Here is a 57671-nt window from a genome sequence, read left to right as displayed (position 1 = left end):
ATGTCCTAAAAATTGAATACAAAAAGGGCGTCCGAAGACGCCCTTTTGTTCATGCATATATCAAAGACAATGCGAAGATTACGCTTCAGCCTTGGCAGTAGTGCCACGGCGGTTAGGCAACTTCTCTTTGATACGTGCCGACTTACCGGAACGTTCACGCAGATAGTACAGCTTCGCGCGACGGACATCGCCGCGGCGCTTGACTTCGATCGAAGCGATCAATGGCGAGTACAACTGGAATGTACGCTCAACGCCTTCGCCCGACGAAATCTTACGGACGATGAAGTTGGAGTTCAGACCACGGTTGCGACGCGAAATCACGACGCCTTCGTAAGCCTGGGCGCGCTTACGCGTACCTTCAACCACGTTGACGCTGACGATGACTGTATCGCCTGGCGCGAAGTCAGGGATGTTCTTTGCGAGACGCGAGATCTCTTCTTGCTCTAATTGCTGGATCAGATCCATTTTTTACTCCAATAACCATCTTGCCGGCGCTGACTGCATCGGTTTTGAAACCGCTGCTTTATGCCTATATTGCCCGGTAGAGGATGGGGATTTATCAACAGACTGCCTTCAGCGAACCTCCGGCTTTGCCTGCACTTTTACTACAACTGCGCTACTACAAACTTTTCAAGAACTTCTCGTCCGACTTCGTCAACAAACCATCCTGACGCGCCTTGACGATCAGATCGGGGCGTTTTTTTGCGGTCGCTTCAAGCGCCCGCTCACGCCGCCACTTCTCTATCTCTGCGTGGTGCCCGCCCATCAATACCGGTGGCACTGCTACGCCTTCATACTCTTCCGGACGCGTGTAATGCGGACAATCCAGCAGGCCATTAGCAAAGCTGTCTTCGACCGCTGAAGCACCGTCATTCAACACACCCGGCAACTGCCTGATCACTGCGTCCATCAGCGCCATCGCCGGCAACTCGCCACCTGACAAGACGAAATCGCCGAGGCTGATTTCTTCGTCAACATGACTGTCGAGCAAACGCTGATCAATCGCTTCATAGCGACCACACAACAATACGACACCTGAATCTTGCGAAAACTGCATGACGCGCTGATGCGTCAGCGGCTTGCCTTGCGGCGACAGATAAACAACTCGCGGTGCAGGCAAACCCATTTCGGTCTGCCGTTGCTTCGCTGCTGCCAACGTCTGCTGCAAAGGCTTGGCCAACATCACCATGCCAGGACCACCGCCATAAGGCCGGTCATCGACTGTGCGGTGATTGTCTGTTGTGAAATCACGCGGATTCCATAACGACAGCGCCCATTTCTTTTGCTCGTACGCACGGCGTGTTACACCGGACTGCGTCAAAGCGGAAAACATTTCGGGGAAAAGCGTGACGACATCAAATTGCATTCGACACTTTCTCCAATGCTACCGGCATCACAGAGTGGATTGCCGGTTTAATAATCCAGTCCCCAATCGACGACCATTTTTTTCTCTGCCAAAGTCACTGACTTGACGAATTGGTCGACGTAAGGAATCAGGATTTCTGCTGCAGCCTTGCTATCAGCAGTCTCGGCTGGGGCATTTGCAGGAGCAACTCGCAGGATCGGGTGTGCCCCGTTATCCATCAGATCGCTCACTACGCCCAGGGACTCGCCCTGCAAGTTCTCAACTGCCAGGCCGATCAGATCGACCCAGTAAAATTCGTCGTCGGACAACGCAGGAAAGTGGCTACGCGAAATCTGCACTACCGCGCCTTTAAGCGCTTCAGCACCTTCACGACCCGCCACTCCCATCAGCTTTGCTACCACGTCACCGCTGTGGTACTTGGACTGCATCATCTCGACATCGCGCAATTCCGGCTTATCTACCCACCAGTTTTTTGCGCTCAGCAGTGCATCTGCATCCGCCGAATAAGGTTTGACTCGCACCCAGCCCTGAATACCATAAGCACCAGAGACATAACCGACCGTCACCAGATCCGAAGGAACGGTAACGCCTGATTGTAATGTGCGTGACAAACCTGTCTTACTATCGCTGCGAAACTAAAAAGCGACTGCGATTAAGCAGCAGCTTTTTTGCCTGCTTCGCTAACCAGGCGAGCAACGGTTGGCGACAATTGTGCGCCGGTGCCTTGCCAGTGAGCCAGACGGTCTTGAGCGATACGGAAGGACTCTTCCTTACCGGATGCAACCGGGTTGTAGAAACCCAGACGCTCGATGAAACGACCATCGCGGCGATTGCGCGAATCAGTTGCAACGATATTGAAGAATGGGCGCTTCTTGGCGCCTCCACGAGCTAAACGAATAACGACCATAATGGTTCCAAAAAGTGTTCGAACACGGAAAAGACGACGATTATAGCCGAAATGTCAGCCAAACGGCAAGTTCAATGCCAGGCAAGCACCGTGTCCATCCAAGCGGGCCGGAATGGCCCGTTTCGCTTACCTGCCAATTATCCACTGATTACCAGCGGTTTTTATTCACTTCTCCTCGCAAAACCTCGTCCGCGAGGCAAGTTTCCACGGCTATACTAACCGCAGTTTTTTTACAACACTGTCACGCAGTATGTGCGTCCTGATTTGTGCCACTGGTACGGCCAACCGCGTCTTTGCCCTCAAGAAATTAACTTAATGACAATTCCGCACAAGAACAAGACCTTCACCACTTTCCTCGCAACCGTCACCGGCAGCATCGGCCTGCATCGGTTTTATATGTATGGGCGCAAAGATCTCTTCGGCTGGCTGCATGCGGCCACACTGCCGGTTTCTGCGTTGGCCATCTTGACGTTCAGCAACTCCCAGCCTCTGTTCATGGGAATGCTGTTTGTTTTGTCCGTATTGTGCGGCTTTCTGGAAGCGCTCGTCATCGGCCTGACGCCGGACGAAAAATGGGACGCCAAACATAATCTGACGTCCGGAAAGAAATCCGAATCGCACTGGGTACTGGCCTTGATCCTGGTTCTGACCCTCGGTATCGGTGCCATGTCGGTAATCGCCTTGCTGGCACGCAGCTTCGATCTGCTGTTCACCGGCGGCGCTTACGGCTAAGATTTTCGCTGCTGTACTATCTTTGAAACATTAACAGTCATGGACTTGCCGGATCGCTCCGGCAAGCCTGGCTGAATCAGAACTGCGCTTCAGTCAACGCCATGACACCGGCGCTGCCTTCGACAATTGAAGCGCGCAACGAAGCAGCTTGGGTCAGCACGTGATCAGCATAGAAGCGCGCCGTTGCAATCTTGGCTTTATAGAACTGCGCGTCGCCCTCTCCTGCTTTCAGCTTGTCCACCGCCACCAGAGCAGCCCGCGCCATCTGCCATCCACCAAGCACCACACCAGCCAGCTTCAGGTAAGGCACGCTGCCTGAGAACACACCTTTGATATCGGTCTTGATGTTGGCGACAACGTAATTGACCACCTCGTCCAACGAGCGCGCGCCATCGACCAGGCGCTTGCGAATCGCCTGCAGATCGTCGCCGAACTCTCCGGCTGCAGCAACTGACAAGGCTGATTCTGTCTTGTGAATTTGGGAAATGATGCCCTTGGCAACTGCGCCGCCGTCACGCGCCGTTTTGCGGCCGACCAGATCGTTGGCCTGAATCGCAGTCGTACCTTCGTAAATCGCGAGGATGCGCGCATCGCGGTAATACTGCGCGGCGCCGGTTTCTTCGATGAAGCCCATGCCGCCATGCACTTGCACGCCGGTTGAGGTCACATCAATCGACAACTCGGTCGACCAGCCCTTGACGATAGGCACCAGATATTCATAGCAAGCCTGACTGGCTTTGCGCGTCGCTTCATCGGGATGATGATGACCGGCATCGGAGGCCGCAGCAGCGACGTAAGCCAACGCACGCGCGGCCTCCACCTGGGAGCGCATCGACATCAGCATGCGGCGCACATCCGGCTGATGAATGATCGTGACCGCGCCGGCTGAACCTGCCAGATCGCGCGATTGCACGCGATCCTTCGCATAGGCCACCGCTTTCTGATAGGCGCGTTCAGCAACGCTGATGCCTTGAATGCCGACCGCGAAACGCGCGGCATTCATCATGATGAACATGTATTCCAGACCGCGATTTTCTTCGCCGACCAGCATGCCGACAGCACCGCCATGATCGCCGAACTGCAATACTGCAGTCGGGCTGGCCTTGATGCCCAGCTTGTGCTCGATGGAGACACAGTGCACGTCATTGCGCTCGCCCAGCGAGCCATCCGGCTTGACCAAAAACTTCGGAACGATGAAGAGCGAAATGCCCTTCACGCCTTCCGGTGCATCCGGCGTACGCGCCAGCACCAGATGGACGATGTTTTCGGCCATATCGTGCTCACCGTAGGTGATGAAAATCTTGGTCCCGGAAAGCTTGAACGTGCCGTCGCCCTGCGGCACCGCACGTGTGCGCACCAGTGCCAGATCCGAGCCGGCTTGCGGCTCAGTCAAATTCATCGTACCGGTCCACTTGCCGGAGATGAAATTGGTCAGGTAAGTATTTTTTTGCTCTTCGGTACCGGCGGTCATCAGCGCTTCAATGGTGCCGTCCGTCAGCAATGGGCACAAGGCAAACGAGAGATTGGCCGAGTTGAGCATTTCGATACAGGGCGTTGCCACCAGCTTAGGCAAGCCTTGGCCGCCGAACTCAACAGGATGTTGCACACCCTGCCAGCCGGCTTCGCCGAATTGCTTAAAGGCCTCCTTAAAGCCTTTGCTGGTTGTGACCTTGCCGTCGCTCCATGCGCTTGGATCTTTATCGGCGGAATGATTGAGCGGCGCCACAACCTCGCCACAGAATTTGGCATTCTCTTCCAGAATGGCTTCCACGGTTTCCGGCGTCGCGTCTTCGCAATGCGGCAATGCGTTGACTTCCGACAATCCTGCCAGTTCGTTCATGACGAACAGCATATCTTTCACTGGTGCGACGTAGCTCATCTCCGACTCCTGATCTCTGATTCCTTGTGTACGCAATCTCTTGTTGCGCTCAGCGTCTCTGCAACATTTCTGCAACGCTTCTGTAGTGCTTGAAATTATTCGACCCCGTCAAACTGGCGGGGCCGTTTTTTGAATCAACCCAGTTGCTTGACCAACTCAGGCACGATCTCGAACAAATCGCCGACGATGCCGTAGTCCGCCACCGAGAAGATCGGCGCTTCTTCATCCTTGTTGATCGCGACGATCACCTTGGAATCCTTCATACCGGCCAAATGCTGGATCGCGCCGGAAATACCGACGGCGATATACAGCTGCGGTGCGACGATCTTGCCGGTCTGACCGACTTGCCAGTCGTTCGGCACGTAACCGGCGTCGACAGCAGCGCGGGATGCGCCCATCGCGGCGTTGAGCTTGTCTGCCAGCGGCTCGAGGATCTTGAAGCTTTCCGACGAACCCATGCCGCGACCACCGGAAACGATGATCTTGGCAGCAGTCAGTTCCGGACGATCCGACTTGGCCACTTCGCGCGAGACGAAGCTGGACTTACCGGAGTCGGCCACTGCCGTCAGCGATTCTACTGCGGCGCTGCCACCGGTAGCGGCGGCGTCGAAACCAGTGGTACGCACGGTAATGACCTTGATGCTATCGGACGATTGCACGGTAGCGATAGCGTTACCGGCATAGATCGGACGCTCGAAGGTGTCGGCGCTGTCGACCTTGGTGATTTCCGAAATCTGCGCCACATCCAGCTTGGCGGCTACGCGCGGCAGGATGTTCTTGCCGTAAGCGGTCGCCGGCGCAAGGATGTGGGTGTAATCCTTGGCGATCGCCAGCGCTTGCTCGGCAACGTTTTCGGCGAGACCATCGGCAAATTGCGGTGCATCGGCCAGCAAGACCTTCGACACGCCGGCGATTTGCGCGGCGGCATCAGCGGCAGCCTTAGCGTTGTGGCCTGCGACCAGGATATGGACGTCGCCGCCGGCCTGAGCTGCGGCGGTAACGGTGTTCAATGTGCTGCCTTTCAGGCTGACATTGTCGTGTTCTGCAATGACGAGTGCGGTCATGTTGTCTCTTCCTTAGATGACTTTGGCTTCGTTTTTGAGTTTCGCAACCAAGGTTGCGACGTCAGGCACTTTCACGCCTGCACTGCGCTTTGGCGGCTCGGTGACTTTGAGAGTCTTGACGCGCGGAGCGACGTCGACACCCAAGTCTTCCGGCTTGACGATATCCAGAGTCTTCTTCTTGGCCTTCATGATGTTCGGCAGCGTGACGTAGCGCGGTTCGTTCAAGCGCAGGTCGGTCGTCACGATTGCTGGCAGAGTCAGCGCCAGTGTTTCCAGGCCGCCGTCGACTTCGCGAGTCACGGAGACCTTGCCATCTTCCAGCACAACCTTGGATGCAAACGTCGCTTGCGGCCAACCCAGCATCGCTGCCAGCATCTGGCCAGTCTGGTTGGAGTCGTCGTCGATGGCTTGCTTGCCGAGGATGATCAGTTGCGGTTGTTCCTTGTCTGCCAGCGCCTTCAGCAGCTTGGCCACAGCCAGAGGTTGCAGGTCGAGGTCAGCCGTGGTTTCAACCAGAATGCCGCGATCAGCGCCGATGGCCATGGCGGTGCGCAGAGTTTCCTGGCATTGCGTGACGCCGCAGGAAACAGCGATCACTTCGGTGACCTTGCCACCTTCTTTCAAACGCGTGGCTTCTTCCACCGCGATTTCGTCGAAAGGGTTCATCGACATTTTGACGTTGGCGATGTCCACACCGCTGCCGTCGGATTTGACGCGTACTTTGACGTTGTAATCTACTACCCGCTTGACGGGGACTAATACTTTCATCGCCTGGTCCTTGGAAAAAACGAATTGACGTAAACGTTAACTGAACGGTGATTATAAAAGCAAAAGCGGCGCAAAAGCTGGACACCACTCAAATTTAGCACGATCGTTCTTTTTAATGTGTGAAGCATACACACTAAATCGCCGCAGCGAAAGTCCCCTGGATTGCTTTTTGAATGATTTTTCCGGAGCGCATCCGGCAAGGTCAAATCTGCCGGATGGCGTTGCTGAAGATTCAGTTTGCGATAACGGGAAAAGCTTAAACAGCCAGATGCTGCGGTTGTGCACCGCGCAATCCATCGATCAGATTCTGCACGGCCAGCTCGGCCATGGCACGTCGTGTTTCGTGCGTGGCGGAGCCAATATGCGGAAGCGCCACCACATTAGGCAACTGCAACAAAGGAGAGTCCGCCGACAATGGCTCTTTCTCGAAAACATCCAGCCCTGCCCCGTAGATCGTCTTTTTCCTCAAAGCATCAATCAGCGCCGCTTCATCGACGATCTTGCCGCGCGAAGCATTGATGAAAATCGCACTCGCCTTCATCAGCGAAAATTCCTGCGCACCGATCGTACGCTCGGTCTGTGGCGTCAGCGGCAACATCGGGCATACGAAATCAGCCTGCCGGAACAATTCTTCGCGCGATACATAAGTCGCCGCCAGCTCTTTTTCCGCTTCTGGATTGGGCCGGGTATTGTGATAGATGATCTTCATGCCGAAGCCATGATGCGCGCGTCGCGCGACGGCACTGCCGATACGCCCCATACCAAGCATCCCCAATGTCTTTCCATGGACGTTCACGCCGAACAACGATTCGCCGATGCTGCCAGTCCACTTCCCTGCCTTGACGAGTTCAGCCAACTCCACAATGCGCCGCGCACTAGCGAGAATCAGCGAAAAGATCGTGTCAGCCGTCGCTTCGTTGAGCACGCCCGGCGTATGCGCCAGCATCAGGCCGCGCCTGCGAAAATACGCCAGATCAAAGTTGTCGACGCCAACCGAAATAGTCGATGCAATCGTCAGCAAGGGCGCACCGTCGAGCATGTCGTTGGTGATCGGCAGACTGGCGCCGATCATGCCGTGCGCAGTCCCCAGCGCCGCGATAAATGCCTCCCGATTACCGGCATTGATGCTCTCAAAGCTGGTGACTTCGAACTCCGACTCAAGACGATCCTGAAGATCCGCAGGCAAGGACTTGTACACGACGACATGCTGTTTCATTTCAGATTCTCTATATAACGTTAAGCGTAGTCATCAAACCGAGGCGGCATTCAATTGCGCACGTGTCGGCAAACCTTCCATATCGCCCACGACCTGGATCGCAAACGCACCGATACGATTGCCGCGCATCACGGCCTCCGGCATTGAAAGTCCTTCCAGCAAACCGCTGATCACACCAACCGCAAAGCCGTCACCGGCACCAACCGTGTCGATGACCTCTTTAACTTCAACGCCGGTAACCACACCCTCTTCACTGGCATTGCGAAAATACGCGCCCTCCGCACCCAGCTTGATCACAACCTGCTTGACGCCTTTTTCCAGATAGAACGCAGCGATGTCGCGTGGCTCGCTGTAACCGGTAAGAATCTTCCCCTCGCTCAGCCCAGGCAACACCCAATCCGCCTTGAACGCCAACTCGTTGAGCTTCTGCGCCATCACTTCCTGCGATGGCCATAGCATGGGACGCAAATTGGGATCGAAGGAAATCGTCTTGCCTTTGGCGCGCATGAAATCCAGCGCCTGATGGGCAAACGCCATCGTGCTGGCCGACAACGCCGCAGCAATACCCGTGGCATGCAAATGGCGGGCGCCGCCAAAGTAGGATTCATCGAAATCGACTTGCGACAAATGACTGGCGGCAGAACCCTTGCGATAGTACTCAATCGCCGGATCGGCGCCATCGACGGCTTTCGCCTTGAGTTGAATTGCTGTGCGGAACTCCATGTCGGTGGCGACGTGACTGACATCGACGCCCTCTTGCGCTACGCGCTTGCGAATGAAACGACCGAAGGAATCGTTACCGACGCGGCTGACCCAGCCGACTTTCAGACCAAGGCGCGACAAACCGATAGCGACGTTGGTTTCTGCGCCGGCCAGGCGACGCGTGTATTTTTCTACATCGGCAAAATCGCCGACTTCATCTGCAACAAACAATGCCAATGCTTCGCCGTACGTGACGACGTCCAGTTGTGCTTGCGTCATTTATTTTCTTTCTGATGGATTCTGATGGTGTCGTGCAGAAGATCTCAATCGGCAAAAAACTATGCCGAAGCCAGCATCGCCACATAGTCGCGGGTCACTGCTTCCAGATCCTTGCCGATAATGGGAAACTCGATCGCCCGTTGCACACCGCGTGGAAAATGCGAGAACAAGCGCCGCCAGACGGCGTCATCCTCATCCAGCGGAATCGCCTTGAGCTTGCCCTTGTCATTCCACACACCCTTGCAGTGCACGTATTGCACGTGCCCTGCAAGCGTACGCGCGGCCACTTCTGCATCGACACCGCTCCAGCGCCAGTTGCCCATGTCGAAGGTCATGCCGACCGGCACGCCGGTACCGGCACACACCGCCAAGAAATTGGCGATCGACTCCAGCTTGCCGCCATGTTCGGTCTGGTCGTTCTCCAGCAACAAAGGCACAGGAGCCTGCGCCACAAAGCGCGACCAGTCCAGCATGTTGCTGGACGGCGAAAAATGTCCCAGCGACACCTTCAGGAAACGTGACTGCAGTTGCTGCGCCTCGCCCATCACCTCGTCCAGCTCATCGCGCGCCAGCGAACCGTCCTTGCGGAACAATTCGATCGGCGCCGAATACACAGAGAACAGCTTGTGCTTCACCAATAGCGCGTGCAGCTCGTCAAAATCCGGCAACTCGGCAAACAACTCACGGCGGATTTCCAACCCTGCCGCACCAGCCGACGCAACGATGGGAATCAGATGCGCATGGCCGACCTGGCGCACAAAATCTGCGCCATAAGCAGAAGCCGCGACCAGTACCGGGGTTTTCATTTGATATTGCCGGCGCCGACAAACTGGCGAGCTTCCGGCGTTTGCGGATCGGCGAAGAACTCCTTCGACGAACGCGTTTCCCAAACCTTGCCCTGATGCATGAACACGGTGAGATCGGCGACGCGCCGGGCGAATTCCATTTCGTGCGTGACGAGCAACATAGTCATTCCTCCTCGGGCGAGTTCTTCCATGACTTTCAGCACTTCTTGCGTCAGCTCAGGATCCAACGCCGACGTGACTTCATCGAACAGCATCACCTGCGGCTCCATCGCCAGCGAACGCGCAATCGCTACACGCTGCTGCTGACCGCCTGACAACTGTTCCGGATAAGCATCGCGCTTGTGATCAAGGCCGACCTGCTTCAACACCTTGATCGCCGTCTCGCGCGCTTTTTCGGTTGCAACTTTCTTGACGATGCGCGGCGACAGCATGACGTTCTCTTCGACCGTCAGATGCGGGAATAAATTGTAGTGCTGAAACACCATCCCGACATCCTTGCGCAACTCGATCAGATGCTCATGTTTTGCGGTGAGCTTGTGACCGGCAACGCTGATGCTACCACCATCAATGGTCTCCAAACCGTTGATGCAACGCAGCATCGTACTTTTTCCTGAACCGCTGCGTCCGATGATTGCAATGACCTGCCCGCGCTCGACGGACAGCGATATCCCATTCAAGACCTGGTTGCTGCCAAAGCTCTTGGTGATGTTCTCGATCTCAACGATGGGCATGGAATTTCCTTTCTAAGGCAAAACTGAAGCGCGACAGCGGATAGCAGAAGATGAAGTAAATCGCTGCAACAATCGGGAATACGAGGAAGGGCTGGAAAGTTGCATTGCTGACGAGCTTGCCCGCCTGCGTCAACTCCACCAGACCGATAATGGAAGCGATCGATGTGTTCTTGACGATCTGCACCAGGAAACCCACTGTCGGTGGCAATGAAATACGCACCGCCTGCGGCAGAATCACGTAGCGCAATTGCTGCCATCGTGTCATCGCCAACGCGGTCGACGCTTCCCACTGCGGTACCGGTACGGCTTCGATACAACCGCGCCAGATTTCACCGAGATAAGCACTCGTGTAAATCGTCATCGCAATCGTCGCGGCCACCATCGGCGGCAACTTGAAGCCGTAGATCGCCAGCCCGTAGAACGACAGGAACAGGATGATCAGCACCGGCGTACCCTGGATGATCTGGATGTACACCGCCGACAACGTGCGCAAGATCTGCAGATGCGAAGTACGCATCAGCGCAACGACGAAACCTGCGGCCCCGCCGACGATGAAGGCCAGCACCGATAACAACACCGTCCAGCGCGCGGCTTCCCACAAGAAGACAAACTGGTCCCAGGAAAATTCGGCAATCATCGGTTCCCCCTTGGCCGCGCTACGCCAAGACGGCGGCGGCGTTTAAACACAACCAGACCGATGAGCCAGAAACTGAGGCGAAACAGCAGCGCCAGCAGAATGTAGAGCCCCATCACGATCAGGTAAATTTCAAAGCTGCGGAAGGTTTCGGCATCGAGCAGATTGGCGCTCGCCGTCAACTCCTCGGCAGAGATCGCCGACACCACGCTGGAGGCCAGCATCATCAGCGTGAACTGACTGGCCAGAGCCGGATAGACCTTCTCCAGCGCCGGCGTCAGCACCACGTGGCGAATCACTTGCCAGCGCGTCATCGCCAGCGCCTGCGCCGCTTCGATCTGCGAAGGATGGACGGCCATCATGCCGGCACGCACGATCTCGGTCGAATACGCGCCGAGATTGACCGTCATCGCCACCAGCGCGGCGATATTGGCATCGACCTGCACGCCCGCAGCGGGCAAGCCAAAAAAGATAATGAACAACTGCACCAGGAAAGGTGTGCTGCGAATCAGCTCCACATAGGACGTGACCGCAAAGCGGGCCGGCGCCGAACCGTGAATGCTCACGATCGCCCCAAAGATACCCACCGCCAAACCGCAGATCATCGACAGCGCACTGAGCCGAATGGTGAGCAAGGCTCCCCACAACAGCTTGTCCATGTGCTGAAAGATGAACGCAAACTGAAAATCATAAGACATCGTCTACTCCTTGCCTATTCACCACACCGTCATAAAGTTGCAACGGTCGGCGGAAACATCCGGATCACGGTTAGCGACAAATGGCCACCGACGCGTGTCAATAACTTGTCGTTCCGGCGAAAGCCGGAACCCAGCGACGTTGGTGGCTGCGACGAACTTGCCGATCGCCTGTTCGCGACACTGGGTCCCAGCTTTCGCTGGGACGACGTGCTGTTAAATTCGCAGACTGGATCGAGACCCGGATTCGTTAAGCGTTTCTTAAAATACCGGCAGATTCGGCAGTGGCGAACCCGACCACTTGCGCGCGATCGCATCCAGTTCGCCGTTCAGCTTGACGTAGTAGATGAAGTTGTTGAGCCATTGCTGCAGGTCGAACGCGCCTTTACGCACGGTCATGGAGTTCGGTTGCAAGGAGTAAGGGAACTTGACGTCGATCTTGCCGGCGCCACGGGTCTTCACGATTTCATTGGCCATGGTGTTCGGGATGGAGATCGCATCAACCTGACCGCTCAGCAAAGCCTGGGTCACGGTCGAGTCATCTTCAAAACGAACCAGCACGGTGCCGGCCGGCGCCAGACGTGTCAGTGCAGTGTCGTTGGTGCTGCCGCGCGAGACACCGACCTTCTTCTTGACCAGATCGTTCAGGTTCTTGAACTTGGAGGCGACCGGACCGACGATGGACAACTCAAAAGCGCTGTAAGGAATCGTGAACATGACCGCCTTGGCGCGCTCAGGCGTCGGCGCCAGAGTAGCCGCCAGGAAATCGACCTTGCCGGATTCCAGTGCGGGAATACGTGCAGGCGGCACCAGCGGGACGATTTCAACCGGCAGGCCCAGATATTTGCCGATCAGGTTGGCGACATCAACGTCGTAGCCGATCGGTTCACCTTTGGCGTCAACGCTGCCGAAAGGTGGCGTGCCGCTGACGACGCCGATAGTGACTTTGCCCTTCTTGATCAGGTCAGCTACAGTTTGTGCGCTGGCGCTGACCGCTGCGCTGGCGGCACAGGCGGCAACCAGAGTCAGTGCGGCGAGTTTGGTGCTGAACAGTTTCTTGATGCTCATGATTTGTCTCCTTTTTTGCTCGCAGCTTCGGATAGAAGCTACTCGCAAACATCCTCAATAAATGGCTTTCGCCCTCGTTACTGCTTCTCTTCTTACAGCTTATTTTTATATCGGATTGCGATGAACGCCGTCCGATTCTTCTGTGCAGTTCTGCATCGCTAGTGCATTTCTTATCTCTGGTATCGGTTCCAGAATTATCAAAAAATCTGTTCTTTCGTTCCGCCGGCAGCTCTGCCTGCCTGACTTGAGCCGCGCAGAATCAAGCGGCCATCCAGCAAGATTTCGCGACGTGGCGCGTGCTCACCATGGATGCGTGCGAGCAACCGTTCTATCGCGGCAAAGCCGATCTCGTAGGTCGGTTGCTCCACAGTGCTGATGCCGCTGCCCACCAATGGTGACCATGACAATTCATCAAAACACAGCAGGCCGATGTCTTCGGGAAAGCGTAATTTCATGCTTTGCAGCGCCAGCGCAATTTGCAGCGACACCATGCCGTTGCCGGCGAGGATGGCGACTTTTCCACCACCGCGACGAACATTGCGACGCTTCAAAAAATCCTGCAGCATCACCGCCACATGACCGGGCTGATCGATATGCACTTCCAGCGTCTCGCCATGGCAGGCCGGCCTTTCAGCCAGCGCCTGCAAGAATCCGGCTTGCCGTCCCTGCCGCGAACTGACACCGTATAACGGCTGCACCACGAGTCCGATGTTGGTATAGCCGCTGTCCAGCAAATGCGCGGTCGCCATGCGCGCGGCCCTGACATTGTCGAGCCCCACCAGATCAAAATCACACCCGTCAATACGCCGGTCCAGCAGCACCACCGGGAACGCCACACGCCCCAACTCTTTCAGTGGCGTGACATTGCGTCCTTGCGTGTTGAACAGCAGTCCTTCCACGCTATAAGAATGCAAGTGCGCCAGCGATTGCTGTTCGCGCTTTTCGTCGTTACCGGTGTTACACAGCATCAGCGTATAACCGTGTTCCTGACAAGCTGCTTCGGCGCCGTTCAATACCGCCACGGAATACGGATTAAGAATGTCCGCCACCAGCATTCCGATCAACCGGGTGCGACCGCCCTTGAGGCCGCGCGCCATCTGGCTGGGTTGATAACCGAGCCGGGCAATCGTGCTGCGAATCTGTTCGCGCAAGTGCTCCGACAACGCATCAAGCTCGCCGCCGAGATATCTCGAAATACTGGTCTTCGACACACCCGCTTCGCGTGCGACCTGGGCAATCGTGACCCTGCCCGCGCCAACGCCGCGCATGTGTTGGATATTGGATTTTTGTCTCACTCTACCTGCCAAATCGTGATTGTTATCTATCGATACATCGATTGATTTGTTCTACGGGTTCCCAGGTTTCTTTTTTATGATGAATCTTTGGAACCGGTTCCAAGATAGCAGCGCAAAAATCCTTTTGCAAACTATTTCACATGAAAATTTTTGCTGAAGAATGCGTACATTTATCGTTGCATCATCGTGCAACGCAGCAATTTTGATTGACTTTATTGCTGGACAACAACCATGTGAAATTGATCGTCAACTGTAAATCGACACGTGCAACGCTTCGACCGGAGAAGTTCAAGCTGAAATCTCCAACGCCGTCAGACGTAACAAGAAGAGGATGAATAAAGAATTTTCAGATAGCAAACAGAGGATGTGCGATTTGTGAGTATTTGCATCAACCGATCGGATCAGTCGCTGTTTTCATCGCGGGGAGATGCTGATTCCAATGGATACAGCTCACGATTTTTCAGATAGTAAGAGATGAACTCTCCCACAGGTATCGCCATGGAGAACAGCCAGCCCTGCCCGTACTCAACCTTTAACTGACGCAGGTAGTCTGCCTGGCTCTGAGTTTCCACGCCTTCTGCAAAGATACTGAGCTGCAGTGTCTTTGCCATCGTGATGATGTGTGAAACAACACTGCTGGTAGGCGCATTTGTACCTATCGTATTGATAAAAATCCGATCAATTTTAACGGCATCAAGCGGTAGCCTTTGCAACGAAGACAAACTGGAATAGCCCGTACCAAAATCATCAATGGCAACCATATGTCCAAGCTCCTTCGCCCGCCTTAATGTCAGGCGAGCTGAAGTAGCGTCAACAAAACCTCGCTCAGTCGCTTCCAGCAAGATCTGGTGATTTCCAATGCCAGTATCAGCCAGCGCGCGCTGAATTGTATCCAGTCCTCTGCCGGTTTTAACATCATCGGCACTGACATTGATTGCCACATAAAAGCTGTGGTCTTTCACCAGCAAGGATTGCAGATCACGCACAACCATATCAATGACTTGACCGGTAATGTCGCCGATCAAGTCACTCTCTTCCGCCAGTGGAATAAACAGTCCCGGCCGCAACAATTCGCCATCAGGCTGCTGCCAACGCAACAACGCCTCTGCCCCGATACAGCGACCGCTTGCCAGTTCAATGATGGGTTGGTAGTGGACAACCAGTTGATGTCTCTTTATCGCCGCGATCAACTCGTCTAAGGGCGACAAACGGTTCCGCATACGGAAAAGCATCAGACCGATCACCAATGCCGCCATCAAAATTCCAATCGGTAAGAACAGCGTATCTTCCTCATGCAATTTCTGAAAGAGATATCGTTTGGGCTCAATCGCTACGGCAACAAAGCCGCCCGACCGTTCGACAGCATACAAAACGCTGCTATCGGTAATGAGGTGAGAAGCTGAGATGATTTTCTGCGCCAAATGCAGATCGGGAGCGTTCTGTGCGCTGAAAATCTTGCCGGTATCGGAGGCAATCACCAGTTGAATGCCTTCTTCGACAATCACATCGGAAAATCTTTCCGGCACCGTCAACACGTTGTACGCGTTGTATTGCGACGCAAGTAGCGGATTTCCTTTCGTGATCAGCGGCAGTACGCGCGTCGTCACCTTGACGCCATCTTCGGAAACAAAATCCGCCGGGGTCTGTTTGATCCGTTCGCCAGTTGGCCCCCAAGAGGTGCACTTGAGAAAACCTTGTTCAAAATAGCCAATTTCATCCACCGAGCGCGTGTTAGAAGTCAAACGGCGCATGACGGCAATATGCTCGGAGGTGCAAGGACTGACACTCAGGCTATTGAGCGTGAAGAGAACAGAGCGAATGTCATTGAAGGTGCCCTGTGCACGCATCAGGCCACGCTGTGCGAACAAACTCAGCCGCGCTTGTTCTTCATTGCTGGCGCGATACCGTGAAAGATAGAACATGCTGCCCACGGACAGCGTCGCCACAACGACGCCGAGTACGATGCTGACAAAAATAACGCGAAAACGCTTCATATCATTCGCCTTCCACAGATAATTTCCCAAAGGAAATTTTCTGTTTCAGTATAAGGTGAATGACAATTTTTATTGCTTATTTATTAATGCTTGTATTAGATGGGCAACGGTAAAGTCGCAAATCAATCTCCACTTATTCCGAAAACCTTGCCGGTATTATCTGCTCTGGGCAATGCCCGACGACATACAGCTTCACGCGCAGTTCAGACGGCCAGCATCGCATGATGCAATTTCACCGATTCGCGCACAATGTCGCTCAATTCTTCACCGCCCTTTTCGTCAACATAGAGCAGCAATGCGCGACGCATGCGCGGCTCCCAAAAGCGCTTGATATGCGATGCCAGATCCATCACCGCCTGTTCATGGTCCGGCATGGTGGAGAAAAAAGTGCCGATCTGGTTCGCCATCTTGATCAGGTGCGGAAGATTCATGATGTTGTCTCGTATTGGGATAATGTTGTCAGATCAGGCGATGCGGGCCGGCATAAACGACATGCCCCTGCCGGCGTACGAAGCCGATCAGGGTCACATCGGTTTCTTTGGCCAGCCGGATTGCCAATGCAGTCGGCGCAGAAATCGCAGCGATGAAACCGATACCGACAGTCGCTGCTTTTTGCACCATTTCATAACTGGCACGGCTGGTGATGATCACTGCACCTGACGAAAAATCCTGCTTATCTTCTGCCAATGCACCGATCAACTTGTCGAGTGCGTTGTGACGACCGACGTCTTCGCGCACCAGCTTGATATTGCCGTCGCGTCCCAGCCATGCGGCTGCATGCGTGGCGCCAGTCTGCTTCTGCAACTCTTGCTGCGTTTGCATGGACTCCAGTGCGGCGTGCAAGGTCTCGGCTGAAAAACGCAACGCATCGGCGTGTACCGCGGCAGGATGACGCACCGCCTGCTCCAGCGTTTCTGCGCCACACAAACCACAGCCGGTGCGCCCGGTCAGGTTGCGACGTTTTTCCTTCAAGGCGACAAAACGCTCGGTAGCGACATTCATCTGCACCTGGATGCCTTCAGCACCCTGGACGATTTCACAGTCGTAGAGCTCGCTCGGATCGGCAAGAATGCCTTCGGTCAATGAGAAGCCCAAGGCAAAGTCTTCCAGATCGGCCGGCGTCGCCATCATCACGGCATGCGAAATGCCGTTGTACTCCAGCGCAATCGGCACCTCTTCGGCGACCACATCGGTGACGACTTCACGCTGGCCATCGCGCCACTTCTCCACTTCGACTTGCGCCGACGTGGCGAATTCCGTGTCTGCCGGCGATGGGATGGGACATGCATTCATTGACTGATCTTCTTTCAAACCTGCTTCCACTACTCAAAAATAAACTACAAAAAAACGATCTACGTCTAAATAATCACCGTCGTCCCGGCGCAGGTCGGGATCCAGTGACGTTAGGCGCTGCATCAATCTGGGTAACGATGCTGGGTCCTGACTTTCGTCAGGACGACGTCAATTTATTTAGTGACCAAAGGCTCTGCAGATGCCTTTTCACCTTTCAGCAATCCGAGCTGCTCACGATTGAACTGTTCGTAATGCTGCTGCCATTCTGACGGCTGCGACACCGGCATGACCTGCACTGCAGTGACCTTGTACTCAGGGCAATTGGTCGCCCAATCGGAGTTGTCGGTGGTGATCACATTGGCACCCGATTCAGGGAAGTGGAACGTGGTGTAGACCACGCCAGGCTGCACCCGCTCGGTCACCGTGGCACGCAATACCGTTTGTCCTGCACGAGACTCAATGCCGACCCAGTCGCCTTCGCGCACGCCGCGATCTTCGGCATCGTGCGGATGGATTTCCAGGCGATCTTCATTGTGCCACTGCGAATTCTCGGTACGACGCGTCTGAGCACCGACGTTGTACTGCGACAAGATACGGCCGGTGGTCAAAATCAGCGGATAGCGCTGCGTGACCTTCTCATCGGTTGCAAAGTACTGCGTATTGAGGAACTTGCCCTTGCCGCGGATGAAGCTGCCGATGTGCATGATCGGCGTGCCTTCCGGGGCCGACTCATTGCATGGCCATTGGATGCTGCCGAGACGTTCCAGCTTGTCGTAACTGACGCCATGGAAACTCGGCGTCAGCGCGGCAATTTCGTCCATGATTTCCGACGGATGATTGTACGGCATCGGATAGCCGAGCGCTTCGGCCAGCGCCACCGTGACTTCCCAGTCCGACTTGCCCGACTTCGATGGCATCACCTTGCGCACGCGCGAGATGCGGCGCTCAGCATTAGTGAAGGTGCCATCCTTTTCGAGGAAAGACGAACCCGGCAGGAACACGTGCGCATACTTGGCGGTCTCGTTGAGGAACAGATCCTGGATCACGATGCATTCCATCTCCTGCAAGGCGGCAGCGACGTGTTGTGTATTCGGGTCGGACTGAACGATGTCTTCGCCTTCGCAATACAAGCCTTTGAAGCTGCCGTCCATCGCAGCGTCGAACATGTTGGGAATCCGCAAACCCGGCTCAGGATTAAGCGTCACACCCCAGGCTTGTTCAAACATCGCGCGTACCGTCGAATCGGAAATATGGCGATAACCCGGCAATTCATGCGGGAACGAGCCCATGTCGCAGGAGCCCTGCACATTATTTTGTCCACGCAGCGGATTGACGCCCACACCTTCGCGGCCGACGTTGCCGGTCGCCATCGCGAGATTGGCGATGCCGATCACCATGGTGGAGCCTTGTGCATGCTCAGTCACGCCCAGGCCGTAATAGATCGCACCGTTGCCGCCGGTGGCGAACAAACGGGCAGCGCCGCGCAGTTCTTCCGCCGACACGCCGCAGACAGCAGACAAGGCTTCCGGCGAATTGTCCTCACGCAGCACGAACTCTTTCCATTGTTCGTAGGATTGAACATCGCAACGATCGCGAATGTACTCTTCGCTTTGCAGGTTTTCGGACATGATCACGTGCGCCAGCGCAGTGATCACCGCAACATTGGTGCCAGGGCGCAGTTTGAGGTGATAGTCGGCCTGAATGTGCGGCGACTTGACCATCTCGGTGGTGCGCGGATCGATAACGATCAGCTTCGCGCCCTGACGCAGGCGACGCTTCATCTGCGAAGCGAACACGGGGTGCGCCGCAGCTGGGTTGGCGCCGATGATCATGATGACGTCCGACTTCATGACGGAATCGAAGGTCTGGGTGCCGGCCGATTCGCCCAGCGTCTGTTTGAGACCGTAGCCGGTCGGCGAGTGGCAGACGCGTGCGCAAGTGTCGACGTTGTTGTTGCCGAAGGCGGCGCGCACCAGTTTTTGTACCAGATAGGTTTCTTCATTGGTGCAGCGCGACGAGGTGATACCACCGATCGAATCCTTGCCGTGTTTGGCCTGGATGCGGCGGAATTCGCTGGCGGCATAGCCCAGCGCCTCTTCCCACGACACTTCGCGCCATGGATCGGTGATCTTGCTGCGGATCATCGGCTTGGTGATGCGGTCCTTGTGCGTCGCATAACCCCATGCGAAACGTCCTTTGACGCAGGAGTGACCGTGGTTGGCCTTGCCGTCCTTGTACGGCACCATGCGCACGACTTCATTGCCCTTCATCTCAGCCTTGAACGCGCAACCCACGCCACAATAGGCGCAGGTGGTGACCTTGCTGTGCTCGGCCTGGCCCATCATGATGACGGTCTTCTCGGTCAGGGTGGCGGTCGGGCAAGCCTGCACGCAAGCGCCGCAGGAGACGCATTCGGATTCCATGAAAGTATCCATCTGCCCTGCCGAGACGCGCGACTCGAAGCCGCGGCCGCTGATAGTCAGCGCGAAGGTGCCTTGCGTCTCTTCGCAGGCGCGCACGCAGCGATTGCAGACGATGCATTTGGACGGATCGTAGGTGAAGTAAGGATTGGATTCGTCCTTCTTCATCTCCAGGTGATTGTCGCCATCGTAGCCGTAGCGCACTTCGCGCAGTCCGACCGTGCCGGCCATGTCCTGCAGTTCGCAATTGCCGTTGGTTGGGCAGGTCAGACAATCGAGTGGATGGTCGGAGATATACAACTCCATCACGCCGCGCCGGATGTCGGCCAGCTTGGGCGTCTGCGTCTGCACCTTCATGCCGGATTCGCACGGCGTGGTGCAGGAGGCGGGATAACCCTTCATCTTGCGACCATCCTTACCTTCGATCTCGACCAGACACAGACGGCAGGAGCCGAAGGGTTCCAGGCTGTCGGTGGCGCATAGCTTGGGCACGTTGATGCCCGCCTCCACCGCCGCCCGCATCACCGACGTGCCGCTCGGCACGGTGACGGCGACGCCATCAATTTCAAGAGTAACTTCTGTCTCCGAGACACGCGCCGGCGTGCCGTAATCTGTTTCGTTGAGCTGGTTCATGACAACAACTCCTTGCTAAATTCGTGGCTGGATAGCTAGATAAATGGCTCTACGTGTTCAAGCGGCTTTTTCAGCCGGTGAACCAAAGTCTTCGGGAAAATGGTTCAGTGCCGACAGCACCGGATACGGCGTCAAGCCGCCCATGGCGCACAGCGAACCGTTGAGCATGGTGTCGCACAGATCTCGCAGCAGATGCACTTGCTGCGGACGATTGTCGTTGGAGATGATCTTGTCGATCACCTCGACACCGCGTGTGGAACCGATGCGGCATGGCGTGCATTTGCCGCAGGATTCGATGGCGCAAAACTCCATCGCATAACGCGCTTGCTGCGCCATGTCGACGCTGTCGTCGAACACCACCATGCCGCCGTGACCCACCATGGCACCGATGGCCGCAAAGGCTTCGTAGTCGAGCGGCGTATCGAGCTGCTGCTGCGGCATGTAGGCGCCCAACGGACCGCCCACCTGCACCGCGCGAATCGGACGGCCGCTGAGGGTGCCGCCGCCGAAGTCTTCCAGCAGCTGGCGCAGACTCAGGCCGAACGCTTTCTCGACCAGACCGCCATGTTTGACATTGCCCGCCAGTTGAAACGGTAAGGTACCGTGCGAACGGCCGACGCCATAGTTCTTGTAGAACGCTGCACCGCGCGCCAGCACGATAGGCACCGTTGCCAGCGAGATGACGTTGTTGATCACGGTCGGCTTGCCGAACAAACCTTCCAGCGCAGGCAGCGGCGGCTTGGCGCGCACTACACCGCGCTTGCCCTCCAGGCTTTCCAGCAAGGCGGTTTCTTCACCGCAGATATACGCGCCGGCCCCCATACGTACTTCCAGACGGAAGGTCTTGCCCGAGCCGAGGATGTTGTCGCCCAGATAGCCATTCTGGCTGGCTGTTGCGATCGCTTCGTTGAGCGCGGCAATGGCGTGAGGATATTCAGAACGCACGTAGATATAACCCTGCGTCGCGCCGACGGCCAGACCGGCAATCGTCATGCCCTCGATCAGGACGAAAGGATCGTCTTCCATCACCATGCGGTCGGAGAAGGTGCCAGAGTCGCCTTCGTCGGCATTGCAGACGATGTACTTCTGCGCTGCCTGTGCATTGGCCACCGTCTTCCATTTGATACCGGTTGGGAACGCCGCACCACCGCGTCCGCGCAGACCGGAATCAAGGACTTCCTGCACGATGGCTTCGCTGCTCATGCCGATCGCGCGTTGCAGCCCTGCATAGCCTTCATGCGCCAGATAGTCGCTTAGCGATAATGGATCGGTGATGCCGACGCGAGCAAAGGTCAGGCGCTCCTGATCTTTCAGATAAGGAATGTCTTCCGTCAAGCCATGTTGCAATGCATGTGCCCCGCCCTGCAGAAAACCGGCGTCGAACAAACCCGCCACATCGGCAGGATCAACCGGGCCGTAAGCGACGCGGCCTTGTGGGGTCGCAACCTCAACCATGGGTTCCAGCCAGAACATGCCGCGCGATCCGTTGCGCACGATGCTGATCTCGACACCGCGCTTTTCTGCTTCACGGGAGATCGCGACAGCGACATCATTGGCGCCCAGCGCAATGGCCGCTGAGTCGCGTGGAACATACACGGTGATGCTCATGGCGCACCTCGCTTGGCTTGCAGCAGGCGATTCAGCTTGTCGGTGCCGACGCGTGCGTGCAGCTCACCATCGACCACAACATTCGGGCCGCAGGCGCACAGGCCGAGGCAATAGACCGGTTCAAGCGTGAACTGACCGTCGGGCGTGGTTTCATGAAAAGCACAGCCGAGCAATTTCTCAGCGTCCCTGGCCAATGCTTCCGAGCCGACCGACTGACAGGCTTCGGCACGGCAGACCTGAATCACATGCTTGCCGGCGGGTTGCTGGCGGAAGTGATGGTAGAAGGAGATCACGCCGTGTACTTCCGCGCGCGATACGTTCAGGGCGTCGGCGATCATCGGCACGGCATCCGCCGGCACGAAGCCAATCACATCCTGAATCCCGTGAAGGATGGGCAACATCGCGCCGGGCATATGACGGCGCGCGGCAATCACATCCCTGACTGCGCCGACGTCGAAAGGCTGTTCTCTGTTCATTGTTTCGTCTCCTGCTGAACGGCTGAATGGCACCGGTTTGTTGTTTTATTTCCCGGACCGTGAAAATACGTGTTTAGTCTCGCCGCCGGATCCGGATTGGAACGACGCGCAGACTCTGTTTTTGCATTGCTTTTTTACGCACTGCCGACAACAAACCGGCAGCGACGAATACGACGATCCCTGCCTGCGCAAACGGCATGGCAAAGTTCAAAAATCGGGGGAAGAAAATACTGCAGACCGCGACTGCAAGGACTGCAGCGGCAGAGATAAGGCAAACCATCAGAGGTGCAGGCGCTGTGCTGAAGAGCATTGCGGCACGCTGTCTGATCGATGAGTGAGCTAGCGATTTCATGTTCTCCCTGCCTATCGAAATACATCGGGTTGGTACAGAACACTTCTGGTGAAACCGGCTGCCGCGAGTTGTAGCGCTCGCGACAGCCTTACTACTTTTACAGCAACACTAAATTACTTGAACAACACCGCAGTCTTTTGCAGCGTCAGGGCGATGCCCCACACCAGCGGGATACCAACTGCCAGCCATGCAGCGCCGATCAGCGCAGGATTGCCACCGCGACCGACTTGCGACAGTTCTGCGTCGGACATCGTAGCAGTGCTGTCGGACGACGATTTCTCGTGCGCCAGTTGCTTTTCACGGGCCAGTTCTTCCGGTGTCATGAAATGCTTCGCAGCGACAGGACGGATCAGCAAGTTGCAGATCAGACCCAGCACCAGCATGCCTGCCAGGATATACATCGTGGTGTTGTAAACCTGATCGCGCGGCATGCCCAGCGACAACTGATACTCCCGCATGTAGTTCACAACGACGGGGCCGAGGATACCGGCGGTTGCCCATGCAGTCAGCAGACGACCGTGGATCGCACCAACCATTTGCGTACCGAACAAGTCCGCCAGGTAAGCAGGCACCGTCGAAAATCCACCGCCATACATTGACAAAATCACGCACACTGCTCCGACGAAGAGCGCAATGCTGCCGGCTTTGGCCGACCATGGCAGGCTGACGTACAGGATGAAGCCTAGTACGAAGAAGATCACGTAAGTCATCTTGCGGCCGAAGAAGTCGGAGCACGAAGCCCAGACAAAGCGACCACCGATGTTGAACAAACTGATCAGACCGGTAAAGCCCGCTGCAATCGCCGCAATCGCTGCCTTTTGCTCAAGCGACAGATCGCTGAAGCCAACGTTGACGCCCAGCAGGTGGCCGCCGAACACTTCTTGCAGCATTGGCGATGAGATGCCGATCACGCCGATACCAGCCGACACGTTCAGACACAGCACCAGCCATACCAGCCAGAACTGAGGAATGCCCCAGACCTTGGTTACGTGCACATGGTTTTGCGTGATCATGGTGCTATTGGTGGTTGTCGGAGGCGTCCAGCCGGATGGCTTCCAGCCGCTAGGCGGAACACGGTAGCCCAGTGCACCGGCCATCATGAAGATGAAATAGATGACTGCCATTACGACGAAGGTTTCCCACACGCCGACCGATGTCGGGGTAGCGAAATGCTTCATCAGCTTGTCGGCCAGCGGGCTACCGACCAGTGCGCCGCCACCGAAGCCCATGATCGCCATACCAGTCGCCATACCGCGACGGTCCGGGAACCATTTGATCAGTGTCGACACCGGCGAAATGTAGCCAAGACCGAGCCCCACACCGCCGATAACCCCCGACCCCAGCCACATGAGCCAGATCTGATGGGTATAGACCCCAAATGCGGAAATCAGCAAACCGCCGCACCAGCACAATGCCGAGACGACGCCAGCCTTGCGCGGGCCTGCGCGCTCGAGCCAGCCGCCCCAGATTGCAGCGGAAACGCCGAGCAGAACGAAGAACATGGTGTACATCCAGCCCAGCATGGAAATCTTCCAGTCGCAGGTGGTGGAGAACACTTGATCGAAAAAGCTGCTGCCCGGTGCACAGGCGATCGACTCTTTAATACCGAGCGACCTGGACAAGGGCAGCCAGAAGACGGAAAAGCCGTAGGCCATGCCGATACACAGGTGAATTGCCAATGCGGCAGGTGGAACCAGCCAGCGGTTGAAGCCAGGCTTGGCTATGGTGTGTTCCTTTTGCAGGAAATCGAAGGCCATTATTCCCTCCTCTTTGATGTTGTGGGGCGGCAATTATATGCAAGTCGAAGGAATTCGGCTATTTATGCAAATAATTACCTATAGTTTTTATGTACTACGCGTGCTACCGCGAAGGTATCATTGAAATACGTCGCCCTCAATATGCTATTTATTTCATATTTAACATGTATAAAGTCCGCATCAAACCTCACTGGGAAATCGCCCACGGTGAAGAAACACCCCTCGATACCACCGATTTGCTGAATCTGTTAACGGCGATTCAACAGACCGGATCCATTGCCAAGGGCGCGGAACAGTTACGCCACTCCTATCGGCACGCGTGGGGTCTGCTGCGCACTTCCGAGCAGTTATTTGGGCACAGCCTGATTGAAAGCGGACGTGGCCGCGGCACTACACTGACACCATTTGCCAGCAAATTGCTGTGGGCCGACCGCATGGTCAGCGCGCGGCTGTCGCCGACACTGGACAGCCTGGCCTCTGAATTGGAAATTGAATTGGGCAAAACCGTCGAAGGCAAATCCAAGACGGTACGCCTGAACGCCAGCCATGGCTTCGCCGTCGCCGCCCTGCTCAATCAGTTCAACCAGGCCAAACTGCCGGTGGAAGTACGCTATCGCCACAGCACCGATGCCGTCGCAGCCTTGTCGCGGCAGGAATGCGATCTGGCCGGCTTCCACGTACCGCTGGGAGAATTCGAAAAACCGGCCATCGCCATGTACGCCAAATGGCTCAACAAACGCAGCGATTGCCTGATCCATCTGGCGGTGCGCAATCAGGGGCTCTTCGTTGCGCCCGGCAATCCCAAGCAAATTCTGGATTTGCCGGATCTGATCCGCAGCGATCTGCGCTTCGTCAATCGCGAAGCCGGCTCCGGCACGCGCACCCTGCTGGAGCTGATGCTGGCCGGGCAAGGCATCTCGCACAAGAAGATCAATGGCTTTGAAAACACCGAGTTCACGCACTCGGCGGTAGCCGCCTTCATCGCCAGCGGCATGGCCGATGTCGGCTTCGGCGTGCAGACGGCATCGCAGCGCTTTGGACTGGACTTCATCCCACTGGTGCGAGAGCGGTATTTCTTCGCCCTGCCGACGGCATCGCTTAACGATCCGCTGGTGCAGGCAGTGGTCAATATTCTGCAGTCGCCGACATTCCGCAGTGTGGTCGACGATCTGGCGGGTTACGACGGCTCCGACACCGGCAAGATACAAAGTTTGCAGGAAGCCTTCGGCTAAGGTTTTGGAAAGCGGCTCAGCGTGCCTGCACGTTGAGATGCTTCTGCAAGAAGCGCACGCACTCCCGCACCTTGGCGGAATTCTTCAACTGCAGCGGATAGACCGCACACAGATCAGCCTCCTGAAAATACCCCGGTAACACGCGCACCAACGTGCCGTCCTTGAGACTGGCGGCGACATCCCAGATCGAGCGCAAGATGATGCCATGCCCATCGACCGCCCATTGATGAATGATCTCGCCGTGGTTTGAAGCAAGACCGCCGGCAACCTTGACGGTCTCCGCCCCCTTCGGCCCCATCATGCGCCAGATCCCGAACGACTGATTACGCTCTCGAATCACCAGACATTGGTGTTGCGTCAGCTCGGATAAAGTCTGCGGTACGCCGTGACGTTGCAGATAATCGGGACTGGCGCATAGCACCCGCTGGCTGGTGATGATGCGCTTGGCGAACAGATGCGGCTCATGCACCGGCCCGACGCGGATATCGAGATCGAATCCCTCATTAATCATATCGACCTGACGGTCAAACAGCTCCAGCTGAATACGCAGGCTGGGATGCAACCGCGCAAATGCTGAAATCAGCGGCGACACATATTTGCGCCCCAGAGCAAAACTCGTGCTGATCTTGAGCAAACCCCGTGGTACGCGTTTGGCGGTGCTGACGGTTTCAATCATCTGATCGACATCGTCAAGGATGCGCCGCGCCCAGTCGTGCACATTACTGCCTTCTTCCGTCATGACGACGCTGCGCGTGGTGCGATGAAACAGCCGCACGCCCAATGCCGCCTCCAGCAAGGCAATACGCTTGCTGATGTAGGCGGGTGAGGCACCCAGCTCCTTGGCGGATTCGGCAAAACTGTTCTTGCGCGCCACGGTACAGAACAGGCGCAGGTCTTCCAGCAAGGGCGCGGCAGCAGATTGATTGTTCACGATTCGTGTTTTATGAAGTAACCGATTCGTGAATTATAGCGAGCTGACGAGCAAGCATTAGCGTTTATGATTTCCGTTCGGTTTTTAAAGGAGAAAGCACCGTGACCAAACATAAAGTAGCTGTCATCGCCGGCGACGGCATCGGCCAGGAAGTCATCCCCGAGGGCTTGCGCGCGGTCGACGCGGCAGCAAAGAAATTCGGCATCGAGATCGAGTACACCCATTTCGACTGGGCGCATTGCGGCTACTACGCCCAGCACGGCAAGATGATGCCGGACGACTGGTTCGATCAGTTGAAGGGATTCGAAGCAATCTTCTTCGGCGCGGTCGGCTGGCCTGCCACGGTGCCTGATCACGTCTCGCTGTGGGGTTCGCTGCTGAAGTTCCGCCGCGACTTTGACCTCTACGTCAACTTGCGCCCGGTGCGCCTGATGCCCGGCGTGCCCTGCCCGCTGGCCGGCCGCAAACCCGGCGACATCGATTTCTACGTGGTGCGCGAAAACACCGAGGGTGAATATTCGTCCATCGGCGGCCGCATGTATGAAGGCACCGACCGCGAAGTCGTGATCCAGGAGTCAGTCTTTACCCGTCACGGCGTCGACCGCATTCTGAAATACGCCTTCGACCTGGCGCAAAGCCGTCCGAAGAAACATCTCACTTCCGCCACCAAATCCAACGGCATCGCCATCACCATGCCTTACTGGGACGAGCGCGTCGAAGCCGTGGGCAAGAACTACGGCGACGTCAAATGGGACAAGTACCACATCGATATCCTGACCGCGCACTTCGTGCTGAACCCGCAGCGCTTTGACGTGGTGGTGGCACCCAACCTGTTCGGCGACATCCTGTCCGACCTCGGCCCCGCCTGCGCCGGCACCATCGGCATTGCGCCGTCGGCCAACATCAATCCTGACCGCAAGATGCCGTCGTTGTTCGAACCGGTACACGGCTCGGCGCCCGACATCGCCGGCAAAAACATCGCCAACCCGGTCGCCACGATCTGGTCGGGCGCGATGATGCTGGACTTCCTCGGCAACGGCAAACCGCAATACAAGCAAGCGCATGACGCCATCCTTGCCGCCATCGAAAAAGTGCTGGTCGAAGGACCGAAGACTGCCGACCTGGGTGGCACCGGCGATACGACAGCAGTCGGCAAGGCCATCGCCGCCGCTATCTGACCCGATCAGAACGCAGCAAACAGATGCGGATCGCGTTCCTCAGAAGCGCGACCGCATCACCATCAGGAGGAGACACCCCATGCAATACTGGAAAGCCATTGTCGCGACCGCCGCAGCAGCGTTCGCTTTTAACGCGCAAGCACAAACCGCGCAACAACCCATCGTCATCAAATTCAGCCACGTCGTCGCCACCAATACCTCCAAGGGCAAGACAGCGGAATATTTCAAGAAGATCGTCGAAGAACGCACCGCAGGCCGCGTCAAGGTCGAGGTCTATCCGAACAGCCAGCTCTACAAGGACAAGGAAGAACTCGAAGCCCTGCAAATGGGATCGGTGCAATTGCTGGCGCCGACCTTTGGGAAATTCGGCCCGATGGGTGTACGGGAGTTTGAAGTATTCGACCTGCCCTACCTGTTCGACAACATGGCGCAGGCGCAAAAGGTTACGCAAGGCCCGATCGGCCACGCCCTGCTCAAAAAGCTGGACAGCAAAGGCCTGACCGGCCTGGCAATGTGGGACAGCGGCTTTCTCGACTGGACTTCCAATAAGCCGATCGTGAAGCCGGCCGATATCAAGGGTATGAAGATCCGCATCCAGTCATCCAAAGTGATCGACGCACGCACCCGTATCGTCGGCGCACTGCCGCAAGTGATGCCGTGGTCGGAGATCTATCAGGGCCTGCAAACCGGCGTGGTCGACGGCCAGGAAAATCCACCATCCATCGTCAGCACCGCCAAGCTGTTTGAGGTGCAGAAATTCATGACGATTTCTGAACACGGCTATCACGGCTACGTGTTCATCGCCAACAAGCGTTTCTGGGATGCGCTGCCGGCCGACATCAAACCGATCATGGACAAGGCGGTGATCGACGCGACCGAGTATTTCAACAGCAATTCGAAGAAGGAAAACGACGACGCGCTGGAAGACATCAAAAAAACCGGCAAGATGAAAATCCTGACCATGACTCCGGAAGAAAAGAGCGAGTGGAAAAAGATCCAATACAAGGTTCACCGCGAGATGGAAGACCGTATCGGCAAGGACTTGATCCAATCCATCTACAAGGAAATCGGCCGCACGCCGGACGGTAAATAGCTGCTGCCGCGCCAGCCATGTCAAGTTCAAGCCGACGAATCTTTACGGATCGTCGGCTTTTTTACATCATCGGTGTTTTCCGAAATACGAGGCCGTCATGTCGTGTTAGCATTTGCCGCTTAAAATAAGCTGACATTTCCATTACGATCATGAAGGTCCGGTTAACGTATTTCACTGCGGCACTGAGCGCACACACGCTGCTGTGGTCAGTTACCCTGCTGATCATGCTGGAAGATGACGTCGCGATGCTGGCGTTTATGTTTTCTTGAAACCTTGTTTTCTTGCAAGACGTTTATCTGAAACGTCTTTCAACAATCACCGCATTCACTGAACGGGACATGATGAAATTTGCTGTGCTGGCGTTGCTGCTGGTCTCGAACCAGGTTTTTGCCGCGCAATGGTCATTGCTCGGCGACAATGATCTCGGCACCTTCTTTGTCGATAAAAGCACCATCACCCGCAGCCGCGGCGTTCTGAAGGCCGACATCCTGCTGAACTGGAACAAGCCGCAAATGCTGCAAGGCCACGGCAAATACTATCTGTCGGAAGTTTCCATCGCTTATCTCGACTGCGACGACAAGCAAATCGGTTTCGGCAGCCGCACCATGTATGCGAAAGCAGACGCCCAGGGCGGCGCGCTGTTCTCCCCTTATCTTGCCTACGGCGACGTCAAGCTGCAAGACACGGTGCCCGGCTCAACCGGCGCGCAGATGATCAAAGCCATCTGCAGCCTGAAATAAAAAGAGCGTTTCGTAAAACGCTCTTCTTGCCCGTCAGACCTTCATCGGCAGAATCACCATCTGCAAACCATCGAAGTGCAGCCTGCGCTGGATCGCCAACGCCGCCTGGTTATGCAACAGGCGGATAAACCAGTTGTCCTGCTCGAAAATCAGCTTGCTGGTAAAGAAAATCGCATTCGGATATTGCTTGCTGATGTCATAGCAAAGCTTGGTGACTTCCTGCACGGCGTCGGTGCCGAATCCCAGGAATGAAGTCGATGCCATACCATGGCTGCGACAAAAATCCACGAAGAACTGCAAGGTCGCATTGGCCTCGGCACGCATCTGCTCCACCGCACCCTCGCCGCCATAGGCGTGCGAATCGACCGTTCGCGCATTGACGAAAATGAAGTTCTTGAAATGATTCGGGAACATTCGCTGCACCCACAGCAAAGCGTGCAAACCGCCACCGCGTGACGTACCGACGATAAAGACCGCCGTCTGATTGACCGGATCCGGTTCAATCGCGTCCAGATTGGTGCCGAAGGGCTGACTGGAAAAGATCTGATCAACCGAACGGATCGCTTCCTTGGTGTCGCGGTAGTGATTGCGAATGTAAATGCAGAGTGCAGAAATCGCGGCAATGATGACCGCCGTCGCCCAGCCGCCTTCAAAAAGCTTCTCGAACAACAAGACGGTCAGAATCGACGCGCAAATCACAAAGCCGACCAGCGACAACAGGAAGCGTCGCTTCCAGTGCGCCAGATGGCGGCGATGACGCCACCAGTAACGGCACAAGCCGAACAGCGAAATAGCGAAGGTGAGAAATACCGAGATCGAATACAGCACGATCAGCAGCGTCACGCTGCCCTGCGTCCAGAACAGGATGATCAGTGCGGCAATGCCCATGACCAGGATGCCGTTTTGCGTGACCAGCCGCGTCGACAGGTAACGGAATTTATGCGGCACCCAGGAATCCGCCGCCATATTCGACAGCACCGCCGGGCCACCGAGAAAACCGGTGTTGGCGGCGACGAACAGCAAACCGGCTTCGAATGCCAGCACGACTGCCAGCAGAATATCGTTGAGCCATTGGCTGCCGGTACCCATGCTGTCGATGATCAATCTGAAGGTAGTCGCGTTGAGCGTCTCGCCATCGACATGGCGCGCATCCCACAGCAGATACAGCAAGAAGATCCCGCCCGCCGTGAACGCCAGCGACAAGGCCATATACATCATGGTCACTTTGCCGGTGCGTACGCGCGGTTCGGCCAGCATATTGACGTTGTTCGAGACGGCTTCCAGGCCGGTATAGGTACCTCCGCCCTGCGAATAGGCCAGCAACAGCATACTGGCGACGCCTGCCCAGCCGATGTTTTGCGCCAGTGTGCCGGTGTCGCTCAGCGTAGAAGGCACTAGCGCCGGCAGATATTCCGCATGCACGAAGATGCCGTAGACGATCAGCACCAGATGCGTCGCGACAAAACCGAGGAAGATCGGCAACAGAAACTGGATCGCTTCTTTAAGCCCGCGCAGATTCAGCACGATCAGCATGCCGACGAAGAAAGCTTCCGCCCACAACTTGTAATCCTGAAAGCCCAGCGGCAGCAAAGACGCCAGCGCATCGACACCAGAAGCGATGGAAATGGCGATCGTCAGGACATAGTCAAGAATCAGCGCGACGCCGGAAATCAGGCCAAGATAGGGACCGACCAGCTTGGTTGCCACCCGGTAGCCACCACCACCGGTAGGAAACAGCTCAATGACCTGGTTGTAGGCCAGCGCAATGATGAATACCGTCAGCGCCGTCGCCAGCGCGAGGTAAAGCCCAAGGTGAGTATGCTCACCCAGCGCACGGAAACTTTCTTCGGGGCCGTAAGCCGATGAGGACAAACCGTCTGCCCCCAACCCTACCCATGCCAGAAAAGCGACCAGCGCCAACGAATGGCGGGTCTCGCTTTTCAGCGGGTCCAGCGCCTTGCCCAACAAAATTTCTCGAATCTTCAACATGCATTCATGTGCCACATACTTCGACGTTTTTTGCTCAAGCGGCGATGATACCTGTTTGTACCGCAGCGCGGCATGAGCAAAATTGCATGAGGGTCTTGCCCCTCTCTTCAAAATCCGTCATAATCGCGGTCTTGCGTTGCCGGGATGGCGGAATAGGTAGACGCACGGGACTCAAAATCCCGCGGTGGTGACACCGTGCCGGTTCGATTCCGGCTCCCGGCACCAGCACTGAAATGTGCTGATGGAGCATGCAGTATTGATAGCAGATAGAAATAAGTAGCAAATTGCAGTCGTCAGGAATTTGCAAGAAACGATATGCAGCAACAGATGTTGCACCTAGGCGATTCGGCAGCAAAGTAATAAGTTAATCGCGCTACAGCGAACTAATTATGCGCCGGCGTTGCAGGAACAAAACAGGTAGGAACGATAACTCGTCCCTGCCTTTTTTTTGGCCTAAATATTCGTCCAAAAATAGAAATTTGTAGTAACTTTTATCGTAATATTTGATTTACTTTTTTTAACGATCAATAAGCCGGCTCTCGTTATCACATTAACAAAAAATGCGAGGGGGTCGCAGCGATTATCAGACAATCGGATCAGTTGGCAGGATTGCTTGCCGGAGTGGTAAAACTCCCAAAGCGAATAACAACTGCCCTATCTGATTAATATAACGATAACGTTTGCGAAGAGAGCATGGGCAATCGACAGCATTCGAATAGAAATATGCGTTTTGGGGATGTCAGTTTTTCTGTCGCATCGCATACGGCTTGGGCGCCTGGTTTAGACACCGCTGCCGCATGGCTGGAGTGGGCCCACGACCGCAAATCAGCAGTTGCCCCGACGGAACCCAAAGTCAAAGACATGCCGCCGATGTTGCGCCGTCGCGCCAGTCCAGCCGGCAAGATGGCTCTGGAAACCGCTTATCAGTGCCTTCCGGCGCAATCCGATATCCCGGTCATCTTTGCGTCCCGCCATGGCGAATGCGCGCGTTCGGTCGAATTGCTGATGGAATTGGCCAACAATGCCCCGCTATCTCCTGCCTCATTCAGCCTCTCCGTACACAACGCCAACGCCGGCTTGTTCTCCATTGCACGCGGCGACCGCGGCAATAGCATCGCCATCGCCGCAGGACCCAGCACGGTTGAACACGCATTGATCGAAGCGTGCGGGCTGTTGGCCGATGGCGCGCCACAGGTATTGCTCGTCATGTCGGACAGCCCACCGCCAGAAGCTTTCAGCGCTTACAACGATTGCGCCGAAGAAGGCTACGCCTGGGCCTGGCTGTTGCAGGCGACTGCCGACGACAACACTGCCGGCAACGCAGCAAGCCACATCGGCGAACGTTTTTCACTATCCTGGTCTGCAGCAGATCAGGATGGCGCGACCGAGAATCTTTCGGCAGCACCGGCGGGATTGGATGTCCTGCGCTTCTTCCTGCGCCGTGACGCCGAACTGGCGCGTGTTGCCAATGGGCGCCGCTGGCGCTGGAGCCGCCATGATTGATTGGTTGAATAAACGATCGGGCAAACAGCTGATCACGCATTCGACAACGCAATCGACAAGGCAGCAAACCGCCCTTTTCAACAAATACTGGCGAGTATGTGGAACCGGCATCAGTTTCGCCGCATTCGGCGCCGGCGGGCTGGCATTGCGACTGGCGATCTTCCCGCTGCTCAATCTCCTCGTCCGCGATCAGGAGCGTCGCATCCTCTGGTCGCGCCGCATCATCCGCTTGTCTTTCCGTGCGTTCGTCGAACTGATGCGCATGCTGGGCGTACTCAGCTATGAGATTACCGGCCTGGAACGATTGGAACGCCGCGGCCTGCTCATTCTCGCCAACCATCCCAGCCTGATCGACACCGTATTGCTGATGGCCTTCGTTCAGCAAGCCGACTGCATCGTCAAGGGTGCATTGTGGCGCAATCCCTTTACCCGCGGCCCGGTGCGCGCGGCCGGCTATATCAGCAATGAAGACGGCCCGGAACTGGTCGACGACTGCATCGCCTCGATCCGCAGCGGCGGCAATCTGATTATCTTCCCCGAAGGCACCCGCACGCCTGCCGACGGCAACATGATTTTCAAGCGCGGTGCGGCCAATGTCGCGGTGCGCGGCGAATGCGCGATTACCCCGGTGATCATCCGTTGCACACCGGGAACGCTCGCCAAAGGTAACAAATGGTGGAAAGTGCCGCCAACCATGGCACACTTCAGCATCGAAATTCAACAGGATATCGATATCAGGACGGTGACCGGCCAGGCCGAGAACCCGACCCTGGCAGCGCGCCAGCTCACGTACTACCTGCAAAACTATTTCATGAAAGAAAGCTAGGCGATGCCAAGACTTGACGAAGAAATCAAAGAACTCATTATCGAAGTTCTGCAACTGGAAGACATCCGTCCGTCCGACATCGATTCCGCCGCCCCGCTGTTCGGCGACGGATTGGGATTGGATTCCATCGACGCGCTCGAACTGGGCGTCGCATTGCAAAAACGCTACGGCGTTGTTTTATCCGCGAATTCCGAAGAAACCCGCAAGCACTTTGCCTCGGTTCAATCCCTGGAAGCCTTGATCGCCAATCACGCCAATAAGTAAATAAGTAGGAAGCAGGCTCACCATGACAACCTTAGCGCCAACCATGAACAAGGACGAGATCTATATCTGGATCGTCGACATGCTGCATGACATGTTCGAACTCGACAAAGCCAAGATCTCGCCACAATCGAATCTCTACACCGATCTCGACATCGACAGCATCGACGCCGTCGACATCGTCGTCAAACTGAACCAGATGACCGGCAAACGCATCCAGCCTGACGTGTTTCGGGCCGTGCGCACCGTACAAGATGTGGTCAACGTGATTGCGACGCTGCTGCAGGCGGATGAAAAAGCCTGATTTCGCCCATGTCCTGACCACCCTGATCATCCTGGTATATCCACTGCTGATCTGGTATGCGCACGGGAAGATAGAACCTCGGTTGCTGGCGCTGGCGCTGGTTGCCGTCGCGGTGTTGCGCCTGTTGGCCTCCAAACTGAGCCAGCGCTATCGCTGGATGAGCCTGGCCGCGCTTGCGCTTGCGGCACCGGCGCTGTTCTGGAATGCCATGTTGCCGCTCAAGCTATATCCGGTCGCTGTCAGTCTGGGCATGCTGGCCCTGTTCGGTGCCAGCCTCGTGCGCCCGCCTTCCGTCATTGAACGACTGGCGCGTTTGCAAGATCCGAATCTGCCGGCCTTCGCCGTCGCGTACACCCGCCGTGTCACTCAGGTGTGGTGCGCCTTCTTTGCGCTCAATGGCGGCATCGCCTTTGCTACTGCGGTATGGGCGTCAGAAGCAATCTGGTCGCTGTATACCGGCTTGATCTCCTATGTGCTGATGGGCGCGCTGTTCGTCGGCGAATATGTCGTACGCCTCTATGTCAGGCGTCATCACCATGCCTGAATTCATCGATATGCTGGCGCTGCCTTACCTGGCACGCGCTGACGACCATCTCATCGGCTGGCGCAATCGCGATGCCGTGAGCAATGCGCAATTTCGCATTGAAGCAACACAATGGCGACACTTATTGGCAAACCACAGTGGCCGCAATTTTGCGGTGTTCATGCAGGACACGATCGCTTTTTCCGCAGCGCTGTTCGGTGCCTGGCAAGCGGGTAAAACGGTTTATCTGCCGAGCGACACCTTGCCGGATACTTGCAAGGCGTTGGCGGCGAACGTTGACGGTTTCATCGGCGACTTCGCGCCGGAATGGAAGCCGCTGGAGGCTTCATCAGTAAATGCCGAAAGCACCGCGCCCACCGTTGCAGATGTGACCACGCTGAACGCTGACTTCATCGGTCTTGTCGTCTACACCTCCGGCAGCACCGGCACCGCACAAGCCATCCCGAAAAAACTCTCGCAGATGTCGAACGAGATCGCCACGCTTGACGCACTATTCGGCGCGCGCGTAGGCAACGCTGAAATCGTTTCGACCGTCTCGCATCAGCACATCTACGGCTTGCTGTTCAAAGTGCTGTGGCCGATTTGCGCGGGCCGCGCGATCCATGCACACAGCGCTTTCTTCCCGGAAGATCTCGCCGCCATTGCGCCACAACGTCCATGGCTGCTGCTGTCCAGTCCGGCGCACCTGAAACGCCTACCGGAGAGTCCCGTACAGCCTGACATCACGCATCTGCAAGCGATCTTTTCATCCGGCGGCCCCTTGTTCCCCGATGTAGCCGCAGCCACACACCAGCAATTCGGACACAGCCCGATTGAAATCTATGGCAGCTCGGAAACCGGCGGCATCGCCTGGCGTCAGCCCTTGCCTGGTATTGAGCGCGACGATAGCTGGCAAGCGATGCCGTATGTCGACGTCCGGCTCAACATCGAACACGACTGCCTGGAAGTACGCTCGCCACACCTGCCCGACAGCGATTGGCTGCGCATGGCCGACCGGGTGGAATTTTCCGAAGGGCAGAAATTCTCCCTGCGCGGCCGCGCTGACCGCATCGTCAAGTTGGAAGAAAAACGCATCTCGCTCGACCAGATCGAACGCCTGTTGCTGACGTCACCGCTGTCAGCAGAAGCGCGCGTCATGCTGCATCAGGCGCCAGGACAACGTGATCGGATTGCTGCTTTCGTCGTCTTGACCGCGGCAGGTCGCGACGTGCTGGGGCGGCAAGGCAAGCTGGCGCTCAACACTCAGCTACGCGCCGTACTGGCGGATGCGATCGAAAGCGTTGCGCTGCCACGCATGTGGCGCTACCTCGACGCCCTGCCCGCCAACACGCAAGGCAAAACCACATTGGCGGCATTAACCGCATTGCTGGAAGATTCGCAAACGCCGCCATCAGCATCCGAGCGCCCGCTATTGCCCGAACATACGCTGATACAGCGCACCGACACGCAGGTCACGCTGCAACTGTATGTCCCGGAAAACCTGCTCTATTTCGAAGGCCACTTTCCTGAAGCGCCTATCCTGCCCGGTGTCGCGCAAGTGAACTGGGCACTGGAACTGGGACGTCAGTATCTGCCTCTGCCACCCGATTGCCTCGGCATGCAGGGGTTGAAATTTCAGCGCGTAATTGTTCCCGGTGCAACCGTCAGTCTTGAACTTGAACATGACATGCAAAAAAACGCACTGGCATTCCGCCTGCACTCCGCCGACGGCCAGCACGCCAGCGGACGCATTCTGCTCGGAGGGGCCGCATGAGTCCAATGACGACGGCAGTAAGTGCAAGTCCGCCGAAGATCGGTATCGTCATACCGGTCTATAACCACGAGCGCGCTATTCCGACCGTACTGGAAGCGGTATTGCAACATGGCCTGCACTGCGTGCTGGTCGACGACGGCAGCAACAGCACCTGCGCTGCGGTACTCGATCAGCTCGCTGCGCAAACACCGCAACAAGTTACCTTGCTGCGCCACAGCGTCAATCGCGGCAAGGGCGATGCGGTGATGACCGGCTTGCGCCATCTGGCGGAGCAGGGCTTTAGCCATGGCTTGCAGATCGACTCCGACGGCCAGCACGATACTGCCGACATTCCGCGCTTCGTCGCAACCTGCGCAGCACACCCGCTTGCGGTAATCAGCGGTTGCCCGATCTATGACGACAGCGTGCCCAAAGGACGCCTGTATGCGCGCTACTTGACGCATGTCTGGGTCTGGATCAATACGCTGTCGTTCGACATCCGCGACTCGATGTGCGGCTTTCGCATTTATCCGCTGGCAGCTGTGATGACGCTGATCGCGAAGCAAAAAATTGGCAGCCGCATGGATTTCGATACCGAGATCCTGGTACGCCTGCATTGGCGCGGCGTACAAGTCATTAACTTTCCCACCCGCGTACGGTATCCGGCGGACGGCGTATCGCATTTCAAGGTCTGGCTCGACAATGTCCTGATTTCGCGCATGCATACCGTCTTGTTTTTCGGCATGTTGTTTCGCTCACCATTGCTACTGGCTCGCAAGCTTTTCGCTACAACCCGACGCATGGCATCGCAATGACGGTGAATGAAGAAACACAAGCCGCGCAGCCCTCGCATCCTCTGCAGCAGCAGCGATCGGGACGACATTGGGCGCAAATCAACGAAGTCAGTTTCGTCGCCGGCATGCGCTTGCTGTTTTTTGTCTGTCGCGTGTTTGGCCGATGGCCGTTCCGGTTGATGCTGTATCCGGTGCTGGTCTGGTACATGGCGCGCAATCCAGTCGCGCGCAAAGCCTCTCTTGATTACCTTGCCCATCTACGCGCATCGCATCCGACGCTGGCAACACCGATCGGCCTGCGCGGCGCCTTCCTCCATTTCGCGGCATTTGGAGAAAGCCTGCTCGACAAAATGCTGTTGTGGGGGGGCTTGTTCCCGATGGACAAGGTAACCGTGCAAAACGGTACCCTGATCACCGAAGCCGCCGCACAAGGCCGTGGCGGACTCATGATATGTACGCATCTGGGCAATCTGGAACTATGCCGCCTGCTCGGCCGCCGGCATCCTAACGTCAGATTGACAGTGCTGGTGCACACCAAGCACGCACAAGCCTTCAACAATATGCTGGCCCAGCTAGACCCTGCCAGCCAGATGAATCTGATGCAGGTCACCGAGATGACACCGGCCACTGCCGTGATCCTGGCCGACAAGGTCGCGCAAGGCGAATTCGTCGTCATCGCCGGCGACCGGGTTCCGGTGTCCCCCAATCCGCGCGTGGCGTTGGCGCCTTTCATGGGAGAGGCGGCACCCTTCCCCATCGGCCCGTATGTATTGGCGAGTCTTTTGAATTGCCCGGTTTTTCTGATGTTTTCGCGTCGCACGCGCGACGGCGCAGAACTTTGTTTTGAAGGCTTTCGTGAACAGATCCAGTTGCCGCGCAAGCAGCGCGACCAATTGCTCGGGGAACTGGCGGCTGACTATGCCGCACGCCTGGAACAGCATTGCCTGCAAGCGCCGCTGCAATGGTTCAATTTTTACGATTTCTGGGCCTTGCCCACACTGGATAGCAACGATGCCAAACACTAAATCTCCGGCTGCACCAGCCGACTTTGTTACTTTCGGCGAAACACCGCTGACCATCGAGCAAGTCAACGCCATCGCCGAAGGTTCGGCGCACGCGGCCTTGTCCGACTCTCCCGCTTTCCTGACGCGTATCCAGCGCGGCGCAGACTTCCTCGATCGCCTGCTGCGCGAGGATGGCACCGTCTACGGCGTCACCACCGGTTACGGTGACTCGTGCACGGTGACCGTGCCGCCTGAACTGATTGCAGAATTGCCGCATCATCTTTATACGTACCACGGCTGCGGCCTGGGCAGTGTGTTCACACCAGAACAGACGCGCGCGATTCTGGCCACCCGTCTGACTTCGCTCAGCAAGGGCTATTCCGGTGTCAGCGTCGGCTTGCTCAAACAGATCGAGGGCTTGCTGCAAAACGACCTGCTGCCGCTGATTCCATCCGAAGGCTCGGTCGGCGCCAGCGGCGACCTGACGCCACTGTCCTATCTCGCCGCCGTACTCTGCGGTGAACGCCAGGTCTCGAAGAACGGCGAACAGGTCGACGCGGCATCCGCCCTCCAAGCCGCCGGGATGACACCGCTGCGCCTGCGCCCGAAAGAAGGCCTGGCAATCATGAACGGCACCGCCGTCATGACAGCCTTGGCTTGCCTGGCCTACCAACGCGCCGAGTATCTGTGCAAAGTGGCGACGCGCATCACCGCCATGGCCAGCTTCTCGCTGGACGGCAACGCCCACCATTTCGATGCCACGCTGTTCTCGGTCAAGCCACACCCCGGTCAACAGCAAGTGGCCGGATGGTTGCAGACCGACCTCGCCTGCGACCAGCCGCTGCGCAATGAAAAGCGCCTGCAGGACCGCTACTCAATCCGCTGCGCACCGCACGTCATCGGCGTGCTGACCGATGCGCTGCCATGGCTGCGTAGCAATATCGAAAACGAACTCAACAGCGCCAACGACAATCCCATCATCGATCCGGACAACGAGCGCGTGCTGCACGGCGGCCATTTCTACGGCGGCCATATCGCCTTCGCCATGGACAGCATGAAGAACGCCGTCGCCAACATCGCCGACCTGCTCGACCGCCAGATGGCGTTGCTGGTCGACAGCCGCTACAACAACGGCCTGCCGTCCAATCTGTCGGGAGCCAAGGGGCCCCGTGCCGCCATCAACCATGGCCTCAAGGCGTTGCAGATCAGTTCTTCCGCCTGGACCGCTGAAGCGCTGAAGCTGACCATGCCGGCTTCGGTCTTCTCGCGCTCGACCGAATGCCACAACCAGGACAAAGTCAGCATGGGCACCATCGCCGCGCGCGATTGCCTGCGCGTGCTGGAACTGACCGAACAAGTCGTCGCCGCGCTGCTGATCACCGTACGTCAAGGCGTCTGGCTGCGCAGCGAGTTGCAACCGGAAACACCGCTGGCCGAACTGCCCGGCGGCCGTCTTGCCGCCATGCAGGAAGCGCTTGCCGCCGATATCGCACCGGTCGCAGAAGATCGTATGCTGGAACCCGACCTGCGCCTGCTGCTGCAACGTATTCGTACGCGCGCCTGGAGTCTCTATGACTAAGCTGCCCGCCGACAGCAAGATCACGCTCGCCAATTCGCCGTGGCAAGCCGAAGTCGAGCTGCAAATTCAGTTCTACGATCTCGATCCGATGGAAGTGGTCTGGCACGGCCGCTATATCGAATACTTCGAGGCCGCCCGCTGCGCGCTGCTCGACCAGATCGATTACAACTACGCAGCGATGAAAGAGTCAGGTTTTATGTGGCCCATCATCGACCTGCAGGTGCGTTACTCCAACCCGGCCACGTTCCGCCAGCGCATCAAGGTGCGCGCCGCCATCACCGAGTGGGAAAACCGCCTGAAAATGGAATATCTGGTGACCGACGCCGCCAGCGGTCAGCGCCTGACGCGCGGCGTCAGCACACAGGTCGCGGTGCAGATGGACAAGCGCGAAATGTGCTTCGTCAGCCCGCGCGTGCTGTGGCAAAAGCTGGACTTACCTTATCCGGAACCGACATGATTTTTTCTCTTCGCACTTTCAATAAGATGTTGGGAGCGCTCGCAGCGGCAGCAGCATTCTCTGCTACCGCAAACGCTACCGCTCCCGTCGCACAGATTCAAGCCGCGCTGACCAAACCCGCCATCATGTGCGGTCGCTTCGACCAGACCAAGCAACTGACCGGCATCAAGAAACCACTGCTGTCGAACGGACGTTTCTGCGTCGCCTCCGGCAAGGGCATCCTGTGGCAAACCTTGCAGCCTTTCCCGAGCACCTTGCGCATCACCCGCAACGCCATCGTGCAGATGCAAAACGGCCGTGTCGCCATGCGTCTCGATGCGCAGCAGGAACCCGTCGTCAAGATGATCAACAACGTACTGTTCTCGCTGCTGGCCGGCGACCTCAGCCAGCTCGACAAACTGTTTGAACTGGACGGCACGATCAAGAACGGCAACTGGCATGTCGCCCTCAAGGCGCGCGAGCCAGGTCTGGCCAAAGCCATCGGCGACATTCAACTGGACGGCGGTGCTTACGTCAACAAGGTCACCATGCAGGAAGCCTCGGGCGACCATACCGACATCGTGTTCTCCAGCATCCAGACCGGCGACAAAGCGATGACGCCGGAAGAAGGAGCCATGTTTGACTGAACGCGCCGACAGCGACGCAAGCTCGCCGATTGCGCCCGCCCCTGTCAAGCGCAAGGCGCTACGCGGCCTTGCACTGGCATGGCTGCTGATCGTCGCCTTGCTGCTCGGTCACAACGCTTATCTGTGGCTGGTTCAGCGCGTCAGTCCCGACACCGACATCCTGGCTCTGCTGCCATCCTCGCGTCATGACGACGTGATGCAGCAAGCCTTTGCGCACATGGTCGACAGCGCCCAGCAAAAAGTTGTCGTCCTCGTCGGCGAACGTGACTGGGATAAAGCCGTGCAAGCTGCATCGGCGTATGAAGCGGTCATCGGCAAGCAGCCCTCGCTGCTGCAACCGATGGCGGGCGACGCTGCGCAATTGCAAGGCGCGTGGCTGTCGACCTTCGACCAGAGTCGCCTGATGCTGCTCACACAGGAGCAACGCGACAAGCTGAACAAAGACTCGCCGCAGCAATGGAGCCAGTTGGCGCTGAGCGCAATGTATGGTGCCTTCGGCGGCCCCAAACTGGGCGCATGGCAGGACGATCCCTTCGGTCTGTTCAGCGGCTGGGTGCAGGCACGCGCGCAAGAAACGCCGGTGCGTCCGCGCGATGGCCGTCTGTTTGTGGAAAGCGGCGGGCGCTCTTATGTCCTGCTGCTGATGAACCTGCAACAATCTGCCTTCTCGATTTCCGCTCAGGAACAAGTCATCCCCCTGCTCGACCAGGCGACCCGGGCGGCGAAGCAATCCGCACCGGATGCGGAAGTCGTCACCGCCGGCGTCATACTCCATGCCGCAGCAGGCAGTCAACAAGCCAGCAGTGAAATGACCACCATCGGTGCCGGTTCGCTGATCGGTATCGTGTTGCTGATGTGGCTGACGTTCCGCTCGCTCAAGCCGATTGCGCTGATTGCCCTGTCGATTGCCATCGGCTGCCTCGGCGCCTTGTCGGTCAGCTGGTTGCTGTTTGGCCGCCTGCATCTGTTGACGCTGGTGTTCGGCGCCAGCCTGGTCGGTATTGCACAGGACTATGCAATTTATTTCCTGTGCGCGCGGCTCGGCACCGACCGGCACATGGATTCGCGCCAACTGCTGCGCCGCTTGCTGCCCGGCCTCGGCCTGATGCTGCTTGCCGCAGTGATCGGCTATCTCGGCATGGCGCTGACGCCCTTCCCCGGACTGCGCCAGATGGCGGTGTTCTCGGTACTGGGATTGCTGTTTGCGTGGCTGACCGTGATCCTGTGGTTTCCAACGTTGATCCATGCCGACAGCTTGCGCAGCACCGGGTTGGCGGATCGTTATAGCCATGGCATCAGAAAATGGCCCCAGTTCCGCTTCAACCGCATTGGTTTCGTCTTGCTGGCGGTCTTCGCCGTCTTTGTTATTGCCGGACTGATGCGCCTGAAAGTCAGCGACGATATCCGCGCCTTGCAAAAGACACCGCAACATCTGATCGACGACCAGATCAAACTCGGCAAGCTGCTCGATACGCCGACGCCTGCGCAGTTCTATCTGGTGCGCGGCGGCTCTGCCGAAGTCGTCCTGCAACGCGAAGAACAACTGAAACGGCAACTGCAAACCGTGATCGACAAAAAACTGATCAGCGGCGTGCAAGCGATTTCCAACTGGGTGCCATCACAACATCAGCAGCAAGCCGATCATGATCTGGTTGCCGACAAATTGCTGGCGCCGCAAGGGGCGCTTGCCGCCATCGCGACAGCCATCGACGAAAACGCGCAATGGCAACAAGACCTGCGCCAGCGTTTGCTCGCGCAGAGCAAACCCTTGTTGCCGGATGCGTTCATCGCGTCGCCTGCAGGCCAGCCTTGGCGTCATCTGTGGCTCGGTAAAACCGGAGGGCAAGCTGTAACTCAATATGCCAGCATCGTCGCCGTGCGCGGCCTGAGCGACTATCGTCAGCTCCAGGTGCTGGCCGACGTCGCACCCAAGATAGCCGGCGTGCAGTGGGTCGACAAGGTCGCCGACATTTCTTCCGTGCTGAGCTATTACCGGCAATACATGACATGGGCCTTGCTGGCAGCGTATGCCACCATTTTCATATTGCTCTCGCTGCGGTATCGCCGCGCTGCATGGCGCGCGATTGCACCACCGTTGCTGGCAACCTTGGCAACGCTCGCGTTGTTCGGTGTGATCGGCCAGCCCCTGCAACTATTCCATGTATTGGCGTGTCTGTTGTTGCTGGGGCTGGGCGTCGATTACGGCATCTTCCTGCAGGAGCCCACGGAGCGCCATCGGCGCTTCGCCTGGCTGACGGTTGGCTTGTCGGCAATCAGCGCCCTGCTCTCCTTCGGATTGCTCGCTCTCAGCGGTAGCCCTCCTTTGCACGCATTCGGATTGACCATGCTGATCGGCATGGCCCTGGTCTGGCTTACTTCACCTTGTTTTGCCGGCTCATTACCGCCAACTTATGACACCAAATAGCAATACCGAGCAACACGATATCCTGATCATCGGCGCAGGCCCTGCCGGTGCCGTTGCGGCAGCGCTGCTGCGTCGCCACGGCCATCAGGTGCTGGTCATCGAGCGCGAGCAGTTTCCGCGCTTCTCCATTGGTGAAAGTCTGCTGCCGCAAAGCATGGCCTATCTGGAACAGGCCGGCATGCTGCAAGCCGTCGTGGAACACGGATTCCAGTTCAAGAATGGCGCGTCCTTCGTCTGCGGCGAACGTCAGACTGCTTTCGATTTCCGCGACAAGCATTCCTCCGGCTGGGGCACAACCTATCAGGTGCAGCGCGCCGACTTCGATCATTTGCTGGCGCAACAGGCTGAACTGCAGGGCGCCGAGATACGCTACCGCCAAACCGTGACCGCAGTTGATCTGGAAGGTGAACGTCCGCGCACGCAGGTGTGCGATGCCGATGGTCGCGAATACACGATCGAATCCCGCTTCATCCTCGACGCCAGCGGTTTCGGCCGCGTGCTCCCCCGCCTGCTCGATCTCGAGCGTCCGTCCGGTTTTCCGCTGCGCAGCGCTTATTTCACGCATATCGCCGACGGTATCCGCGATCCGCAATTTGACCGCAACAAGATTCGCATCACCGTGCATCCCGAGCACCACGACGTCTGGTACTGGCTGATCCCGTTTGCGCACGGTCGCTGCTCCATTGGCGTCGTGGCGGAATCCTCTTTCCTCAATGACGTCCCCGGTGACGAGACGACAAAGCTGCGTACGCTGGTCATGCAAGACCCGGCCCTGCGCGCCTTGCTGCAACACGCCGAGTGGGATACCCCGGCACGCAACATCTCCGGCTACGCAGCCAACGTGACGTCGCTGTGGGGCAAGAACTACGCGCTGCTCGGCAATGCCGGCGAATTCCTTGATCCGATTTTCTCGTCAGGCGTAACGATTGCGCTGAAATCCGCCAGCCTGGCAACGGATGCCCTGGCACGCATGCTCGCCGGCGAAACCGTGGATTGGGAAGCCGACTATGCAAAGCCGTTGAAACGCGGCGTCGACACCTTCCGCACCTTTGTTGAATCCTGGTATGCAGGCGGTTTCCAGAAAGTGATCTTCCACGAGAATCAGGAACCGTCGATCCGTCGCATGATTTCGTCCATCCTGGCGGGCTACGCGTGGGATCAGAGCAACCCCTTCGTCACCGAAAGCAAGCGCCGTCTGACCGCATTGGAAAGCATATGCGCCTAAGCCTGGTCATTGCTTCCATCATGGCAGCATCGCTGCTGTCGGCATGCTCTACTGCACCGACACTGCCAGAACCTCCGGCGGCATCGGCACGCCTGCATCTGCAGCTTGCGCCGGCGTCGCTGGGCACCTCCCTCAGTCTGCAGCAACACCTGACCGTGGAACGCGCCGGCCGCACCGATGAAATCGACACCGTTCTGGAAATCGAACCGGATCACCTTAATCTGGTTGGTCTGGCATTCGGCCAACGCGTCATGACGCTGGCTTACGATGGCAAGGAACTGAAAACCTGGCGCCATTTCATGCTGCCAAAGGAAGTCCAGGGCGAAGACGTGTTGCAAGATGTGCAACTGACGCTGTGGCCCGTTGCCGCCATCCGTGCGGCATTGCCCGCCGAATGGGAGCTGGAAGAGAAGGACTTGCAGCGGACATTGCTGTTGAATCACGAAGTCGTCACGCAAATCGATTATCCTGACCGCAAAGCGTGGGGCGGCAAGGTGATCCTGACCAATTTGCGCTATCACTACAAGCTGACCATACAATCGGTCGTTACTGCACCATGACGATTTACCTTAACGCACTGGGAATGATTTGTTCGCTCGGCGATACGCACGCCGGGATCAGGCAACGCCTGTTCGCCGGCGACAGCGGCTTACATGCGAGCGAACGCCATATGTCCAATGATGTTGCCCGCCACGTCGGCAGCATCGCCCTCACCGATGCAGAATTACCGAGCCTTGACCATCTGCCGCTGCGCGAACACAGCCGCAATAATCGTGTCGCGCTCGCCGCATTGGCGCAGATACGCAGCGAAGTGGACGCACTGATTGCGCGCTTCGGCCCGGATCGCATCGGCATCGTATTGGGCACCAGCACCTCCGGTATCGCTGAAGGCGAAGTTGCCTTCAAACATTACGTCGAGCATGGCGCATTCCCCTCTCATTTCCATTATGGCCAGCAAGAGCTCGGCTCACCGGCGGCTGCATTGGCAGCGACACTCGGTGTGAGCGGCCCGGCCTATGTCCACTCCAGCGCCTGCTCGTCGAGCGCCAAAGCCATGGCCAGTGCCGCGCGCCTGATCAACATGGGCTTGTGCGACGCGGTCATCAGCGGTGGCGTGGATACGCTGTGCGATTTCACCATCGCCGGTTTTGCCGCGCTGGATTCGGTCAGCGCCGAACGCTGCAACCCGCTCAGTGCCAATCGTCACGGCATCAACATCGGTGAAGGCGCAGCGCTCTTCCTCATGACGTCGGAACCGGCGACAGTTGCACTTTGCGGCTGGGGCGAATCATCCGATGCGCATCATATTTCGGCGCCCGATCCGGAAGGTGCCGGCGCCATACTGGCAATCCGGCAAGCCTTGCAGCGCGCTGCAATCACGCCTGAGCAAATCGACTACGTCAACCTGCACGGCACAGCGACCCTGCAAAACGACGCCATGGAATCGAAGGCGATTCATCAGTTATTTGGCGCAGCGACGCCGGTCAGTTCGACCAAATCCTTTACCGGACATACCTTGGGCGCCGCCAGCGCCATCGAAGCCGGGCTGTGCTGGCTGACCATGCAAGACGACAATCCGACCGGCATGTTGCCCCCGCATCTGTGGGACGGTCAGGCGGACCCCGCCCTGCCGTCGCTGAACGTGGTTGCTGTCGGCAAAGCGCTCGGCCGGCCGCCGCGCTATGTACTGAGCAATTCATTCGCCTTCGGCGGCAGTAACGCCGCATTGATCTTCGGGAGAGGCTGACATGAACGCTGATATGACCGCCGACATGAATTTGCCCGCCGTCGCCACGCTCGTGCCGCACGCAGCGCCGATGCTGCTACTGGGTCGCGTGATCAGCGTCGATGCCGACAAGCTGTGCGCAGAAGTCGTCATCCGCAGCGACAGCATGTTCTACGGCGAACGCGGCGTCGGTGCCTGGGTCGGCATCGAATACATGGCGCAAACAATCGCCGCCTATGCCGGTTATCATGCGCAACAGCGCGGTGAACCGGTCAAGATCGGTTTCCTGCTGGGAGCGCGCCGGTACGAATGCAGTCGTTCCTGGTTTGTCGCCGGTGATCGCCTGCAAGTGGAAGCGCAACAAGTATTACAAGCGGAAAACGGCCTGGGATCGTTCTCCTGCATCATCAGGGAAAGCAGTACACAACAACAACTGGCGCAGGCGACGGTATCGGTCTTTCAGCCGCATGACGCCAAAGCGTTTCTGGAAAGCGAAGCATGATTAGCAACACTGGCAACACAGGCACAACGGGGAAAACCATCCTGGTCACCGGCTCCAGCCGGGGCATCGGCAAAGCCATCGCACTGCGCCTGGCGCGCGACGGCTATGACATCGTCCTGCACTGCCACAGCCGGCGCGATGCCGCCGAGGCAGTGGCCAAGGACATCGAAGCGCTGGGCCGCGCTGCACGCGTCCTGCAATTCGACATTGCGGAACGCGTGCAGACAGCAGAAATCCTGCTGCGCGACGTCGAACAATACGGCGCCTATTACGGCGTGGTCTGCAATGCAGGCATCGCACGCGACAACGCCTTCCCTTCCATCTCAGGCGAGGATTGGGACAGTGTCCTCAAGACCAATCTGGACGGCTTTTACAACGTTCTGCACCCGCTGACCATGCCCATGGTTCAGCGCCGCAAACCGGGCCGCATTGTCACATTGGCGTCGGTATCGGGCATGGTCGGCAACCGTGGCCAGGTCAACTACAGTGCCGCCAAAGCAGGCATCATCGGGGCCACCAAGGCGCTGGCGCTGGAACTGGCCAAACGCAACATCACGGTCAACTGCGTCGCCCCAGGTCTGATCGACACCGACATGACGCAAGACTTGCCGATGGAAGAAGTGCTCAAGCTGATCCCTGCACGCCGTGCCGGTAAGCCGGAAGAAGTCGCCGCCGCCGTCAGCTTCCTGATGCACGAAGACGCCGCCTACATTACGCGCCAGGTGATCTCGGTTAATGGAGGCCTGGCATGAGCACAACCGCCCACACCACACGCACAATGACCGAGCGCCGCGTCGTCGTCACCGGCATGGCCGGCATCAGCCCCATCGGCAACGACTGGCAACACGCACTGGAAAGCCTGCGCAGCTATCGCAATGCCGTCGTACGCATGCCTGATTGGGACGAATACAGCGGCCTGCATACCCGCCTCGGTGCACCGGCGGCAGAGTTCGACTTATCCGATCGCTACAACCGCAAAACCACCCGCAGCATGGGCCGTGTCGCCCTGATGGCAACACGCGCCAGCGAATGGGCGCTGGCCGACGCCGGTCTGCTCGACGATCCTCTGCTCAAAAGCGGCGCAGTCGGCATCGCTTACGGCTCATCTGCTGGCACACCCAGCGCCATTGCCGATTTCAGCATGATGTTTGCAGAAAAAAGCACCCGCAACATCAACGCCAACACCTACCTGAAAATGATGGCGCACACCGCGCCGGTCAACATGGGCGTGTTCTTCGGCGTCACCGGCCGCATCGTCACCACTTCCAGCGCCTGCACCTCCGGCAGCCAGGGCATCGGCTACGCCTACGAAGCAATCCGCAGCGGCCGCCAGATCGCCATGATCGCCGGCGGCTCGGAAGAACTGTGCGCGACCGAAGCAGCCGTATTCGATACGCTCTACGCCACCAGCGTGCGCAATGACACACCCGCCATCACGCCCAGTCCCTTCGACGAGCAACGCGACGGCCTGGTGCTGGGCGAAGGCGCCGGCACATTGATCCTGGAAGACCTGGAACACGCCCTCGCGCGTGGTGCCCGCATCTACGCCGAGATCGTCGGCTTCGGCACCAACAGCGACGGCAGCCACGTCACCAACCCCAATGCCGACACCATGAAGATCGCCATCGACATGGCATTGGCCGACGCCGCTCTTGATCCTGCCGCCATCGGCTACATCAATGCCCACGGCACCGGCACTCGTCAGGGCGATGTTGCAGAGTCCAACGCCACCGCCCGCGTGTTCGGCAACAAGACACCAATCAGCTCGCTCAAGAGCTACATGGGTCACACACTGGGCGCCTGCGGTGCACTGGAGGCTTGGATGAGCATCGAGATGATGCGTAACGGCTGGTTTGCCCCGACCATCAATCTGAGCAAAGTCGACGCCGAATGCGGCGATCTCGACTACCTGACCGACGAAGGGCGAAAGATTGACTGCGAATATGTCATGTCAAACAACTTTGCGTTCGGCGGCATCAATACGTCGCTGATTTTCAAGCGCTGGAACTGAACACGCAGCACTGCATCGAATTCACTTCATCAACGTCATGGAATAAGCACAATGAAAAAAAGTATTTCATTCTTGTTGGCTCTCAGTACTTTTGTAGTTTTGTCGGCTCCAGTTCACGCACGCGACACGCAATACATGCTGTCGATTGAAGATGGAATGAAGACCGAATCGGACGCCAAGCTTGATGGTTCCGTAAAGTTCTATTTCGCCGGACAAAAGCATCCGATTGTTTTGCAAAAATTCAAAACAGACATTTCAAATCTTAAAACCAATTCGTTCGGCAAAGGTGATGAAGTTGCCTGTAACTGGGCCTTCCTGTCTACACTATTGTCGTTCCAGAATCGGGCCAAACAGCTTGGTGCCAATGCAGTGGTGAATCTCGTCAGCTACTACAAGAAAAATGAAATGGCGAGCGCCACGCAATTCGAATGCCATGCCGGTGCTATCGTTGCAGGCGTAGCGCTCAAAGGCGACATCGTCAAAATTGCCGACAAATAAAATAACTCCTATTTTGCCAACATCGACATCGGCTGCCACGCTGTGGCTGCTGCGCGGCGATGTGGTGAGCGAAGCCAGACTGACTTCGCTAGCTGCTTCTCTGGGCCAGAGCGAATGTGAACGTTATGGCCGCTTCCTCCGCCCGCAACGAGCGCGCGAGTTTTTGCTGGGGCGCATGCTGTTGCGACATGCCGTGCAAAAGACGCTTGGCATAGCGACCTCCGACATCATCATCACTGAGCGCGAAGGTAATGCGCCATTGCTGGTGCTTCCCCCACCACACGCCTCCTCCGCCTTCTACTTCAGCCTGTCGCACAGCCATGGCTGGATCGGCTGCGTCAGCAGCATTGTCTGCCCTGTAGGATTGGATATTGAAGACAACTCACGTCCGCGCGACGTTGCTGCCTCGAGTGCCGCAGTCTTCGATGAGGCAGAACAACGCTGGCTGGCTCAGCTGCCTGATGCCCGTCGTAAAAAAGCGTTTTACCGTTTGTGGAATTGCAAAGAGGCCCTCTACAAATTACGCTGCAACAGCAGCGATAATTCCAAAGACACAAGTTCCGGGCACGGTTGGAATTGCCGTGTTGTTGACCACCCGCATCTGTCGATTTGTCTCTGCTTTGCATCACCTCTTGATGCAATCAATATCGTCGAACTCGATGCTACCCACGATCTGCCAAGCCGCTGAAAAATCTCTCACCGCATCCGCGTCGATTCGAGATTATCAACAAACTCCAGCTACTCAGAAGTATGTGAAAAACCTTTACACGCCAGTGTTTCAGGACGATAGAACTCGGCTACAATTCTTTCCGCATGAAAATATATGCAAAGATTTTCCATAAAAATATCACCGCCTTTGGTGACATTTTGATCCGGTGAATCAGCAGGGAACATCGATTTCCCAAACCATCGCTAGAAGATTGGCAAGCAGACAAGCTATTGATAATGCTCCGGCCATCATCAGGCTGGGAGCAAAGCGTCACACGCTGCGCATTGCTAAATCATGTTTTATCAACAATAACAATTTGGGGTTTTACAACATGTCCAGAAAGACAACATCCGTCCTCGCGACCATGCTTGCCGTGGCCGCGCTTGCCGGCTGCGTCACCGAAGAACAATCTCGCGTGGTGCCGGTTACTCAGACGGTCGCAGCAACGACAGCCTATCAAGGCCCGCGCAGCGCAATCGCCGTCGGCAAATTCGACAATCGCTCCAGCTTCATGCGCGGCCTGTTCAGCGATGGCGTCGACCGTCTCGGCGGACAGGCAAAAACGATCCTGATCACCCATCTGCAACAGACCGGCCGCTTCGATGTCCTCGATCGCGACAACATGGCGGAAATTGGTCAGGAAGCCAAAATCAACAACCAGGCCCAGACACTGAAGGGCGCGAACTTTATCGTTACCGGCGACGTCACAGAATTCGGCCGCAAGGAAGTCGGCGATCGTCAGTTGTTCGGCATTCTCGGTCGCGGCAAGTCGCAGGTCGCCTATGCCAAGGTCAATCTGAATATCGTCAATGTGTCGACTTCACAGGTGGTTTACTCGTCGCAAGGCGCTGGTGAATACAGCTTGTCGAATCGCGAAATCATCGGCTTCGGCAGCACTGCCAGCTATGACTCGACGCTGAACGGCAAAGTGCTGGACCTGGCAATTCGTGAAGCCATCAACAATCTCGTCGCAGGTATTGATTCCGGCGCATGGCGCCCGGTCAGCCCGGCCAATCCGGTCAAATAAGCGAGGAGATCATCATGACAAAAACAATCCATCGGTTCGCCTTGCTTCTGCCGCTGTCCGTGCTGGCCTTGACGGGATGCGCCACCAGACAACAGCCTATTTACGGCTGGGGTAATTACCAGCAACAGGTGTATCAATATTTCAAGGCCGATACCAAGAGCAATGAAGAGCAGATTGCAGCGCTGGAAGAAAGCATGCAAAAAAATCGTTCCAAGGGCACGCCGCTGCCTCCCGGCTATCACGCGCATCTGGGCTTGCTGTATGCGAATGCAGGCAAGGATGACATGGTAGTTCAGGAATTCCAGACAGAGAAGACACTCTTCCCTGAATCGGCTCCTTACATGGACTTCCTGCTCAATAAATTCAAAAAATAAAAGGCCCTCACATGCAATTCTCTACATTCAAAGGAATCGCTGCAGCCCTGCTGCTCGCGGTGCTGGCAACCGGCTGCGCGACGCAGCAAAAACCGTATGATTACGCAGCGTTCAAGGAAAGCCGTCCACGCACTATTCTGGTATTGCCGCCATTGAACAATTCACCAGAAGTGGCAGCGACCTACGGCATGATGTCGCAAGTGACGTATCCGCTGGCGGAGTCTGGCTACTATGTCTTGCCGGTGACCCTGGTTGATGAGACGTTCAAGCAAAACGGCCTGACGACAGCTGCCGATATCCACGAAGTCGCACCGGCAAAGCTTCGCGAGATTTTTGGAGCCGACGCCGGTTTGTATGTCACCGTCAAGAACTACGGCACCAGTTATGTCGTCGTCAACAGCGTGACCGTAGTGACGGCAGAAGCCAAGCTGATCGATCTGAGAAGCGGAAAAGTCATCTGGAACGGAGAGGCCTCAGCGTCCAGCAATGAAAACCAGAGCAATAACAATAACGTACTCGGCATGCTGGTTTCCGCTCTTGTAAACCAGATCATAGCAACCACTACCGATGCCAGCTACAACATCGCAGGCATTACAAGCTCGCGGCTGTTAATGGCGGGCCGCAAAAACGGCATGTTGTACGGACCGCGTTCGCCGAAGTATCAAAGCGACTGAGCATAGCGTCTGACCGCTATCAGCTTCAGCCCAGTTTAGGTCGAGAATGTCCGACTTAAACTGGCGCTGATTATCATACTGATCCAGCGGTTTCTATTCCTCTGAAAATGAAATCTCGGGTGCGCACAGTTCAGACACAGCTGCCCGCCATGCCTGCCGATATGCATCCCATCCGCGCAACCGTAGCGGCTTGACCTGTCTCGGTGCTGTCAATGCGCCGCCACGCTGACCGTCCTGCCAATGCTGTAACATCCAGCCGCCGGCAGTAGTGCCGCTGCCGTCTTCCGAACAGAATACGTCTCTTCCATCGAAACCTCCTGCCAGCAGTGCAGCGAAATAGGGATTCGAGATGAAACTCCCCTCTACAACTATCGCACCTGGTGCTTGCAATTGCTCCAGGCAATATTCCGTCATCAGAACGCAGTACAAGGTCGCCAGCGCATAGCGCTCTTCCGACGTATCCGGCGGTGCCCCCGTCAGACGTCCTTGCTGCCCGGCGAACGGTCCACCGCAGCCGGAAAAACAAGGCAATGCCATGCTGTGACCATCGATCAACGCTTGCAAATCGGCCTCGCGGCAAACCTTTGGTGTACTTCCTGCCAGCTCAGAGAATTCGCGCCCACCCATGAAACGCATGCAAGCAACGGGCTCGCCCAACACGTTGACGTTGGCGAGCATGTCGCGTTGCTCCTGCAAGCCGTCCAGACCTGCATCCAGTGCAGCGGCAATCAACCAGGTGCCGGTAGACAAGACCACCCGGGGACCATTGCCGTTGCGCTGCAGATAACGTAGCAAAGACGCATTGCTATCGTGAACACCGCACAGCACGCGGCACTCCGAGGGAAGCCCCGTCTGCTGCGCCAGATGCGAACGCACACGGCCTAGTTCGGCCCAAGCCGGGCGCAACGGCGGCATCAGGTGCAGCCAGTCGGCATTGGTGACAAGCGAAGAGTACGTCCCGCTCGCCGGTCGCCACAGATCCGTATGGCAGCCCAACGAAGTGACTTCCCCTGCCGCCACGCCGCACAGACGCCAGGCCCAGTATTGCGGATACATCAACAGCTTGCGTGCGCGTCCGAAAGCCTCGGGATAACGCTGTTGTTGCCAGTAAAGTTGCCGTCCAAGATTGAGCCCCAGCCCCAATGCGGGAGAGAACGTTTGTGCAAAGGGTGGGCGCAGCTCGTCATATTGCCGACAGGTAGAATAGTCCGACTGAACAACCGAGAAATCCTGCTCATAGTCCGCAATTGGCAAGACCAGGCCATCGTCATCCACAAGTGCCGCTGTAGCGCCATGCGTGATGGGAACGATGGCGCTGATGTGCGCCTGACGCGCCAGTTCGCCAAGCTTTTCCAACAGCCAGGATTCGATCGCGTCGACGTCGTGATGAGGATAAAGTCCGACCTGCACAACCTCATTGGCACGTCGGTGCACGGCAAGTTCATGGCCCCGGGCATCCACCAGGCTAAGTTTGATATTGGTTTTACCGATATCGAAAACTGCGAGCGCGTCGATCATGAGGCAATATCCGGAAAAGGAACGGTCAGGTAAAAATCAAAGACTTCAAGACAGATGAAACATCGGCAACAGCGCTTGCGACTGCGGCCGGTGGTCCGCATCGGTATCCATCAGATCGGACATATACTCCCACCAGCGCTGCATCACCGGATGATCAGGCAAGGCATCCATGCCGTGCGTCGGCAAGCGGCGCAAAACCGCAAACAGTTTTCCGCTGCCGGGATCGAGAAAAATGCTGTAGTCGCGGATGCCCGCATCGTGCAACAACCCGGCAAGTTCCGGCCACAAGGCGTCATGGCGGCGCTGGTATTCAGCGGCGCAACCCGCGCGCAATTGCATGGTGAAAGCGATCTGTTCCATGGCTATCGGGTGGTCTTTCCACGCAGCAGACGCGGCACCGCAATCGTCGTCAGCAGCAATGCACCAACCACGATCGTCATGATGATGCCGGGGACATTTGCCAAGGCCAGACCGTACGTCACCATACCGAGCGTCAGTATTGCCAGCAAGACGCCGCCGATGGTTCCCGCGCCACCTGCAATACTGACCCCGCCGAGAATAACCACCGTAATGATTTCCAGCTCCCAGCCTAATGCGATATTGGGACGTGTGCTACCGATGCGGCCTGTCAACAAGCATGCCGCCAGACCTGCCATCGCTCCCGTGAGTACGAACAGCATCAAACGGTAACGATCCACTGCGATACCGGAAAAACGCGCCGTCACCGGGTTATTGCCGATCGCGTAGATACGCCGTCCGCATGTGGTGCAATGTAAAAGCAGCGCGAACAACGCGGCTGCCACAATCAGCACCGCAAAAGGCCGTGGCAGGATGTCGAAGAAATAGCCCTGCCCCCAGTCGCTGAGCAGCTCGGGATAATTGGTAAAAGCCTGATCGCCGAGCACGACACTGGCTAGTCCTCGAAACAAGGACATCGATCCAATCGTCACGACAATCGAAGGCAACGCAAAGCGCGTGACCAGAAAGCCGTTCAGCAGTCCGCACAGCGTGCCCGTGCCGATACCGATAACGAACAAGCCGGCTGCCGGCACGCCGTAGTGATTGGCGATCCCCATCATGACCGATGACAAAGCAATCACCGCCGACACGGAAATGTCGATTTCCCGGCAGATGATGAGCAAAGCCATCGGTAAAGCGATCAATGCCTTTTCGCTGAAATTGAATGTACTGTCCGCCAGGTTATAAAAATCGAAGAAATGCGGAAGCAGCAGGCAATTGATGCAAAAGACGGCGATCAACAGCAGGGCTAGCAAAAACTCCCAGTGTCGCAACAGGTCGGCGGCACGAAAACTGCCACGCTCGCTGATTTCGTAACGTGAAGTTTTAACCGGCACGGTATCGACAACAGTGTTCATGATGACGTCCTCGCGACATGCGCGGTATTGGCCTTCAATTCAACGGAAGGCTCAGTGTGAAAATGCAGTGGCAGGATTTGTTTATTGCGCTTTTTTTCACCGCGCGCATTGATGATCACCGCGGAGAGAATGACCAGTCCGGTCAGCGCGCTTTGCCAGAACGGTGATATCTGCACCATCGGCAATGCATTGTTGATGACCGCCAGGAATAAGGCGCCGAGCACAGCACCGCTGATGTTGCCAACGCCTCCGGCGATGCTGATTCCACCGATGACGCAAGCGGCGATGACGGTCAGTTCAAAGCCATAGGCGATTTCCGTATAGGCCACGGCATAGCGTGCAACCCATAAATAGCCGCACAACCCCGCCATCGCGCCAGACAGGCCGTATGTCCAGAACAGACGCTTCGGTGTGGCAATCCCCACATAACCAGCCGCAACCGGGTCATTGCCGATAGCGTACAGATCGCGGCCAAAGCGCGTATAGCGCGCCACGTACCACAGTGCCAGAACAGCACCCGCCGCCAGCCATACCAGATGCGTCAACCCCATCAGCCGTTCCAGCGGAAACGCGACGAAATCAGCCGGCATGTTGCGCGACGATACCCAGGCACCGCCCGATAGCACGAATACCAGCCCGCGATATACGCTCATGCTGCCGAGAGTGACGACGATGGGAGGCAAAGACAGATAGCCGATCAACCAGCCGTTGATCAGACCCAGCACCAGTCCGATGCATAAGGCGGCCGCAATCACAACGCCGATCGGCAGTTCGGGGAAATGCATCGCCAGCAGCGCCGACATCATCCCCGACAGCGCCAGATTGGAGGCCACCGACAGATCGATGCCGCGCGTAACGATCACCAGCATTTGCGTCAACGCCAGCATGATCGGCAGTGCGCTATCGGTCAGCAGATTGTCCATGCTGCGTAGTGTGAGAAAGGCAGGCGCGCGCAAACCGACCAGCAGAATCAGCAATACGATCAATGCCCCCAGTAACGGCTCGCGAGGGCCGGAGGCCAAACCCGCCAGACGGGACAGACGAAAGAAAGAACCCGATCCATGTCCAGGGCCTTGGTTTAATGACATGCCGCTACTCCTTTTTGCGCTACTTTTTCTGCTTGTTCTGCTTGTTCTGCTTGTTCTGCTTGTTCTGCTTGTTCTGCTTGTTCTGCTTGTTCTGCCTGTCCTGTTTGACCTGCTTGAACTGTTTGATGTGCGCTGCCCGATGCTGCCGCGACCAGCAATTCCGGCGTGGCCTCTTCCCGGTCAAAGATTTTCTGCACGGTTCCCTGATGCATGACGACGATGCGGTCCGACATGCCCATGACTTCGGGTAATTCGGAAGACACCAGGATCACCGACAGGCCCTGCCCTACCAATTCGCTGATGAAACGATGCACCGCGGCCTTGGAGCCGATATCAATGCCCTTGGTCGGCTCGTCCAGAATAATCACGCGCGGATCCGTGGCCAGCCATTTTGCCAGCACGACCTTTTGCTGGTTGCCACCAGACAGTTGCGCGACATGCTGATGAAAATGGGATGCCTTGAGTTCGAGCAGCTCACTCAGACGGCGTGCAATGGCAATCTCGCGCCGGCGATGGCGACGCAGAAAAAAACCGATTCCAGAAAGAATTGGCAGCGTGATGTTTTGAAAAATGGGCAACGACAACAACACACCCTGATGCTGCCGATCTTCCGGTACGTAGGCAATTCCTTGCGCAATGGCCTGTGCCGGTGACTGGATATCGACTGCGCGCCCGTCTATGCGTACCACACCGCGTGCCCCCGGCGACAAACCGAACAGCGCCTGCATGAGCTCGGAACGACCTGCGCCAACCAGTCCATAGAACCCGATGATCTCACCGCGCCGCAGAGAAAAACTGACATCGTGAAATTCCGTCGGATGACAGAATTTTTCCACTTGAAGGACGGTATCCGCCGGTGCTACCGTGGAAGTGCTCACACTCTCCGCTTGTGCCTGATGCCGTGGAAAAACCTGTCCGACTTCGCGTCCGACCATCAGCGCCACCAGCTGCGGCTCAGTGATGTCAGCCAGCGCACCCGCTGCGATGAAGCGGCCGTCGCGCAGGACCGTATAACGATCGGCGACGGCGAATATCTCGTCGAACTTGTGC

Annotated in this window: 57 protein-coding genes and 1 tRNA gene (1 of these 58 only partly in view); 29 read left to right on the top strand and 29 right to left on the bottom strand. The window is 57.1% G+C overall.

The genetic code is table 11. From position 1 onward, the window contains the following. Positions 1–78: 78 nt before the first annotated feature. The 4 genes from rplS to rpsP all read right to left on the bottom strand — a co-directional run bounded on the left by rplS (position 79) and on the right by rpsP (position 2273). Positions 79–465 carry a 50S ribosomal protein L19 gene (gene rplS, locus PQR63_RS19205; RefSeq protein ID WP_094564607.1) on the bottom strand — a complete coding sequence of 129 codons (387 nt, stop codon included), beginning with the start codon at positions 463–465 and terminating at the stop codon, positions 79–81. Between the two features lie 154 nt (positions 466–619). Then, on the bottom strand, positions 620–1366 hold the full coding sequence (gene trmD, locus PQR63_RS19200) for a tRNA (guanosine(37)-N1)-methyltransferase TrmD (RefSeq protein WP_094564608.1): 747 nt from the start codon (positions 1364–1366) through the stop codon (positions 620–622). Between the two features lie 47 nt (positions 1367–1413). Then, positions 1414–1977, bottom strand: a complete 564-nt coding sequence (gene rimM, locus PQR63_RS19195) for a ribosome maturation factor RimM (RefSeq protein ID WP_408169560.1) — start codon at positions 1975–1977, stop codon at positions 1414–1416. Positions 1978–2018: 41 nt separating this feature from the next. Continuing rightward, positions 2019–2273, bottom strand: a complete 255-nt coding sequence (gene rpsP, locus PQR63_RS19190; RefSeq protein ID WP_007879928.1) for a 30S ribosomal protein S16 — start codon at positions 2271–2273, stop codon at positions 2019–2021. A gap of 315 nt (positions 2274–2588) precedes the next feature. Between rpsP and PQR63_RS19185 the strand changes: the two genes are divergently transcribed. Then, on the top strand, positions 2589–3005 hold the full coding sequence (locus PQR63_RS19185) for a hypothetical protein (protein WP_408169559.1): 417 nt from the start codon (positions 2589–2591) through the stop codon (positions 3003–3005). A gap of 76 nt (positions 3006–3081) precedes the next feature. Here PQR63_RS19185 and PQR63_RS19180 read toward each other — a convergent pair whose 3' ends face one another. From PQR63_RS19180 to PQR63_RS19095, 18 genes are all read right to left on the bottom strand, one after another. Continuing rightward, positions 3082–4884: an acyl-CoA dehydrogenase gene (locus PQR63_RS19180; protein WP_408169558.1), complete on the bottom strand. Its 1803-nt coding sequence runs from the start codon at positions 4882–4884 to the stop codon at positions 3082–3084. A gap of 134 nt (positions 4885–5018) precedes the next feature. Then, positions 5019–5948 (bottom strand): electron transfer flavoprotein subunit alpha/FixB family protein, encoded by a 930-nt coding sequence (locus PQR63_RS19175; RefSeq protein WP_408169557.1) that lies wholly within the window; start codon positions 5946–5948, stop codon positions 5019–5021. A gap of 12 nt (positions 5949–5960) precedes the next feature. Further along, positions 5961–6716, bottom strand: a complete 756-nt coding sequence (locus PQR63_RS19170; RefSeq protein ID WP_408169556.1) for an electron transfer flavoprotein subunit beta/FixA family protein — start codon at positions 6714–6716, stop codon at positions 5961–5963. 256 nt (positions 6717–6972) lie between these two features. Beyond that, positions 6973–7932: a 2-hydroxyacid dehydrogenase gene (locus PQR63_RS19165; protein WP_408169555.1), complete on the bottom strand. Its 960-nt coding sequence runs from the start codon at positions 7930–7932 to the stop codon at positions 6973–6975. Positions 7933–7965: 33 nt separating this feature from the next. After that, entirely contained in the window at positions 7966–8913 is a 948-nt protein-coding gene (locus PQR63_RS19160) for a sugar kinase (RefSeq protein ID WP_408169554.1), read from the bottom strand. 59 nt (positions 8914–8972) lie between these two features. Next, positions 8973–9719, bottom strand: coding sequence for a sugar phosphate isomerase/epimerase family protein (locus tag PQR63_RS19155; RefSeq protein ID WP_408169553.1), 747 nt, complete (start codon positions 9717–9719; stop codon positions 8973–8975). Beyond that, on the bottom strand, positions 9716–10450 hold the full coding sequence (locus PQR63_RS19150; RefSeq protein ID WP_408169552.1) for an amino acid ABC transporter ATP-binding protein: 735 nt from the start codon (positions 10448–10450) through the stop codon (positions 9716–9718). Before PQR63_RS19150 ends, PQR63_RS19155 begins: the two co-directional genes overlap by 4 nt. Next, positions 10437–11087, bottom strand: coding sequence for an amino acid ABC transporter permease (locus PQR63_RS19145; RefSeq protein ID WP_408169551.1), 651 nt, complete (start codon positions 11085–11087; stop codon positions 10437–10439). The genes PQR63_RS19150 and PQR63_RS19145 overlap by 14 nt, the downstream gene beginning before the upstream one ends. Then, on the bottom strand, positions 11084–11782 hold the full coding sequence (locus PQR63_RS19140) for an amino acid ABC transporter permease (protein WP_408169550.1): 699 nt from the start codon (positions 11780–11782) through the stop codon (positions 11084–11086). The genes PQR63_RS19145 and PQR63_RS19140 overlap by 4 nt, the downstream gene beginning before the upstream one ends. Positions 11783–12040: 258 nt before the next feature. Continuing rightward, positions 12041–12847, bottom strand: a complete 807-nt coding sequence (locus PQR63_RS19135) for a transporter substrate-binding domain-containing protein (RefSeq protein ID WP_408169549.1) — start codon at positions 12845–12847, stop codon at positions 12041–12043. A 197-nt stretch (positions 12848–13044) separates the two neighbouring features. Further along, entirely contained in the window at positions 13045–14115 is a 1071-nt protein-coding gene (locus PQR63_RS19130) for a LacI family DNA-binding transcriptional regulator (RefSeq protein ID WP_408169587.1), read from the bottom strand. A gap of 428 nt (positions 14116–14543) precedes the next feature. Beyond that, entirely contained in the window at positions 14544–16136 is a 1593-nt protein-coding gene (locus PQR63_RS19125) for an EAL domain-containing protein (protein ID WP_408169548.1), read from the bottom strand. Between the two features lie 203 nt (positions 16137–16339). After that, positions 16340–16567, bottom strand: coding sequence for a formate dehydrogenase subunit delta (locus PQR63_RS19120; RefSeq protein ID WP_408169547.1), 228 nt, complete (start codon positions 16565–16567; stop codon positions 16340–16342). A gap of 28 nt (positions 16568–16595) precedes the next feature. Beyond that, positions 16596–17429 (bottom strand): formate dehydrogenase accessory sulfurtransferase FdhD, encoded by an 834-nt coding sequence (gene fdhD / locus PQR63_RS19115; protein ID WP_408169546.1) that lies wholly within the window; start codon positions 17427–17429, stop codon positions 16596–16598. A gap of 173 nt (positions 17430–17602) precedes the next feature. Next, entirely contained in the window at positions 17603–20482 is a 2880-nt protein-coding gene (gene fdhF / locus PQR63_RS19110) for a formate dehydrogenase subunit alpha (protein ID WP_408169545.1), read from the bottom strand. 57 nt (positions 20483–20539) lie between these two features. Further along, positions 20540–22090 (bottom strand): formate dehydrogenase beta subunit, encoded by a 1551-nt coding sequence (locus PQR63_RS19105; protein WP_408169544.1) that lies wholly within the window; start codon positions 22088–22090, stop codon positions 20540–20542. Next, positions 22087–22566 (bottom strand): formate dehydrogenase subunit gamma, encoded by a 480-nt coding sequence (locus PQR63_RS19100; protein WP_408169543.1) that lies wholly within the window; start codon positions 22564–22566, stop codon positions 22087–22089. The genes PQR63_RS19105 and PQR63_RS19100 overlap by 4 nt, the downstream gene beginning before the upstream one ends. A gap of 465 nt (positions 22567–23031) precedes the next feature. Next, positions 23032–24675, bottom strand: coding sequence for an OFA family MFS transporter (locus tag PQR63_RS19095; RefSeq protein WP_408169542.1), 1644 nt, complete (start codon positions 24673–24675; stop codon positions 23032–23034). 164 nt (positions 24676–24839) lie between these two features. Between PQR63_RS19095 and PQR63_RS19090 the strand changes: the two genes are divergently transcribed. Beyond that, positions 24840–25907, top strand: a complete 1068-nt coding sequence (locus PQR63_RS19090) for a substrate-binding domain-containing protein (RefSeq protein ID WP_408169541.1) — start codon at positions 24840–24842, stop codon at positions 25905–25907. Positions 25908–25923: 16 nt separating this feature from the next. On the opposite strand, the gene PQR63_RS19085 is transcribed toward PQR63_RS19090, so the two are convergent. Further along, on the bottom strand, positions 25924–26838 hold the full coding sequence (locus tag PQR63_RS19085; protein WP_408169540.1) for a LysR family transcriptional regulator: 915 nt from the start codon (positions 26836–26838) through the stop codon (positions 25924–25926). Positions 26839–26939: 101 nt separating this feature from the next. Here PQR63_RS19085 and PQR63_RS19080 point away from each other — a divergent pair, with 101 nt between their 5' ends. The 3 genes from PQR63_RS19080 (at position 26940) to PQR63_RS19070 (ending at position 29849) form a co-directional block, all read left to right on the top strand. Further along, the gene (locus tag PQR63_RS19080) at positions 26940–28016 is read left to right on the top strand and encodes a tartrate dehydrogenase (RefSeq protein ID WP_408169539.1); all 1077 of its coding nucleotides are present in this window, start codon (positions 26940–26942) and stop codon (positions 28014–28016) included. A 79-nt stretch (positions 28017–28095) separates the two neighbouring features. After that, positions 28096–29109 (top strand): DctP family TRAP transporter solute-binding subunit, encoded by a 1014-nt coding sequence (locus PQR63_RS19075; RefSeq protein WP_408169538.1) that lies wholly within the window; start codon positions 28096–28098, stop codon positions 29107–29109. A 338-nt stretch (positions 29110–29447) separates the two neighbouring features. Beyond that, complete coding sequence (locus PQR63_RS19070) at positions 29448–29849, top strand: surface-adhesin E family protein (protein WP_408169537.1); 402 nt, start codon at positions 29448–29450, stop codon at positions 29847–29849. A 33-nt stretch (positions 29850–29882) separates the two neighbouring features. On the opposite strand, the gene PQR63_RS19065 is transcribed toward PQR63_RS19070, so the two are convergent. Beyond that, complete coding sequence (locus tag PQR63_RS19065) at positions 29883–31838, bottom strand: APC family permease (protein ID WP_408169536.1); 1956 nt, start codon at positions 31836–31838, stop codon at positions 29883–29885. 138 nt (positions 31839–31976) lie between these two features. Here PQR63_RS19065 and PQR63_RS19060 point away from each other — a divergent pair. The 24 genes from PQR63_RS19060 (at position 31977) to PQR63_RS18945 (ending at position 52639) form a co-directional block, all read left to right on the top strand. Beyond that, positions 31977–32063 (top strand) — tRNA-Leu (locus tag PQR63_RS19060). Positions 32064–32561: 498 nt separating this feature from the next. Next, complete coding sequence (locus PQR63_RS19055; RefSeq protein ID WP_408169535.1) at positions 32562–33341, top strand: beta-ketoacyl synthase chain length factor; 780 nt, start codon at positions 32562–32564, stop codon at positions 33339–33341. After that, a complete protein-coding gene (locus PQR63_RS19050) occupies positions 33334–34167 on the top strand; it encodes a lysophospholipid acyltransferase family protein (RefSeq protein WP_408169534.1) in 834 nt (277 codons plus the stop codon). Before PQR63_RS19055 ends, PQR63_RS19050 begins: the two co-directional genes overlap by 8 nt. Positions 34168–34170: 3 nt before the next feature. Next, positions 34171–34431 (top strand): phosphopantetheine-binding protein, encoded by a 261-nt coding sequence (locus PQR63_RS19045; RefSeq protein ID WP_050475909.1) that lies wholly within the window; start codon positions 34171–34173, stop codon positions 34429–34431. Between the two features lie 22 nt (positions 34432–34453). After that, positions 34454–34732: an acyl carrier protein gene (locus PQR63_RS19040; RefSeq protein ID WP_408169533.1), complete on the top strand. Its 279-nt coding sequence runs from the start codon at positions 34454–34456 to the stop codon at positions 34730–34732. Then, entirely contained in the window at positions 34719–35276 is a 558-nt protein-coding gene (locus tag PQR63_RS19035) for a COG4648 family protein (protein ID WP_408169532.1), read from the top strand. Before PQR63_RS19040 ends, PQR63_RS19035 begins: the two co-directional genes overlap by 14 nt. Further along, on the top strand, positions 35269–37029 hold the full coding sequence (locus tag PQR63_RS19030; RefSeq protein WP_408169531.1) for an ApeI family dehydratase: 1761 nt from the start codon (positions 35269–35271) through the stop codon (positions 37027–37029). The genes PQR63_RS19035 and PQR63_RS19030 overlap by 8 nt, the downstream gene beginning before the upstream one ends. Then, entirely contained in the window at positions 37026–37823 is a 798-nt protein-coding gene (locus PQR63_RS19025; protein WP_408169530.1) for a glycosyltransferase family 2 protein, read from the top strand. Before PQR63_RS19030 ends, PQR63_RS19025 begins: the two co-directional genes overlap by 4 nt. Next, the gene (locus PQR63_RS19020; RefSeq protein WP_408169529.1) at positions 37820–38827 is read left to right on the top strand and encodes a lysophospholipid acyltransferase family protein; all 1008 of its coding nucleotides are present in this window, start codon (positions 37820–37822) and stop codon (positions 38825–38827) included. Before PQR63_RS19025 ends, PQR63_RS19020 begins: the two co-directional genes overlap by 4 nt. Next, positions 38814–40385 carry an HAL/PAL/TAL family ammonia-lyase gene (locus PQR63_RS19015; RefSeq protein ID WP_408169528.1) on the top strand — a complete coding sequence of 524 codons (1572 nt, stop codon included), beginning with the start codon at positions 38814–38816 and terminating at the stop codon, positions 40383–40385. The genes PQR63_RS19020 and PQR63_RS19015 overlap by 14 nt, the downstream gene beginning before the upstream one ends. Further along, positions 40378–40842 (top strand): acyl-CoA thioesterase, encoded by a 465-nt coding sequence (locus PQR63_RS19010; protein WP_408169527.1) that lies wholly within the window; start codon positions 40378–40380, stop codon positions 40840–40842. The genes PQR63_RS19015 and PQR63_RS19010 overlap by 8 nt, the downstream gene beginning before the upstream one ends. After that, the gene (locus tag PQR63_RS19005; protein WP_408169526.1) at positions 40839–41468 is read left to right on the top strand and encodes an outer membrane lipoprotein carrier protein LolA; all 630 of its coding nucleotides are present in this window, start codon (positions 40839–40841) and stop codon (positions 41466–41468) included. The genes PQR63_RS19010 and PQR63_RS19005 overlap by 4 nt, the downstream gene beginning before the upstream one ends. After that, positions 41461–43893 (top strand): MMPL family transporter, encoded by a 2433-nt coding sequence (locus PQR63_RS19000; RefSeq protein WP_408169525.1) that lies wholly within the window; start codon positions 41461–41463, stop codon positions 43891–43893. The genes PQR63_RS19005 and PQR63_RS19000 overlap by 8 nt, the downstream gene beginning before the upstream one ends. Continuing rightward, positions 43880–45118: an NAD(P)/FAD-dependent oxidoreductase gene (locus PQR63_RS18995; protein WP_408169524.1), complete on the top strand. Its 1239-nt coding sequence runs from the start codon at positions 43880–43882 to the stop codon at positions 45116–45118. The genes PQR63_RS19000 and PQR63_RS18995 overlap by 14 nt, the downstream gene beginning before the upstream one ends. Beyond that, positions 45109–45678, top strand: a complete 570-nt coding sequence (locus PQR63_RS18990) for a DUF3261 domain-containing protein (RefSeq protein ID WP_408169523.1) — start codon at positions 45109–45111, stop codon at positions 45676–45678. The genes PQR63_RS18995 and PQR63_RS18990 overlap by 10 nt, the downstream gene beginning before the upstream one ends. Next, positions 45675–46865 (top strand): beta-ketoacyl-ACP synthase, encoded by a 1191-nt coding sequence (locus PQR63_RS18985; protein WP_408169522.1) that lies wholly within the window; start codon positions 45675–45677, stop codon positions 46863–46865. Before PQR63_RS18990 ends, PQR63_RS18985 begins: the two co-directional genes overlap by 4 nt. Before the next feature lies 1 nt (position 46866). Beyond that, complete coding sequence (locus tag PQR63_RS18980; RefSeq protein WP_408169521.1) at positions 46867–47346, top strand: hotdog family protein; 480 nt, start codon at positions 46867–46869, stop codon at positions 47344–47346. Next, positions 47343–48098 carry a 3-oxoacyl-ACP reductase FabG gene (gene fabG, locus PQR63_RS18975; protein WP_408169520.1) on the top strand — a complete coding sequence of 252 codons (756 nt, stop codon included), beginning with the start codon at positions 47343–47345 and terminating at the stop codon, positions 48096–48098. Before PQR63_RS18980 ends, fabG begins: the two co-directional genes overlap by 4 nt. Then, entirely contained in the window at positions 48095–49357 is a 1263-nt protein-coding gene (locus PQR63_RS18970) for a beta-ketoacyl-ACP synthase (protein ID WP_408169519.1), read from the top strand. Before fabG ends, PQR63_RS18970 begins: the two co-directional genes overlap by 4 nt. A 51-nt stretch (positions 49358–49408) precedes the next feature. Further along, positions 49409–49855 carry an excinuclease ATPase subunit gene (locus PQR63_RS18965; protein WP_408169518.1) on the top strand — a complete coding sequence of 149 codons (447 nt, stop codon included), beginning with the start codon at positions 49409–49411 and terminating at the stop codon, positions 49853–49855. 13 nt (positions 49856–49868) lie between these two features. Further along, the gene (locus tag PQR63_RS18960) at positions 49869–50543 is read left to right on the top strand and encodes a 4'-phosphopantetheinyl transferase family protein (RefSeq protein ID WP_408169517.1); all 675 of its coding nucleotides are present in this window, start codon (positions 49869–49871) and stop codon (positions 50541–50543) included. A 352-nt stretch (positions 50544–50895) separates the two neighbouring features. Continuing rightward, complete coding sequence (locus PQR63_RS18955) at positions 50896–51591, top strand: CsgG/HfaB family protein (RefSeq protein ID WP_408169516.1); 696 nt, start codon at positions 50896–50898, stop codon at positions 51589–51591. A 14-nt stretch (positions 51592–51605) separates the two neighbouring features. Further along, positions 51606–51965 (top strand): DUF4810 domain-containing protein, encoded by a 360-nt coding sequence (locus tag PQR63_RS18950; protein WP_408169515.1) that lies wholly within the window; start codon positions 51606–51608, stop codon positions 51963–51965. 11 nt (positions 51966–51976) lie between these two features. Continuing rightward, positions 51977–52639, top strand: coding sequence for a DUF799 domain-containing protein (locus PQR63_RS18945; RefSeq protein ID WP_408169514.1), 663 nt, complete (start codon positions 51977–51979; stop codon positions 52637–52639). A gap of 93 nt (positions 52640–52732) precedes the next feature. Here PQR63_RS18945 and PQR63_RS18940 read toward each other — a convergent pair whose 3' ends face one another. The 5 genes in view from PQR63_RS18940 to PQR63_RS18920 are tightly spaced (at most 45 nt apart) and all read right to left on the bottom strand, a layout consistent with a single transcriptional unit that may run on beyond the window. Beyond that, on the bottom strand, positions 52733–54157 hold the full coding sequence (locus PQR63_RS18940; protein WP_408169513.1) for an FGGY-family carbohydrate kinase: 1425 nt from the start codon (positions 54155–54157) through the stop codon (positions 52733–52735). Between the two features lie 45 nt (positions 54158–54202). Further along, complete coding sequence (locus tag PQR63_RS18935) at positions 54203–54517, bottom strand: L-rhamnose mutarotase (protein ID WP_408169512.1); 315 nt, start codon at positions 54515–54517, stop codon at positions 54203–54205. A 2-nt stretch (positions 54518–54519) separates the two neighbouring features. Further along, complete coding sequence (locus PQR63_RS18930; RefSeq protein WP_408169511.1) at positions 54520–55533, bottom strand: ABC transporter permease; 1014 nt, start codon at positions 55531–55533, stop codon at positions 54520–54522. Then, complete coding sequence (locus tag PQR63_RS18925; RefSeq protein WP_408169510.1) at positions 55530–56621, bottom strand: ABC transporter permease; 1092 nt, start codon at positions 56619–56621, stop codon at positions 55530–55532. Before PQR63_RS18925 ends, PQR63_RS18930 begins: the two co-directional genes overlap by 4 nt. Further along, a protein-coding gene (locus PQR63_RS18920) for a sugar ABC transporter ATP-binding protein (RefSeq protein ID WP_408169509.1) crosses the window boundary here: on the bottom strand, positions 56612–57671 show its 3' portion. 689 nt of this gene lie beyond the right edge of the window; only the last 1060 of its 1749 coding nucleotides appear in the window; the start codon falls outside the window, past its right edge; it ends in the stop codon at positions 56612–56614. The genes PQR63_RS18925 and PQR63_RS18920 overlap by 10 nt, the downstream gene beginning before the upstream one ends.

Source organism: Herbaspirillum rhizosphaerae, assembly GCF_046025915.1.
GTDB classification, from domain to species: Bacteria; Pseudomonadota; Gammaproteobacteria; order Burkholderiales; family Burkholderiaceae_D; genus Herbaspirillum; species Herbaspirillum rhizosphaerae_A.
This window is presented reverse-complemented; position numbering and strand designations above follow the sequence as displayed.

Coding starts and splice junctions, on each gene's coding strand:
- rplS (WP_094564607.1), bottom strand. CDS start 465: ATGGATCTGATCCAGCAATTAGAGCAAGAAGAGATCTCGCGTCTCGCA.
- trmD (WP_094564608.1), bottom strand. CDS start 1,366: ATGCAATTTGATGTCGTCACGCTTTTCCCCGAAATGTTTTCCGCTTTG.
- rpsP (WP_007879928.1), bottom strand. CDS start 2,273: ATGGTCGTTATTCGTTTAGCTCGTGGAGGCGCCAAGAAGCGCCCATTC.
- PQR63_RS19185 (WP_408169559.1), top strand. CDS start 2,589: ATGACAATTCCGCACAAGAACAAGACCTTCACCACTTTCCTCGCAACC.
- PQR63_RS19180 (WP_408169558.1), bottom strand. CDS start 4,884: ATGAGCTACGTCGCACCAGTGAAAGATATGCTGTTCGTCATGAACGAA.
- PQR63_RS19175 (WP_408169557.1), bottom strand. CDS start 5,948: ATGACCGCACTCGTCATTGCAGAACACGACAATGTCAGCCTGAAAGGC.
- PQR63_RS19170 (WP_408169556.1), bottom strand. CDS start 6,716: ATGAAAGTATTAGTCCCCGTCAAGCGGGTAGTAGATTACAACGTCAAA.
- PQR63_RS19165 (WP_408169555.1), bottom strand. CDS start 7,932: ATGAAACAGCATGTCGTCGTGTACAAGTCCTTGCCTGCGGATCTTCAG.
- PQR63_RS19160 (WP_408169554.1), bottom strand. CDS start 8,913: ATGACGCAAGCACAACTGGACGTCGTCACGTACGGCGAAGCATTGGCA.
- PQR63_RS19155 (WP_408169553.1), bottom strand. CDS start 9,719: ATGAAAACCCCGGTACTGGTCGCGGCTTCTGCTTATGGCGCAGATTTT.
- PQR63_RS19150 (WP_408169552.1), bottom strand. CDS start 10,450: ATGCCCATCGTTGAGATCGAGAACATCACCAAGAGCTTTGGCAGCAAC.
- PQR63_RS19145 (WP_408169551.1), bottom strand. CDS start 11,087: ATGATTGCCGAATTTTCCTGGGACCAGTTTGTCTTCTTGTGGGAAGCC.
- PQR63_RS19140 (WP_408169550.1), bottom strand. CDS start 11,782: ATGTCTTATGATTTTCAGTTTGCGTTCATCTTTCAGCACATGGACAAG.
- PQR63_RS19135 (WP_408169549.1), bottom strand. CDS start 12,847: ATGAGCATCAAGAAACTGTTCAGCACCAAACTCGCCGCACTGACTCTG.
- PQR63_RS19130 (WP_408169587.1), bottom strand. CDS start 14,115: ATGCGCGGCGTTGGCGCGGGCAGGGTCACGATTGCCCAGGTCGCACGC.
- PQR63_RS19125 (WP_408169548.1), bottom strand. CDS start 16,136: ATGAAGCGTTTTCGCGTTATTTTTGTCAGCATCGTACTCGGCGTCGTT.
- PQR63_RS19120 (WP_408169547.1), bottom strand. CDS start 16,567: ATGAATCTTCCGCACCTGATCAAGATGGCGAACCAGATCGGCACTTTT.
- fdhD (WP_408169546.1), bottom strand. CDS start 17,429: ATGAATGCATGTCCCATCCCATCGCCGGCAGACACGGAATTCGCCACG.
- fdhF (WP_408169545.1), bottom strand. CDS start 20,482: ATGAACCAGCTCAACGAAACAGATTACGGCACGCCGGCGCGTGTCTCG.
- PQR63_RS19105 (WP_408169544.1), bottom strand. CDS start 22,090: ATGAGCATCACCGTGTATGTTCCACGCGACTCAGCGGCCATTGCGCTG.
- PQR63_RS19100 (WP_408169543.1), bottom strand. CDS start 22,566: ATGAACAGAGAACAGCCTTTCGACGTCGGCGCAGTCAGGGATGTGATT.
- PQR63_RS19095 (WP_408169542.1), bottom strand. CDS start 24,675: ATGGCCTTCGATTTCCTGCAAAAGGAACACACCATAGCCAAGCCTGGC.
- PQR63_RS19090 (WP_408169541.1), top strand. CDS start 24,840: ATGTATAAAGTCCGCATCAAACCTCACTGGGAAATCGCCCACGGTGAA.
- PQR63_RS19075 (WP_408169538.1), top strand. CDS start 28,096: ATGCAATACTGGAAAGCCATTGTCGCGACCGCCGCAGCAGCGTTCGCT.
- PQR63_RS19070 (WP_408169537.1), top strand. CDS start 29,448: ATGATGAAATTTGCTGTGCTGGCGTTGCTGCTGGTCTCGAACCAGGTT.
- PQR63_RS19065 (WP_408169536.1), bottom strand. CDS start 31,838: ATGTTGAAGATTCGAGAAATTTTGTTGGGCAAGGCGCTGGACCCGCTG.
- PQR63_RS19055 (WP_408169535.1), top strand. CDS start 32,562: ATGCGTTTTGGGGATGTCAGTTTTTCTGTCGCATCGCATACGGCTTGG.
- PQR63_RS19050 (WP_408169534.1), top strand. CDS start 33,334: ATGATTGATTGGTTGAATAAACGATCGGGCAAACAGCTGATCACGCAT.
- PQR63_RS19045 (WP_050475909.1), top strand. CDS start 34,171: ATGCCAAGACTTGACGAAGAAATCAAAGAACTCATTATCGAAGTTCTG.
- PQR63_RS19040 (WP_408169533.1), top strand. CDS start 34,454: ATGACAACCTTAGCGCCAACCATGAACAAGGACGAGATCTATATCTGG.
- PQR63_RS19035 (WP_408169532.1), top strand. CDS start 34,719: ATGAAAAAGCCTGATTTCGCCCATGTCCTGACCACCCTGATCATCCTG.
- PQR63_RS19030 (WP_408169531.1), top strand. CDS start 35,269: ATGCCTGAATTCATCGATATGCTGGCGCTGCCTTACCTGGCACGCGCT.
- PQR63_RS19025 (WP_408169530.1), top strand. CDS start 37,026: ATGAGTCCAATGACGACGGCAGTAAGTGCAAGTCCGCCGAAGATCGGT.
- PQR63_RS19020 (WP_408169529.1), top strand. CDS start 37,820: ATGACGGTGAATGAAGAAACACAAGCCGCGCAGCCCTCGCATCCTCTG.
- PQR63_RS19015 (WP_408169528.1), top strand. CDS start 38,814: ATGCCAAACACTAAATCTCCGGCTGCACCAGCCGACTTTGTTACTTTC.
- PQR63_RS19010 (WP_408169527.1), top strand. CDS start 40,378: ATGACTAAGCTGCCCGCCGACAGCAAGATCACGCTCGCCAATTCGCCG.
- PQR63_RS19005 (WP_408169526.1), top strand. CDS start 40,839: ATGATTTTTTCTCTTCGCACTTTCAATAAGATGTTGGGAGCGCTCGCA.
- PQR63_RS18995 (WP_408169524.1), top strand. CDS start 43,880: ATGACACCAAATAGCAATACCGAGCAACACGATATCCTGATCATCGGC.
- PQR63_RS18990 (WP_408169523.1), top strand. CDS start 45,109: ATGCGCCTAAGCCTGGTCATTGCTTCCATCATGGCAGCATCGCTGCTG.
- PQR63_RS18985 (WP_408169522.1), top strand. CDS start 45,675: ATGACGATTTACCTTAACGCACTGGGAATGATTTGTTCGCTCGGCGAT.
- PQR63_RS18980 (WP_408169521.1), top strand. CDS start 46,867: ATGAACGCTGATATGACCGCCGACATGAATTTGCCCGCCGTCGCCACG.
- fabG (WP_408169520.1), top strand. CDS start 47,343: ATGATTAGCAACACTGGCAACACAGGCACAACGGGGAAAACCATCCTG.
- PQR63_RS18970 (WP_408169519.1), top strand. CDS start 48,095: ATGAGCACAACCGCCCACACCACACGCACAATGACCGAGCGCCGCGTC.
- PQR63_RS18965 (WP_408169518.1), top strand. CDS start 49,409: ATGAAAAAAAGTATTTCATTCTTGTTGGCTCTCAGTACTTTTGTAGTT.
- PQR63_RS18955 (WP_408169516.1), top strand. CDS start 50,896: ATGTCCAGAAAGACAACATCCGTCCTCGCGACCATGCTTGCCGTGGCC.
- PQR63_RS18950 (WP_408169515.1), top strand. CDS start 51,606: ATGACAAAAACAATCCATCGGTTCGCCTTGCTTCTGCCGCTGTCCGTG.
- PQR63_RS18945 (WP_408169514.1), top strand. CDS start 51,977: ATGCAATTCTCTACATTCAAAGGAATCGCTGCAGCCCTGCTGCTCGCG.
- PQR63_RS18940 (WP_408169513.1), bottom strand. CDS start 54,157: ATGATCGACGCGCTCGCAGTTTTCGATATCGGTAAAACCAATATCAAA.
- PQR63_RS18935 (WP_408169512.1), bottom strand. CDS start 54,517: ATGGAACAGATCGCTTTCACCATGCAATTGCGCGCGGGTTGCGCCGCT.
- PQR63_RS18930 (WP_408169511.1), bottom strand. CDS start 55,533: ATGAACACTGTTGTCGATACCGTGCCGGTTAAAACTTCACGTTACGAA.
- PQR63_RS18925 (WP_408169510.1), bottom strand. CDS start 56,621: ATGTCATTAAACCAAGGCCCTGGACATGGATCGGGTTCTTTCTTTCGT.